56 protein-coding genes and 1 pseudogene (1 of these 57 only partly in view) are annotated in these 57,671 nt (G+C 36.6%); 22 read left to right on the top strand and 35 right to left on the bottom strand.

Annotated elements, in window-relative coordinates; genetic code table 11:
* The first annotated feature begins 101 nt into the window (after positions 1-101).
* The gene (locus AC3RVF_RS13205; RefSeq protein WP_489693544.1) at positions 102-1,493 is read left to right on the top strand and encodes a sugar transferase; all 1,392 of its coding nucleotides are present in this window, start codon (positions 102-104) and stop codon (positions 1,491-1,493) included.
* Positions 1,494-2,560: 1,067 nt separating this feature from the next.
* Here the strand turns inward: AC3RVF_RS13205 and AC3RVF_RS13200 are convergent.
* Positions 2,561-3,775, bottom strand: coding sequence for a lipoprotein N-acyltransferase Lnb domain-containing protein (locus tag AC3RVF_RS13200; RefSeq protein WP_489693543.1), 1,215 nt, complete (start codon positions 3,773-3,775; stop codon positions 2,561-2,563).
* A 52-nt stretch (positions 3,776-3,827) separates the two neighbouring features.
* Entirely contained in the window at positions 3,828-4,895 is a 1,068-nt protein-coding gene (locus tag AC3RVF_RS13195; RefSeq protein ID WP_489691703.1) for a putative type IX sorting system protein PorV2, read from the bottom strand.
* A gap of 265 nt (positions 4,896-5,160) precedes the next feature.
* On the opposite strand from AC3RVF_RS13195, the gene AC3RVF_RS13190 reads away from it, so the two are divergent.
* Entirely contained in the window at positions 5,161-5,910 is a 750-nt protein-coding gene (locus tag AC3RVF_RS13190; protein ID WP_489691702.1) for a CDP-alcohol phosphatidyltransferase family protein, read from the top strand.
* A 144-nt stretch (positions 5,911-6,054) separates the two neighbouring features.
* Positions 6,055-6,435 carry a GxxExxY protein gene (locus AC3RVF_RS13185; protein WP_489691701.1) on the top strand — a complete coding sequence of 127 codons (381 nt, stop codon included), beginning with the start codon at positions 6,055-6,057 and terminating at the stop codon, positions 6,433-6,435.
* Between the two features lie 149 nt (positions 6,436-6,584).
* Here AC3RVF_RS13185 and lptB read toward each other — a convergent pair whose 3' ends face one another.
* The 4 genes from lptB to AC3RVF_RS13165 all read right to left on the bottom strand — a co-directional run bounded on the left by lptB (position 6,585) and on the right by AC3RVF_RS13165 (position 9,610).
* Entirely contained in the window at positions 6,585-7,325 is a 741-nt protein-coding gene (lptB, locus tag AC3RVF_RS13180; RefSeq protein WP_489691700.1) for an LPS export ABC transporter ATP-binding protein, read from the bottom strand.
* Between the two features lie 60 nt (positions 7,326-7,385).
* A complete protein-coding gene (locus AC3RVF_RS13175) occupies positions 7,386-7,739 on the bottom strand; it encodes a carboxymuconolactone decarboxylase family protein (protein ID WP_489691699.1) in 354 nt (117 codons plus the stop codon).
* Between the two features lie 72 nt (positions 7,740-7,811).
* A complete protein-coding gene (gene tatC / locus AC3RVF_RS13170) occupies positions 7,812-8,645 on the bottom strand; it encodes a twin-arginine translocase subunit TatC (RefSeq protein WP_489693542.1) in 834 nt (277 codons plus the stop codon).
* Positions 8,645-9,610, bottom strand: a complete 966-nt coding sequence (locus AC3RVF_RS13165; protein ID WP_489691697.1) for a KpsF/GutQ family sugar-phosphate isomerase — start codon at positions 9,608-9,610, stop codon at positions 8,645-8,647. Before AC3RVF_RS13165 ends, tatC begins: the two co-directional genes overlap by 1 nt.
* 195 nt (positions 9,611-9,805) lie before the next feature.
* Here AC3RVF_RS13165 and AC3RVF_RS13160 point away from each other — a divergent pair, with 195 nt between their 5' ends.
* A complete protein-coding gene (locus AC3RVF_RS13160) occupies positions 9,806-12,004 on the top strand; it encodes a RecQ family ATP-dependent DNA helicase (protein ID WP_489691949.1) in 2,199 nt (732 codons plus the stop codon).
* Positions 12,005-12,064: 60 nt separating this feature from the next.
* Here AC3RVF_RS13160 and AC3RVF_RS13155 read toward each other — a convergent pair whose 3' ends face one another.
* The 8 genes from AC3RVF_RS13155 to AC3RVF_RS13120 all read right to left on the bottom strand — a co-directional run bounded on the left by AC3RVF_RS13155 (position 12,065) and on the right by AC3RVF_RS13120 (position 19,830).
* Positions 12,065-13,123: a nucleoid-associated protein gene (locus AC3RVF_RS13155; protein WP_489691696.1), complete on the bottom strand. Its 1,059-nt coding sequence runs from the start codon at positions 13,121-13,123 to the stop codon at positions 12,065-12,067.
* Positions 13,124-13,206: 83 nt separating this feature from the next.
* Positions 13,207-13,719, bottom strand: a complete 513-nt coding sequence (locus AC3RVF_RS13150) for an IS1096 element passenger TnpR family protein (RefSeq protein WP_489691695.1) — start codon at positions 13,717-13,719, stop codon at positions 13,207-13,209.
* A 79-nt stretch (positions 13,720-13,798) separates the two neighbouring features.
* Complete coding sequence (locus AC3RVF_RS13145) at positions 13,799-14,818, bottom strand: COX15/CtaA family protein (RefSeq protein ID WP_489691694.1); 1,020 nt, start codon at positions 14,816-14,818, stop codon at positions 13,799-13,801.
* 109 nt (positions 14,819-14,927) lie between these two features.
* On the bottom strand, positions 14,928-16,352 hold the full coding sequence (locus AC3RVF_RS13140; protein ID WP_489693541.1) for a CCA tRNA nucleotidyltransferase: 1,425 nt from the start codon (positions 16,350-16,352) through the stop codon (positions 14,928-14,930).
* Between the two features lie 75 nt (positions 16,353-16,427).
* Positions 16,428-16,988, bottom strand: a complete 561-nt coding sequence (locus AC3RVF_RS13135) for an L-threonylcarbamoyladenylate synthase (protein ID WP_489693540.1) — start codon at positions 16,986-16,988, stop codon at positions 16,428-16,430.
* Positions 16,978-17,889, bottom strand: a complete 912-nt coding sequence (locus AC3RVF_RS13130) for a glycosyltransferase family 2 protein (protein WP_489693539.1) — start codon at positions 17,887-17,889, stop codon at positions 16,978-16,980. The genes AC3RVF_RS13135 and AC3RVF_RS13130 overlap by 11 nt, the downstream gene beginning before the upstream one ends.
* Positions 17,890-17,988: 99 nt before the next feature.
* On the bottom strand, positions 17,989-19,053 hold the full coding sequence (locus AC3RVF_RS13125) for a glycosyltransferase family 4 protein (protein ID WP_489693538.1): 1,065 nt from the start codon (positions 19,051-19,053) through the stop codon (positions 17,989-17,991).
* Positions 19,054-19,068: 15 nt separating this feature from the next.
* Positions 19,069-19,830: a glycosyltransferase family 2 protein gene (locus AC3RVF_RS13120; protein ID WP_489691689.1), complete on the bottom strand. Its 762-nt coding sequence runs from the start codon at positions 19,828-19,830 to the stop codon at positions 19,069-19,071.
* 59 nt (positions 19,831-19,889) lie between these two features.
* On the opposite strand from AC3RVF_RS13120, the gene AC3RVF_RS13115 reads away from it, so the two are divergent.
* Positions 19,890-20,594: a polysaccharide deacetylase family protein gene (locus AC3RVF_RS13115; protein WP_489693537.1), complete on the top strand. Its 705-nt coding sequence runs from the start codon at positions 19,890-19,892 to the stop codon at positions 20,592-20,594.
* Positions 20,595-20,619: 25 nt separating this feature from the next.
* Here the strand turns inward: AC3RVF_RS13115 and AC3RVF_RS13110 are convergent, their stop codons facing one another.
* The 3 genes from AC3RVF_RS13110 to AC3RVF_RS13100 are packed head-to-tail and all read right to left on the bottom strand — an operon-like array spanning position 20,620 to position 21,829.
* Positions 20,620-21,351, bottom strand: a complete 732-nt coding sequence (locus AC3RVF_RS13110) for a glycosyltransferase family 2 protein (protein WP_489693536.1) — start codon at positions 21,349-21,351, stop codon at positions 20,620-20,622.
* Between the two features lie 8 nt (positions 21,352-21,359).
* Complete coding sequence (locus tag AC3RVF_RS13105; protein WP_489691686.1) at positions 21,360-21,659, bottom strand: type II toxin-antitoxin system RelE/ParE family toxin; 300 nt, start codon at positions 21,657-21,659, stop codon at positions 21,360-21,362.
* Positions 21,647-21,829, bottom strand: coding sequence for a hypothetical protein (locus AC3RVF_RS13100; RefSeq protein WP_489691685.1), 183 nt, complete (start codon positions 21,827-21,829; stop codon positions 21,647-21,649). Before AC3RVF_RS13100 ends, AC3RVF_RS13105 begins: the two co-directional genes overlap by 13 nt.
* A gap of 93 nt (positions 21,830-21,922) precedes the next feature.
* On the opposite strand from AC3RVF_RS13100, the gene AC3RVF_RS13095 reads away from it, so the two are divergent.
* The 3 genes and pseudogenes from AC3RVF_RS13095 to AC3RVF_RS13085 all read left to right on the top strand — a co-directional run bounded on the left by AC3RVF_RS13095 (position 21,923) and on the right by AC3RVF_RS13085 (position 24,562).
* Complete coding sequence (locus AC3RVF_RS13095; protein ID WP_489691684.1) at positions 21,923-22,882, top strand: class I SAM-dependent methyltransferase; 960 nt, start codon at positions 21,923-21,925, stop codon at positions 22,880-22,882.
* An 18-nt stretch (positions 22,883-22,900) separates the two neighbouring features.
* Positions 22,901-23,716, top strand: a pseudogene (locus tag AC3RVF_RS13090) (glycosyltransferase family 2 protein); the annotation flags it as partial.
* A 33-nt stretch (positions 23,717-23,749) separates the two neighbouring features.
* Entirely contained in the window at positions 23,750-24,562 is an 813-nt protein-coding gene (locus AC3RVF_RS13085) for a glycosyltransferase family 2 protein (RefSeq protein ID WP_489691948.1), read from the top strand.
* A gap of 6 nt (positions 24,563-24,568) precedes the next feature.
* Here AC3RVF_RS13085 and AC3RVF_RS13080 read toward each other — a convergent pair whose 3' ends face one another.
* On the bottom strand, positions 24,569-25,150 hold the full coding sequence (locus AC3RVF_RS13080) for a class I SAM-dependent methyltransferase (RefSeq protein WP_489691683.1): 582 nt from the start codon (positions 25,148-25,150) through the stop codon (positions 24,569-24,571).
* Entirely contained in the window at positions 25,147-26,220 is a 1,074-nt protein-coding gene (locus AC3RVF_RS13075; protein ID WP_489693535.1) for a glycosyltransferase family 9 protein, read from the bottom strand. The genes AC3RVF_RS13080 and AC3RVF_RS13075 overlap by 4 nt, the downstream gene beginning before the upstream one ends.
* A 48-nt stretch (positions 26,221-26,268) precedes the next feature.
* On the opposite strand from AC3RVF_RS13075, the gene AC3RVF_RS13070 reads away from it, so the two are divergent.
* Positions 26,269-27,018, top strand: a complete 750-nt coding sequence (locus AC3RVF_RS13070; RefSeq protein ID WP_489691681.1) for a lipopolysaccharide kinase InaA family protein — start codon at positions 26,269-26,271, stop codon at positions 27,016-27,018.
* Positions 27,019-27,118: 100 nt separating this feature from the next.
* Positions 27,119-28,999, top strand: a complete 1,881-nt coding sequence (locus tag AC3RVF_RS13065) for a vWA domain-containing protein (protein WP_489693534.1) — start codon at positions 27,119-27,121, stop codon at positions 28,997-28,999.
* 96 nt (positions 29,000-29,095) lie between these two features.
* Here AC3RVF_RS13065 and AC3RVF_RS13060 read toward each other — a convergent pair whose 3' ends face one another.
* The 6 genes from AC3RVF_RS13060 to AC3RVF_RS13035 all read right to left on the bottom strand — a co-directional run bounded on the left by AC3RVF_RS13060 (position 29,096) and on the right by AC3RVF_RS13035 (position 35,639).
* Complete coding sequence (locus tag AC3RVF_RS13060; protein ID WP_489691679.1) at positions 29,096-29,650, bottom strand: hypothetical protein; 555 nt, start codon at positions 29,648-29,650, stop codon at positions 29,096-29,098.
* Positions 29,651-29,668: 18 nt separating this feature from the next.
* On the bottom strand, positions 29,669-32,095 hold the full coding sequence (locus AC3RVF_RS13055) for a T9SS type B sorting domain-containing protein (protein WP_489691678.1): 2,427 nt from the start codon (positions 32,093-32,095) through the stop codon (positions 29,669-29,671).
* A 222-nt stretch (positions 32,096-32,317) separates the two neighbouring features.
* Entirely contained in the window at positions 32,318-33,154 is an 837-nt protein-coding gene (locus AC3RVF_RS13050; RefSeq protein WP_489693533.1) for an ABC transporter permease, read from the bottom strand.
* 5 nt (positions 33,155-33,159) lie between these two features.
* Positions 33,160-34,056 carry an ABC transporter ATP-binding protein gene (locus AC3RVF_RS13045; RefSeq protein WP_489693532.1) on the bottom strand — a complete coding sequence of 299 codons (897 nt, stop codon included), beginning with the start codon at positions 34,054-34,056 and terminating at the stop codon, positions 33,160-33,162.
* 136 nt (positions 34,057-34,192) lie between these two features.
* Complete coding sequence (locus AC3RVF_RS13040; protein ID WP_489693531.1) at positions 34,193-35,047, bottom strand: DUF4238 domain-containing protein; 855 nt, start codon at positions 35,045-35,047, stop codon at positions 34,193-34,195.
* Positions 35,048-35,369: 322 nt separating this feature from the next.
* Entirely contained in the window at positions 35,370-35,639 is a 270-nt protein-coding gene (locus tag AC3RVF_RS13035; protein ID WP_489691674.1) for a hypothetical protein, read from the bottom strand.
* 258 nt (positions 35,640-35,897) lie between these two features.
* Here AC3RVF_RS13035 and AC3RVF_RS13030 point away from each other — a divergent pair, with 258 nt between their 5' ends.
* Together AC3RVF_RS13030 and AC3RVF_RS13025 are read left to right on the top strand one after the other, a co-directional pair.
* Positions 35,898-36,830: a peptidylprolyl isomerase gene (locus AC3RVF_RS13030; RefSeq protein ID WP_489691673.1), complete on the top strand. Its 933-nt coding sequence runs from the start codon at positions 35,898-35,900 to the stop codon at positions 36,828-36,830.
* A 68-nt stretch (positions 36,831-36,898) separates the two neighbouring features.
* Positions 36,899-37,432 (top strand): YfiT family bacillithiol transferase, encoded by a 534-nt coding sequence (locus tag AC3RVF_RS13025; RefSeq protein ID WP_489691672.1) that lies wholly within the window; start codon positions 36,899-36,901, stop codon positions 37,430-37,432.
* A 73-nt stretch (positions 37,433-37,505) separates the two neighbouring features.
* Here AC3RVF_RS13025 and AC3RVF_RS13020 read toward each other — a convergent pair whose 3' ends face one another.
* Entirely contained in the window at positions 37,506-38,060 is a 555-nt protein-coding gene (locus tag AC3RVF_RS13020; protein WP_489691671.1) for a thioredoxin family protein, read from the bottom strand.
* Positions 38,061-38,250: 190 nt separating this feature from the next.
* On the opposite strand from AC3RVF_RS13020, the gene AC3RVF_RS13015 reads away from it, so the two are divergent.
* On the top strand, positions 38,251-38,562 hold the full coding sequence (locus tag AC3RVF_RS13015; RefSeq protein ID WP_489691670.1) for a phosphoribosylpyrophosphate synthetase: 312 nt from the start codon (positions 38,251-38,253) through the stop codon (positions 38,560-38,562).
* A complete protein-coding gene (locus tag AC3RVF_RS13010) occupies positions 38,552-38,890 on the top strand; it encodes a tRNA-binding protein (RefSeq protein ID WP_489691669.1) in 339 nt (112 codons plus the stop codon). Before AC3RVF_RS13015 ends, AC3RVF_RS13010 begins: the two co-directional genes overlap by 11 nt.
* Positions 38,891-38,900: 10 nt before the next feature.
* On the opposite strand, the gene AC3RVF_RS13005 is transcribed toward AC3RVF_RS13010, so the two are convergent.
* Together AC3RVF_RS13005 and AC3RVF_RS13000 are read right to left on the bottom strand one after the other, a co-directional pair.
* Entirely contained in the window at positions 38,901-39,710 is an 810-nt protein-coding gene (locus tag AC3RVF_RS13005; RefSeq protein ID WP_489691668.1) for a hypothetical protein, read from the bottom strand.
* 2 nt (positions 39,711-39,712) lie between these two features.
* Positions 39,713-40,666 (bottom strand): hypothetical protein, encoded by a 954-nt coding sequence (locus tag AC3RVF_RS13000; protein WP_489691667.1) that lies wholly within the window; start codon positions 40,664-40,666, stop codon positions 39,713-39,715.
* 222 nt (positions 40,667-40,888) lie between these two features.
* Here AC3RVF_RS13000 and AC3RVF_RS12995 point away from each other — a divergent pair, with 222 nt between their 5' ends.
* A complete protein-coding gene (locus AC3RVF_RS12995; protein WP_489691666.1) occupies positions 40,889-41,395 on the top strand; it encodes a DUF6265 family protein in 507 nt (168 codons plus the stop codon).
* 14 nt (positions 41,396-41,409) lie between these two features.
* On the opposite strand, the gene AC3RVF_RS12990 is transcribed toward AC3RVF_RS12995, so the two are convergent.
* From AC3RVF_RS12990 to AC3RVF_RS12965, 6 genes are all read right to left on the bottom strand, one after another.
* Positions 41,410-43,029 carry a SulP family inorganic anion transporter gene (locus AC3RVF_RS12990; RefSeq protein ID WP_489691665.1) on the bottom strand — a complete coding sequence of 540 codons (1,620 nt, stop codon included), beginning with the start codon at positions 43,027-43,029 and terminating at the stop codon, positions 41,410-41,412.
* A gap of 54 nt (positions 43,030-43,083) precedes the next feature.
* A complete protein-coding gene (locus AC3RVF_RS12985) occupies positions 43,084-44,313 on the bottom strand; it encodes a DUF3999 family protein (RefSeq protein ID WP_489693530.1) in 1,230 nt (409 codons plus the stop codon).
* On the bottom strand, positions 44,297-46,657 hold the full coding sequence (locus AC3RVF_RS12980; protein WP_489693529.1) for a DUF2339 domain-containing protein: 2,361 nt from the start codon (positions 46,655-46,657) through the stop codon (positions 44,297-44,299). Before AC3RVF_RS12980 ends, AC3RVF_RS12985 begins: the two co-directional genes overlap by 17 nt.
* 59 nt (positions 46,658-46,716) lie before the next feature.
* On the bottom strand, positions 46,717-48,594 hold the full coding sequence (locus tag AC3RVF_RS12975; RefSeq protein ID WP_489691662.1) for a mechanosensitive ion channel family protein: 1,878 nt from the start codon (positions 48,592-48,594) through the stop codon (positions 46,717-46,719).
* A gap of 210 nt (positions 48,595-48,804) precedes the next feature.
* A complete protein-coding gene (locus AC3RVF_RS12970; RefSeq protein ID WP_489691661.1) occupies positions 48,805-49,200 on the bottom strand; it encodes a PUR family DNA/RNA-binding protein in 396 nt (131 codons plus the stop codon).
* 65 nt (positions 49,201-49,265) lie between these two features.
* Positions 49,266-51,020, bottom strand: a complete 1,755-nt coding sequence (locus tag AC3RVF_RS12965) for an ABC transporter ATP-binding protein (protein WP_489693528.1) — start codon at positions 51,018-51,020, stop codon at positions 49,266-49,268.
* Positions 51,021-51,212: 192 nt separating this feature from the next.
* Here AC3RVF_RS12965 and AC3RVF_RS12960 point away from each other — a divergent pair, with 192 nt between their 5' ends.
* From AC3RVF_RS12960 to yajC, 4 genes are all read left to right on the top strand, one after another.
* Positions 51,213-52,310, top strand: a complete 1,098-nt coding sequence (locus AC3RVF_RS12960) for a Leu/Phe/Val dehydrogenase (RefSeq protein ID WP_489691659.1) — start codon at positions 51,213-51,215, stop codon at positions 52,308-52,310.
* Between the two features lie 87 nt (positions 52,311-52,397).
* The gene (gene nusB / locus AC3RVF_RS12955; RefSeq protein ID WP_489691658.1) at positions 52,398-53,342 is read left to right on the top strand and encodes a transcription antitermination factor NusB; all 945 of its coding nucleotides are present in this window, start codon (positions 52,398-52,400) and stop codon (positions 53,340-53,342) included.
* 54 nt (positions 53,343-53,396) lie between these two features.
* A complete protein-coding gene (locus tag AC3RVF_RS12950; protein ID WP_489691657.1) occupies positions 53,397-53,873 on the top strand; it encodes a DUF1573 domain-containing protein in 477 nt (158 codons plus the stop codon).
* 29 nt (positions 53,874-53,902) lie between these two features.
* Positions 53,903-54,202: a preprotein translocase subunit YajC gene (gene yajC / locus AC3RVF_RS12945; protein ID WP_489691656.1), complete on the top strand. Its 300-nt coding sequence runs from the start codon at positions 53,903-53,905 to the stop codon at positions 54,200-54,202.
* Positions 54,203-54,297: 95 nt separating this feature from the next.
* Here yajC and pepT read toward each other — a convergent pair whose 3' ends face one another.
* Positions 54,298-55,560: a peptidase T gene (gene pepT, locus AC3RVF_RS12940; RefSeq protein ID WP_489693527.1), complete on the bottom strand. Its 1,263-nt coding sequence runs from the start codon at positions 55,558-55,560 to the stop codon at positions 54,298-54,300.
* Positions 55,561-55,645: 85 nt separating this feature from the next.
* Between pepT and AC3RVF_RS12935 the strand changes: the two genes are divergently transcribed.
* The 3 genes from AC3RVF_RS12935 to AC3RVF_RS12925 all read left to right on the top strand — a co-directional run.
* Entirely contained in the window at positions 55,646-56,707 is a 1,062-nt protein-coding gene (locus AC3RVF_RS12935) for a quinone-dependent dihydroorotate dehydrogenase (RefSeq protein ID WP_489693526.1), read from the top strand.
* 123 nt (positions 56,708-56,830) lie between these two features.
* Positions 56,831-57,445, top strand: a complete 615-nt coding sequence (locus tag AC3RVF_RS12930) for a LysE family translocator (protein WP_489691653.1) — start codon at positions 56,831-56,833, stop codon at positions 57,443-57,445.
* Positions 57,446-57,508: 63 nt separating this feature from the next.
* Positions 57,509-57,671 carry the 5' portion of a hydroxymethylglutaryl-CoA lyase gene (locus tag AC3RVF_RS12925; RefSeq protein WP_489691652.1) on the top strand. It continues 701 nt past the right edge of the window, so the window shows 163 of its 864 coding nt (coding positions 1-163); it begins with the start codon at positions 57,509-57,511; its stop codon lies beyond the right edge, outside the window.

The raw sequence follows: 57,671 nt of genomic DNA, 5'->3' as shown, positions 1-57,671 counted from the left end.
AAAGCTTTGAAAAATTGATAGTTAAAATCGTAATTTCGAACTTTTAACCGTTTTGAGTTGTCGACAACCTACAACAGACAACCAACATCCCACAACTGATAATGGCCAAAAGCAATATCCATTTTGATATTTCCGAAAGAAAAGTACTGCTTCGTATCTTGGATATTGTCCATGTATTGGCATTGCTTTATTTGATGGGTATCGTTTTTGATTTTGATTATTTCAAAATTAATGCAGAACACTGGATGTGGTCCATAGTTTTGTCTGCGTACCTTACAGTGTTTGCGACAATTTTTGAACTCTATAATCTTCAAAAAGCAAGTAAGTTTAACGTGGTTGTAAAAAACGTAATTATCACTTCTTCGGTAACCGTACTTTTTTATTTACTTACTCCATTTTATACTCCTGAACTGCCTTCAAATCGGTTGCAGATAGTTTATTTCTTTATTGCTATAAACATGGCGATGTTGACTTGGCGGTATGCATATATCATTCTTATTTCGGCACCTCGTTTTTATAAAAGAGTGGTGCTAATTGCCCATGCTCAAGATGTGGATGAAATAGTCGCTTCTCTTCAAAAGTCTGATCCCAATTATCGGGTTATCGGATTTTTTAATACGGGCCCAAGTGATTCTACGATTATTAATAACCTAGAAATAGACGCAATATCCATCACTGATATCTGTATGCTGGCAGAAGATACAAATGTTTCTGAAGTAGTAGTTGGCACACCACTTTCGGAGGGTATGACGGTTGAACTTAACAAACAGTTGATAAAACTACTTGAAAGCGGAATTCCAATCCGTGAATATACTCAAGTATACGAGGAATTGACTCACAGAATACCCGTGCAGCACGTAGAAAAGGATTTTTATCGATACTTCCCGTTCAGCAGAAGCAACCAAAACAAGCTTTATTTATTTTTTAGTAGAATTACCGACTTGCTATTTTCAGTAGTTGGACTTGCTTTCGGAATACTATTGCTGCCAATTTTATTAATAGGAAATTTATTTGGAAATCGAGGGCCATTATTTTACACTCAAAAGCGAGTTGGTAAAAACGGTAAACGTTTCAGAATATATAAACTGCGAAGCATGATAAAAAATGCAGAAAAGCACGGCGCCCAGTTTGCGAAAGTAAAGGATAAGCGTATTACGAAATTCGGTCTATTTTTAAGAAGATCTCGGATAGATGAAATTCCACAATTTATAAATGTTTTAAAAGGCGAAATGAGCGTAATAGGTCCGCGTCCTGAACGTCCCGAATTTGTAAAAGGTCTTATAAAGGAAATACCTTTTTATGAAGTGCGCCACCTCATAAAACCCGGTCTAACAGGTTGGGCACAGGTAAATGCCAAATATGGTTCTAGCAATGAGGATTCTCTTGAAAAACTACAGTATGATTTATATTATATGAAGCATCGAGGCCTTTTTCTAGATATTACAATTATGATTAAAACGCTTAGTACCATATTGTTTTTCAGGGGACAGTGATTTGATGGTTATCTAAAATTGACTAATTGGGAGCAGGAGAATTGGAAACTGGAAGCAGGACGTTTGGACTCGATACGAGATTGGATTGGTGAGCAAAACGGATAGTTTATACCAAAGCCAAGGCAAAGCCATAGCAAAGCCATAGTAAAGCCATTAAAATGTAAGAAAACAACTATTTTTTCCTACAAATTTTAAATTAATAAAATCTCCAGTAAATCCACTCTTCGAAGTGTGGACTTGTTTTTATTTCTAAATTGAAAATTTGGATATTTTCGTTTTACTTCCCACATCGAATGAGAGATTTTTAATCAGACTAAATATCATAAATCAATTCCGAATCTACCCCTCCCTTTGAAGGGAGGCTGGGAGGGATGTTTTTCCAATTTCAAAGAGAGAATTTTTTTAATCCTGCTAACATATCATTAATCAATTCCGAATCTACTCCTCCCTTTGAAGGGAGGCTGGGAGGGATGTATTTCCTACTTCAAAGAAATAAATTTTTAAATCTTGCTCACATATCATAAATCAATTCCGAATCTACCCCTCCCTTTGAAGGGAGGCTGGGAGGGATGTTTTTCCAGGTTCAAAGAAAGATTTTTTTAATCCTGCTAACATATCATAAATCAATTCCGAATCTACCCCTCCCTTTGAAGGGAGGCTGGGAGGGATGTTTTTCCCACTTCAAAGAAATAAATTTTTAAATCTTGCTCACATATCATAAATTAATTCCGAATCTACCCCTCCCTTTGAAGGGAGGCTGGGGGATGTTTTTCCCACTTCAAAGAAAGAATTTTTTTAATCTTGCTAACATATCATAAATCAATTCCGAATCTACCCCTCCCTTTGAAGGGAGGTTGGGAGGGATGTTTTTCCAGGTTCAAAGAAAGAATTTTTTTAATCTTGCTAACATATCATAAATCAATTCCGAATCTACCCCTCCCTTTGAAGGGAGGTTGGGAGGGATGTTTTTCCCACTTCGAAGAAATAAATTTTTAAATCTTGCTCACATATCATAAATCAATTCCGAATCTACCCCTCCCTTTGAAGGGAGGCTGGGAGGGATGTTATTAAACCTGTCCCACACTCGTTGCTTCAGCAGCTTGAGAAGGCAGGGATGAAATAAAATACATCAAATAAACATAGCGAACAGCCAGCGCAATTAATAGCGGTAACAAAGCAATCGCAAATTCCTGTACGCCCGTTATCCAATGAATAGTTAATAGTGCTAAAAACAGTATCAGCATTACCGTATACCTTTTTAATTTTGGAGAAACTTGACTTTTCGAAATTGCGAAAAATAACACGACCGAAATAGGAAAGGCCCACAACAAATTGTAATTGTTGGCAGTAGCAGTATGATCTGTAGCGAACCAAAGAAATAAAAGTAATATACCTACAAGACCGGTAAAAGTAAATATAGCAGCGTCCAGATAACGGCTTCGGGTCGCTCTTTTGTAGTCGCGGTAGGTTATAAAAATAATCAACAATCCCAGTATGCCCAAAATAAACAACGGACTTAAAAGAAAATTGGATCCATCTGTTTTAGGCGTGTTTTCAAAAAGAACAGTAGTTTTTTTAACCAAATTATCTTCTGCACCAGCTCTGTAAATCACAGCATTAGCGGCTCCCTCATACACGTAATCAGGTAGAAATTGGTATTCTATAGGTTTTGCTGTTCTATCTATAACAGCGCCTAAAGCAATGTCTATACCCATACTTCCCCAACTGTTGGCAACGAGATTCTGCTGTATAAGCTCTCGGAAAGTAAATACTTCGGTTATGTGATCTTCTTTATATTCCAGCTTATCGCCAAGAACTATCTGTACAACATCGCGAATTTTAGTAGCGCAATTGTCGTAAAAGAAATCGTATTTATATTTTTTGTTTTCGGGTCTGGCATTGTTCCACAGAAAGTCTGAAACAGCCTGCTTTTCAGCATAGCTGAGGTTTAGGATCTGCTCTTTAACCCAACGATTTTGGGTTACATAACTTTCAAAAAACGGCTGATAATAACTTACACCTAGTTCATAAAGCAGTTTTCCCTGTGCGAATTTTGTGTAGAAATTTGGTGTGTCGAAATCGAACTTTCCGTAATTAAAAACTACATCAACCCCATTTAAAGTATCTTGGATCCTGAATGCGCTGTGCCCAAACTTATCGTAAAGCTCTGGTCCCGGACCAATTGTAATAATGCTAACTTCGGAAGTTTCAGATAGTGGAACAAACTGTGCTTTTGCTGAAACACTTAAAAGAATAATAAAAAAAAGTATGCAATTTTTCACCACGAAGACACGAATATTATTGTTAGCTGTTTATTTTTTGGAATATAAAATTTCATCGAAAAACATCCCAGTCCAATTTCAATGAAAACACATTGGAGTATAAGGCTGCGCTTTGATCGCCAATGTCTGTTAGTGCATAATCCACTTGAATACCTTTATAACGGAAACCAACGCCTATATTAGGTTGAAAACCTACAGAATCACTACCATCCAGTTGTTGAATATTCTGAAAATTACCAACGCCGCCACGCACATAAACCATATCTATATAAGCAAATTCAAGTCCCATAGAAGGAGTAATACTTGCGAGGGAAGTAGAGATAACATCGTTGGTTTCAGCAAATCTGAAATTGAGATCCACTTCTGCCAAAAACGAAAAATCGTAGTGATAAATAAACTTTCGAGCCATTCCCAACTGTAGTTTTGGAATCGTTATTTCGGTAGTTTCTGGCAGCTCTTGATTTTGGCCTTCCACTGCACCTTGAATTTCAGCAAATTTTTCTTCATCAATACTCCACGCGTTAAAAGTAGTGGTAATGTCGCGCGCCATAATTCCGAACATCCATTTATCGTTTCTAAATTGAATTCCGGCATCAAGTCCGAAACCCCAAGATGAGGCAAATTCACCAATAATTCGTCTAATAACTTTGGCATTTACACCAAAATTCAATCCATCAAGTGGCAACTTGCGAGCGTATGAAAACGTAACTCCATAATCTGCAGTTGAAAAAAGACTAATACGGTTATAATCAATGTTTCCTTCACTATCAATTAGCTGGGTAGTATTCAAAATATCATCAACGCCAAAACGAATTATCGAAAGCCCAACGGCGCTTCTATCGTCGAGTGGCATTGCAAAAGCAGCGTAGTCATAACTCGCAATATTTGCGAAATAGGAAGCGTGCATCAATGAAATTTGTTTGTCTTCCAGATTTACCAAACCCGCTGGATTCCAGTAACCAGAGTTAACATCGCCAGACGATGCCACTACGGCATTGCTCATTCCAAAAGCGGCTGCATCAACACCAATGTTCATAAATTCGTTGGAATACTTACGCACGGTTTGTGCGCTCAGTGTAACTGAAGTAAGTATTAGAAGAAGTAAAATTTTCTTTTTCAATCTCAAAAATTTGGACAAATATGGCACTATTTTACAGAATACTAAACTATAAATTTCTGCACATATTGTGTTTTAGTAGCATTGGACGAAAATACTTTGTTATTTTTACATTGAATTTAAAGAATTCGTAGAAAACGCTCCTTAATTAAACTTCTTTCCTTTGAAATGCATCCGATGAAAGACACGCGAACGTGAGGAAAGTAGACTTGTTTGCGGAATTGTTTTTAAAGAATAAAACATCAAATTCAAATTGATAACTAACATTATGAATATTATAAAACAAGTACCCAATATAATCACTTCACTAAACATTCTTTGTGGATGCGTTGCTATACTTTTTGCAACTTCGGGCGATTTGATTACTGCTTCCTTTTTTGTTTTCCTCGGAATTTTCTTCGACTTTTTTGATGGGCTAGCAGCACGTTTGCTGAATGCGCAAAGCGAAGTTGGGCTTCAATTAGATTCGCTTGCAGATGTTATTACTAGTGGAGTTGCACCAGGAATTATAATGTACCAACTATTGAACCTATCTTATTTCGGGCATATGCAAACACTTACCGAAACATTTTCTATGGATGGGTGGAACGTTGGATTTAAAAATTATCTGCCGTTAATTGGATTGATGATAGTAATTGCCTCTGCATATCGTTTGGCGAAATTCAATGTAGATACCCGGCAAACTTCGGGTTTTATTGGCTTGCCAACTCCAGCAAACACACTACTTATTTTAAGTTTACCGTTAATTTTACAGTACCAATATTCTCATTTTGCGGAAAGCATCATCCTCAACAAATGGTTTTTAATAGGAATGACGCTACTTAGCAGTATATTACTCAATGCAGAAATACCTCTTTTTGCATTAAAATTTAAAACTTGGGATTTTAAAAGCAACGCCGTTCGCTATATCTTTTTAATACTTTGTGTGGTGCTTTTAGTACTGCTGAAGTTTTTGGCGATACCTTTTATAATCCTGCTTTATATATTGCTTTCGTTGTTTAACCACAAAGAGCACTAAGAAGGCACAAAGAGCACAAAGAAATCTCTGTGAACTTAGTGTAAACATTGTGTTCTTTGAGGTTAAAAAGGGGAATCACAAAGAGCACTAAGAAAATTTACGAACATAGATTATTAGTGGATTATCCCTGTTAAATTTAGTAGAATGACAGAAAACCAAATTGCCAATAAGATTATAGGTTGTGCTTTGGAAGTTCATAAAGCGCTTGGTCCAGGGTTGTTGGAATCTGCATATGAAGAATGTCTTTTTTATAAATTATCAAAGGAAGGGCTGGTTGTTGAGAAGCAAAAACCAATGCCACTCATATTTGAAGAGGTGAAACTGAAAGTTGGCTATCGCATTGATATTTTGGTTGAAAATAAGGTCGTAATCGAAATAAAAAGTGTGGAAGAATTGAACGATGTTCATTTAGTACAAACACTTACTTATATGAGGCTCGGTGGTTTTAAATTGGGACTTCTTATCAATTTTAATGTTAGTTTATTAAAGCTTGGTATCAGAAGGGTTATAAACGGAGAATTGTAGATATAAAACATAGTGTAAGCATTGTGTGCTTTGTGGTTAAAAAGGGGGAACCACGAAGGGCACTAAGAAGGCACCAAGTGCACAGAGATTTCTTTGTGAACTCAGTGTAAACATTGTGTCCTTTGTGGTTAAAAATTCTGTGGTTGCTTCTAAAACTCCAACTTCTTCTTCCGAAGTTCAAAATTTTGTCCTAGATATACTTTTCGAACCATTTCATCTGCAGCCAATTCTTCAGGCATACCGTGTTTTAGGATGCTTCCTTCAAACATTAAATAGGTTCTGTCAGTTATGGCAAGCGTTTCCTGCACGTTGTGATCGGTTATAAGTATACCGATGTTTTTATTTTTAAGTTGCGCCACAATACGCTGAATGTCTTCCACCGCCACAGGATCTACCCCAGCAAATGGTTCATCCAAAAGAATAAAATGTGGATCCGTTGCCAAGGCGCGTGCAATTTCAGTTCTTCGTCTTTCACCACCGCTTAAAAGATCGCCACGGTTTTTACGAATGTGGCCTAAACCAAACTCTTCAATTAACGATTCCATCTTTGCTCGTTGCTCTTTTTTAGAGAGTTTCGTAAGTTGTAAAACGCTTAAAATATTGTCTTCAACACTTAATTTTCTGAAAACAGAAGCTTCCTGCGCCAAATAACCAATCCCGTTCTGTGCACGTTTGTACATAGGGTATTTGGTGATATCTGTGCCTTCTAAAAAAATCTGACCGCCGTTTGGCTTTATCAACCCAACTATCATATAAAAAGAAGTTGTTTTTCCTGCGCCGTTTGGACCGAGCAGACCAACAATTTCTCCTTGATTTACTTCAACAGAGATTCCCTTTACAACCTTTCGGCCTTTATAGGATTTCATTAAATTTTCGGCTTTTAGCTTCATTCAGTAAGTGTTTCCGTTGATAGAACGTTAAATGTACTATATAATTTTCCGAAGAAAAAATTAAGATTGTTGTGCATCAAGCGCTTCCCAATATTCAAAAGCTCTGCGCAGATGCGGAATAACTATAGTTCCACCAATAAGTAATGAAATACTCATGCCTTCAACTACTTCTTCTTTGGTAAGTCCTAATTTGTGGCATTCTTCTAAATGGTAACGTACGCAATCGTCGCAACGCAATACCAATGAATTTCCCAAACCTAAAAGCTCCTTTGTTTTCTTCGGAAGAACGCCTTCCATATATGCGTTGGTGTCTAAATTGAAAATACGCTTGATAATTTTGTTATTATCTGAAAGCATCTTTTCATTCATCTTTTCGCGGTAGGCGTTAAATTCTTCAACTTGATTGTTTTTCATCTGTCGTATATAATATGAAGTTCTTCGTTTTAAATGCTAATGCGGGCGATAAATTGCGAGCCTACAGTGTGTTTATGCTTTTTTCCTTTTTCGTTCTTCTTTCAACTGATTTCTTATAACCACTTTTGAAATATAGATACTCACTTCGTATAAAACAACGATTGGGATAGCCACAATTATCTGGCTCACAATATCTGGGGGAGTAATTACCGCTGAAAGAACTAGCACGATTATTAAGGCAAATTTGCGGTTCTTCCGAAGAATTTCGGGGGTAACCAGTCCTATTTTTGTGAGTATGTACATAAGGATTGGCAATTCAAAAACAATGCCGCAGGCCAATACCGAAGTACGTACTAAGGAAATATAACTATCTAAATCAAAATCATTAAAGACCTCTTTACTTACTTGATAATTTCCTAAAAAGTTGATGGAAAGTGGAGTAATAAGGTAATACCCAAAAAGCACTCCTAAAAAGAAAAGAAAGGAGGCTACGAAAATAAAACCACGACTAGATTTGCGTTCCTTTTCTTTTAAACCTGGTCGAATAAACTTCCAAAATTCATAAAGTATATATGGAAAAGCTATAATAATACCCGCATAGATAGAGGTCCACATATGCGCAGAAAACTGCCCAGCCATCGTTCTACTTTGAATTCGGAAAGGCATTTCTTTAAAACAGAAAGTGTCCATCCCCAAGGAGCGCGAAATATTGCAAAACATTCTATAGGTTGGAAAATCTGGATGCTTAGGGCCGAAAATTAGCGTGTCGAAAATAAAATCCTTAAAAGCAAATGCGATTAACGCCAATACTACTACGGCAAGTGTAGAGCGAATTAAGTGCCAACGCAGTTCTTCCAAGTGATCCAAGAAGGACATTTCTTTTTCTGGGGAACCAAGTTTCTTCATTATATAATGCCCTCCTTAGTAAGATTATGAATGTGTACAACACCACTATATTTGCCTTTTTCTTCAGCAAGAATTTGAGTTATACCATATTTGTCCATCATTTCCATTGCTTCAACAGCCATAGCGTTGTTGGCGATTCTTTTAGGATTATGGGTCATAATATCTTTTGCGGTTAAGCCAGCAAAGTTATCTGTTTTCGTCAACATACGTCGTAAATCGCCATCAGTAATAATACCTACAATTAAATCATTTTCAACCACTGCAGTTACGCCCAGCATTTTTTCTGAAATTTCAACAATTACTTTTTTAACATCAGTATCTGGTGAAACTTGAGGCTTTTCGTTTAAAGAGGTAAGATTGCTTACTCGAAGGTATAATTTTTTTCCCAAGGAACCACCCGGATGAAATTTCGCAAAGTCTTTACTCGAAAATCCGCGAAGGTCTAAAAGGCACATTGCTAAGGCATCGCCAATTACCAATTGTGCGGTGGTACTTGTTGTGGGCGCTAAATTATTTGGGCAAGCTTCTTTTTCTACATAAGCATTCAGCACAAAATCTGCTTGTTGGCCTAAAAAGGATTCCCTATTACCAGTTATGGCTATTAATTTATTGCCAATAGCTTTTATTAATGGGACCAAAACTTTTATTTCTGGGGTATTTCCGCTTTTTGAGATACAGATAACGGTATCGTTTTCTTGTACCGTTCCTAAATCTCCATGGATAGCATCTGCTGCATGCATAAAGATTGAAGGCGTGCCCGTAGAATTTAAAGTTGCCACTATTTTAGTGGCAATGTTGGCGCTTTTGCCGATTCCGGTAACAATTACGCGACCTTTTGAGTTATAAATGTAATTAACTGCACCTGCGAACTCTTCATTTACTAAATGTGCCAAATTCGCAATGGCTTTACTCTCAGTTTCTATGGTGTTTTTGGCTACGGAAATAATTCTCTCTTGCTTGTTCAAAATTTTAATGCTTTTGAATGTTTGTAACTGTATCAGAAATTAGTATATTTAGAATAGAATTATATCAATTCGTTAATCTTAATATAGATACTTTCGTTTAAGATGCAGTCAACGTAATACGGTTGCAAAATTACAATTGTTAATCAGTAAAACAATGTATTGTTGACTAAAACTGAATTGTCTTTTAAAAACTCAATCAGCGTGGCAGAAACTGACATTTACGCAGCCCTGAAAAAATATTTTGGATTTACCCGCTTCAAAGGTTTACAGGAAGAAGTGGTAAAAAGTATCCTCGATGGTAAAAATACATTTGTGGTTATGCCTACGGGCGGTGGAAAATCACTTTGTTATCAACTTCCAGCACTTATGCAAGAAGGAACGGCCATAATCGTTTCTCCTCTTATTGCATTAATGAAAAATCAGGTAGATGTATTACGTTCTCTCTCTTCGGAAGACGGCATCGCTCATGTTTTAAATTCATCGCTCAATAAAACCGAAGTGAAAACGGTAAAAAGCGATATTGCAAGCGGAATAACAAAACTATTGTACGTTGCTCCCGAATCGCTTACAAAAGAAGAATATGTATCTTTTCTGCAAACTCAGAAAATCTCCTTTATGGCGATAGATGAGGCGCACTGCATTAGCGAGTGGGGCCATGACTTTAGACCTGAGTACAGAAACCTAAAAAGCATTATTCAAAGAATTGGCGATAACATACCTATAATTGGGCTTACCGCCACTGCAACTCCAAAAGTACAGGAAGATATTCTGAAAAACTTGGGAATGCCAGATGCCAACACTTTCAAGGCATCTTTTAATCGTCCAAACCTTTATTATGAAATACGTCCGAAAACAAAAAATGTTGATGCAGACGTTATTCGCTTTGTAAAACAGAACGAAGGAAAAACAGGAATTATCTACTGTTTAAGCCGAAAAAGGGTAGAACAACTTGCGCAAGCTTTACAGGTAAACGGTATTAAAGCTGTTCCCTATCATGCAGGCCTTGACGGAAAAACGCGTGTAAAACATCAAGACATGTTTTTAATGGAAGATGTAGACGTCGTGGTTGCAACCATTGCCTTTGGAATGGGAATAGACAAGCCAGATGTACGCTTTGTTATTCATAATGATATTCCAAAAAGTATTGAAAGCTATTACCAAGAAACCGGACGCGCAGGTCGTGACGGCGGCGAGGGGCATTGTTTAGCTTTTTATAGCTATAAAGACATAGAGAAACTAGAAAAATTCATGAGTGGCAAACCCGTGGCCGAACAAGAAATTGGTCATGCGCTTTTACAGGAAGTAGTTGGTTTTGCTGAAACTTCTATGTCGCGTAGAAAGTTTATTCTTCATTATTTCGGGGAAGAATTTGACAATGAAACCGGTGATGGCGGCATGATGGACGACAATATGCGTTATCCCAAAAAGAAACACGAAGCAAAAGACGATGCGGCCCTGCTTTTAGATGTAGTTTCAAAATCTAACCAACAATACAAAAGTAAAGAGGTTGTAAATGTATTAATAGGGAAGGTAAATGCCCTAATAAAATCGCACCGCACCGATGCTCAAGAATATTTTGGCTCGGGTGCAGACCATGATTCTGCATATTGGATGGCGCTACTTCGCCAGCTTTTGGTAGCTGGATTTTTGAAAAAAGATATTGAAACCTATGGCGTTATTCATTTAACAGATTCCGGGAAAGAATTTATAAAATCGCCTTCGTCTTTCATGATGACTGAAGATCATTCCTTTAAAGATGCCAATGACGATATAATTGTAGGTGTTCAAAAAGGAGGAGATATAGTAGACGAAAATCTTTTCAAACTCTTAAAATCGGAACTTAAAAAAGTAGCACACGATTTAGACTTGCCGCCATTTGTAATTTTTCAAGAACCTTCGTTGGAAGACATGGCTCTTAAATACCCAATAACTCTCGAAGAGCTTTCAAATGTTCACGGGGTAGGCGAAGGAAAAGCTAAGAAATACGGAAAACCTTTTCTGAAAATAATTCAAAATTACGTTGAAGATAACGATATAATCAGGCCAGAAGATTTCGTAGTAAAATCTACAGGAAGCAATAGTTCGCTTAAATTGTACATCATCCAAAACGTAGATCGCAAACTCGCTTTACCAGACATTGCAAGTGCCAAGGGCATTGAAATGAAAGAATTTATAAAAGAAATGGAAGCGATTGTTTACAGCGGAACTAAGCTAAATATAAACTATTGGATTGATGAGGTGTTGGACGAAGACCAACAGGAAGAAATTCACGATTATTTTTTAGAGACCAATACAGACAGTATTGAAAAAGCGCTCGATGAATTTGACGGCGATTATGATGAAGAGGAACTGCGCTTATACCGTATTAAATTTATTAGCGAGGTTGGTAATTAACCCCGCGAATTATACATTGTTGTAGAGACGCATAGCGATGCGTCTCTACAAGAATTTTTTTTATGATTTTTCTTCTTTGTTGAAATACACTAAGTAATAATACATCTGCTTTTCTTCATCCCAACCCTTTTCAATAAATTTTTCGGCACTATCTGGATTGATAAAGTCTAGCTTAATCTGAATATTAGTATCCAAATTTATAACGTTCTTTATTTTCTTTCTAGCAGCTGTAACAGCAGTATTTGCAATGGGGAAAGTGGTTAAATCTTCAATGCTGTATTTAGGTGCTTTTTCGCTTTTATAATGACGGAATTCCGGCAATAAATCTGGATTATCTATTACCTCGTTCATAAACGCAGTTTCTTCAAATTGATCATTTTTCGCAAAATGATTCACTGCTCTGTTCATAAACATTACTTCCTGTTTTTTATCTTCTGCGGGTAGCACCACGTCTTTCGCAAAATCTTGACAGAATTTCAAATACTTTTTTGTGTAGAAATTATCATCCGCAAATGCTTCTACTCCTAAAAAACTTTCCAGCCAATAACGTGCATCGTAGCGGTTGCTGTCTACAGAAAGTATTTTGTATCCTTCTTCTTTTTTCGAATTGAAAATGATACAACCTTTGTCTAATTTATTCAAATTTACACCGTGCTGCAGCATAGCTTCCAACTGATTGCCATCTTCTGCAAACTGAAGGAAATCCTGCTTTAATTCACTTTTAAAAATACCGATGGCGTCCATTTTCACATTGTCGAGCTGCACGCCTTCAAGGTAAGCTATATAGACTTCGCCACTTTTTATATGCGGATGTTCCGATTGGTTATAAAGGTAGGTTGCCATTTTGCGACTTTCTTCGTGAATATTTTCAGGATTGTCGAAAATCTTTGTAGTGCTATTAAAAAGTTCGTGAAATTCTAAATCGGCTTCGTGTGTAAACTGAAAATAGTTTTCCTCCTTTTCGCGGAATGGTTTTAAGAAGAATTCTTTTAGCAATGGCGTGATTTCATCGTCCATTTTATAAGGATTTGCTGAAAGAAAAATTGCTTCGTTCCTACTTTTATTACCCACCCTATGAATGGAAAGCGATGCAATGTGGGTACTGAAAAGGTTGATCATATTTATTATAGGTAATTAAAAAGGTGAAAATGTAAAAGTGAAATATTAAATGATAATTAAGATTTTATGTACCGTCAACCGTTTTAATTCCAGTTTTCGTCAAAATCGAGATTGTCATAATCCTCTGGATCCAAATCGAAATCTTCATCTAAATCATCCTCTTCGATGTCCTCGGCAATGAATTCTTTTTCTGGAGCTTCTTCCGGTATTTGACCGTGAGCAAACATAAGGTTTGGATAAAGCACACCTTCTTCGGCCTCGGCAATATCGGCAAGTTCTGCCATAAACGTCCACATATTTAGAAAATCGTAAACGTACAATAATCGGGTTTTATTTTCATCAACCACATCTTCTAAAAAAGTTTCGTTCATAACCCGAATTCCTCCCGGCTCGTCGCTTACGTCAAAAAGAGAAATCTCTTCGCCCTCTTCCCATAAATCATTGCTGATGTAAAAGGAAGCCATTTCTAACCCATCAAACCCAAAAGATTGGGTAATGGCGTTGTGAAGATCTTCTAATGTAGCAGAAGCTTTTATTTCAATATCGCGGAAAACATCTTCGTGTGTGTCGAGAATAACCCTGAAGCGGTAAATCATTTTTTTAATTTTTTTTGGGATGCAAAGTTATTAAAAAGTAAGCAGTATTCGGTTGAAGTTTGCCTTTTAGGTTTTCTTTTTATTTTGAAAATCTATGCAGCGCATAGGTCATGGAAGCTAATAGGAAAAAGGCAGTTACTTGGTGTAAAACGCCTAAAACCACAGGTACCTGCAATATTAGCGTAAAAACACCTAAAATGAATTGTACAAAAACCAGAATCAATAAAATATTAATTCCCTTTTTCTGGAGAATCGTTAACGGCAATTTTTTCGTTTTGTACCAAATAAAAAGAATTGTAGCAACAACTACATACGCCATATAGCGGTGAACAAACTGAACCCCACTTTTACCTTCAACAAAATTTTTCCAAAGTGGAACCTGTTCTGTATAGACCGTTTCGTGGATTAATTTGCCCTCGTTCATTAAAGGCCAATGGTTGTGAATCCAGCCAGCATCGAGACCTGCAACAAAAGCGCCCCAAATAATTTGGATTAACAATACAGCCAATCCAAAACGGATTATATTTCGAATGTGTGTATTGATTTCTTTTTTAGCAGGATAAATTAAATCTAGTGCTACCCAAAAAGTGTAAGCAAAAGTTATAAAAGCAGTAGTTAAGTGCATTGCAAGCCGATAATGGCTCACACTCGGCCTGTCAATCAGCCCACTTTTTACCATATACCAGCCCAAAAACCCTTGAAATCCCCCAAGAAATAGGAGAATTACAGCCTTTTTAATCGTGGGTTTGGTGAGTTGTTTTTTTAGAAGAAAATAAAGGAAGGGTACAAGGAACACAATGCCAAGTAGTCTGCCCAAAACTCTGTGAATGTATTCCCAGAAATAAATATCCTTAAAGTCTTCGAGATCAAAATGGGTGTGCAGCTTTTGATATTCTGGAAATTGCTGATAATGTTGAAACTCGGCAATCCATTCGGCTTCATTTAGCGGTGGAATTGAACCCGAAATTAATTTATAACTAGAAATTGAAAGTCCGGAATGGGTTAGGCGAGTAATGCCGCCAATCACCACCATAATAAAAATAAGGAAACAGCCCGTTAAGAGCCAGTAAATTACCTTTTTGTTGTCTTTATTTGCCACTGAATTATTGTTTTAATTGTGCAGTCTCTGAAAAAAACCACCACGAATGCACGAATTATTTTTTATTTTCTGAACACTGAACACTGAACACTACCATTCCCACTTGTCCTTAATCAACTGCTTTGAGCCCAATAGCCACTCCTTTTTTCAACATAAAATCGTGGGCAGCTTCATATTCATTTGGAATTTCACCTTCCAGAATTGCTTCTTTTATGGCGTCTTTTATAATTCCAATCTCGCGCGAAGGCTTGAGATTAAAAGTTTTCATAATTTCTTCACCACTAACGGGCGGCTGAAAATTACGAACTTGATCGCGTTCTTCAACTTCCACAATTTTTTCGCGCACCGTTTGAAAATTGGCGTGGTATTTTTTAAACTTCTTCGGATTTTTGGTAGTTATATCTGCTTCACAAAGCGTCATTAAATCCTCTACATATTCACCTGCATCAAAAATCAAACGCCTCACAGCGCTATCGGTTACTTCGCTCGCCAAAACAATTGGGCGAGAGCTCATCAACACCATTTTTTGAACGAATTTCATTTTATCGTTCAGTGGCATTTTTAACCTTTTGAAAAGTTTGTAAACCATTTTAGCACCCACAAATTCGTGTGTGTGAAAGGTCCAACCCAGTTTTTTATCGAATTTTTTTGTTGGCGCTTTTCCTATATCATGAAGCAACGCCGCCCATCGTAACCAAAGATCGTCTGTGGCTTTTGAAATATTATCGACCACTTCCAAGGTGTGCCAAAAATTGTCTTTGTGGGTTTGTCCTTCTTTTTCGTCTATTCCTTGTAGTGCAACCAATTCTGGCAAAATAAAGGGGAGTAACCCTGTTTTATGCAAAAGTGCAAATCCTTTTGAAGGCACTTCGGCAAGTAATATTTTGTTGAGCTCGTCCACAATTCGCTCTTTCGTAATAATTTTTATCCGTTCGGCATTTCGTGTGATTGCTTCCAGCGAATCCTTTTCAATAATAAAGTTCAATTGGGTTGCAAAACGAATAGCGCGGAGCATTCGCAGTGGGTCATCGCTATACGTAATGTCTGGATCGAGCGGCGTGCGGATTATTTTTTTCTGAAGATCGTCAGTACCGTTGAACGGGTCGAGCAATTCACCAAAATTTTCTTCACCTAAACTTAGGGCTAAAGCATTTATGGTAAAATCTCTTCGGTTTTGGTCGTCTGCTAAAGTGCCGTTTTCCACAGCAGGATTGCGGCTTTCTTCGGAATAGGATTCCTTTCGGGCACCTACAAATTCAAGCTCTATGCCGCCACTTTTTAGCATGGCTGTTCCGTAAGTTTTAAAAATAGAAACTTTTGGTTTTCCAGGAAGTAATTTTGAAACCTCTTGAGCGAGTTCAATTCCGTTCCCAACAGCAACAATATCAATGTCTTTCGCATCGCCGCGATCTAAAAGAAAATCGCGCACATAGCCGCCAATAACATAGCTTTCTAAATTTAGGTTTTCGGAAGCTTTTGAAATAGTTCTAAAGATTGGGTTTTTTAAAGCGGATATGTAGGATGGTTTGATCATTTTTTTCTCTCGCAAAGTCGCAAAGGCGCAAAATAATTAGTCTTGCGTCTTATGTCCCCTTGTCTTATGTCAATTTTATTGCCTTACAACCTTCACCGATCCATCATTTTTCAACTTAATAATCGCCGAAGGTTTTCCAGATTTTCTTTCGCGGTGCAAATTTACAACATAGTCTACGCCTTCCAAAATTACGGGGTCTATTTCACTAAAAATTTGTGGAGTTTTTGCGTCCGATACATTGGCCGAAGTTGAGACAAGTGGTCGGCGCATTTTCTTTATTAATGTTTTGCAAAAATCATCCTTCGGAACGCGAATAGCAAGCGAATTATCTTCCGCAATTAGATTTTCAGCCACACGAATTGGGTCGTCGTAAATGATGGTTGTTGGCTTTTTTGCATATTTCAAAATATCGTAAGCCACTTCGGGTACGTTTTCAATGTATTCGTTCAGCATTTTGAAATCGCTCACCAAACAGATTAACGATTTTTTATCGCTCCTTTTTTTAAGTTGGAACACTTTTTCCACGGCTTCAGAATTGGTGGCATCGCAGCCTATTCCCCAAATGGTGTCAGAGGGATAAAGAATTAATCCTCCTTTTTTTAAAATAGTCAGGCAATTTTCGATTTCAGTTTTCATCTAAAAAGGTGATTTTTTGTTTTTGTTTTAACGATTGTGATTGGTTGTTGCTCTTCAAAATAATAGGAAGCAAATACCATTTTTTGGGCTTCAATAAAAGCGCGATTGTTAGATATATTCTAATCAATAAATATTTTCCATATCCGTAATTTTTCCGAAGCACATATAAATATGAAATATAACTCTCTTTATTTATCGCTTTCGAAACACCCGTACTTACACCTTGATGATGCAGAATTTGGGCTTCGGGAACCAGCCAACTTTCATAACCCAGTTTTTCAAGGCGATGACAAATATCCATTTCTTCCCAATACAGGAAAATATTAGTGTCGAAACCACCACTTTCCGAAAATGCTTTGCTGTCGAAAAACAGAAAAGCACCATTAACCCAGTTTACTTGCAGTGGCTCTGCGTATTGTTTTTTGCGATTGGGATATAATTTTGAATCGTTTTTCTCAAGAAATCCGCGTCCAAAAAGTAATCTTCGCAAGCCTTTGTTATGATCAAAAGAAGGAACAAAATTATTGTCTTCATCAAAATTTTGAGCGGTACAAACGCCTGCTTTTGACTGACTATTCATAAAACGCAACAAAATGCTTAGACAGTCATTTAGCAGCATTGCATCGTTATTCAGAAAAAGCAAATAATCTGCTTTCGCGAATTGTGCTCCGAACATATTTCCGCCGCCAAAGCCTGTGTTTATATTACTTCTGTGAAGCGAAACATTCTGCTGCTGTGGAAAATTATCCTTTAAAATTTTATATTCCGAAGGCGTTGAATTATTATCTACTACTATAATTTGGTAGTTTATTTTTTCCGAAGTCTTTTCAATCACAGTGTTTATGCACTCCAAAGTATATTTTGAAGAGTTGTAATTGATAATGATTACGGCAATATCCATCAAATAATTTTTAGTGGTGGAATTTTTCCAACTGATTTTTGGCAAAGATACAATTACTCTCTGTGGCAGTTAGCCGAAAGATTTAAATATTTAAGCGAGTTATATCAAGCTTTTATAAACTTCGAGATATTTTTCGGCGGTGGTTTTCCAACTAAAACTTTTGGCGCGTTCTACGTACCATTTTTCATAAAACGGCTTGTTGTTTTTATATTTCTCCATTCCGTTTTTCAATACGTTCGCCATATATTCGGAGTCGTAATGATCCCAAAAAAAGCTATGTTCACCACCAATTTCAGGGAGGGAAGTGTTATTTGAAAGAAATACCGGTTTGCCAAAACGCATCGCTTCAATTGGAGGAATTCCGAAACCTTCACGCTGCGATGGAAAAACAAAGGCCTCACAATTTTGAAGATAATATTGTTTGTCTAAATCGGCTATTTTCCCAGTTTGAAACACTCTGTTTTCAAAACCGTACTGCTGTACCATTTCAGTAAGTTTTTCAGCATAATTTGAACTATTGCTACCCGCGAGCACCAAATTATAATCGGGCAGAAAGCGCAACATTTCCACGAGACTCATAAAATTTTTGCGTTCGCTGAAATCGCCTATGGAAAAAAGATAGGGTTTTTGTGGTAAAATTGAAGGTTTATAATCCTTCGGAAGTGTGATGTCGGTAATCGTATTTCCGTTGTAAATTACATATTCCGGAATGTTGGGAACACTAAAATGTGCGTGGGTATCTTGCTTTGCAAATTCCGAAATATATGCAATTGCACTGCTGCGTTTCAGTTTTTCGTTGAATTGCTTTTTCAGCTTTTCTTGCAATTCCACAGTGCCTTCGGTTACAAAATGTACGTCGTGAACCGTTAATAAATAAGGAATGTTGAAGAAAGGTTCAATCTTTATATTTTGATTTAGGCAGTGCCAAAGATTGTATTTTTTCTTTATTCGGAAAGGTTTATGGCGAGTAAGCGAACTGTATTTTCGGTATTTGAAAGTTGCGCCAAATTCTTCTTTTAGTTCTGCGATATTCTTCGCATTCAAAACTATTTCAAAATCGTCCTGAGGAAATTCAGCCAACGCTTTTATGAGGTGGTAATTAAACTGCCCAAAGCCCGAATAACGGTTTTTTAAATTATGCGATTCTAAAAAAACTTGTTTCAAATTAGCCATTTAAGTTTAATCTATATTTCTGTACAACAACCAAAGATTCACATATCGTTTAAACACCGAAAAGGCGCTTACATAGGCCAAAATAAAGCCTTCTTTCCCGTCCAAAATACCCAACCTGAAAATGAATTGGTTCCAAAATCTATAAAAAGGGCGGAATAGAAAATGATAGTAGTTTGGTTTCTTTCCTTTTTTATAAAGCATTTGCGCTTGCAGCGTACTGTATTGATGCATTTTGGCGGTATAATCGTCAAAAGATTTATAGGTGTGATGCGGGAGACTGTTTTTTAAATATTCAGTTTTGCCATCTGCCTCTAGCGTTTCGTGAACAAGTTTTGCGTTGTATTGACAATGATTTTTATTGAAAAACCTAATTATAAAATCATTCTGCAAGCCACTGTATTTAATGCGTTTCCCCATAAAATAGAAATCGCGTTTCACAAAATATGCAATGGCTGAAGGGTTTTTGAAATTTTCAACAATTTCATCGGCGAGTGCTGGCGTTATTTCTTCATCCAAATCGAAAAAAGTAACCCAATCGTTATTTGCTTTTGAAATAGCGAAATTTTTCTGTGCAGAAAAGTTGTCGAAAGCCCGCTGATAGACTGTAACTTTTTCGTGTTTGGACGCCAAAGCTACCGTTTCATCACTGCTATAAGAATCCACAATCACAATTTCGTCCGCAAACCAAAGGCTTTTTATATAGCCTTCAATATTGTGAGCCTCGTTGAGAGTGATTGCGATTGCGGTGATTTTTGCAGTGTTTTCCAAAAACGGATTGTAGTTTGCGTAAAAGTAATAATTTTACAACTATAAATCTGAAAACTGTTATGGCGAAGCTTCCCATTTTAATGTACCACCACATTACCGCAGAGGCGGGAAAAGGTTTGACGATTTCTGCCGAAAATCTTGAAAAACAATTTAAGCATTTGGCTGAAAATGGTTATAAAACCTACCATTTTAGGGAATTGACAAAACTGAAGTCGTTGCCAAAAAACAAAAACATCGTCATTACTTTTGATGACGGCTATGTGAGTCAAATGGAATTGGCGCTGCCATTGCTGAAAAAGTATAAATTGAAAGCTACATTTTTTGTGCCTTTGAATTTTTTGGGGAAAACTGACAGTTGGAATACTTCTTCTTTGGAAATTATGACTTCGGAACAGTTGAAAAATCTGGACCCAAAAATTATTGAACTCGGGTTTCATTCTTTTAAACACAAAAAGTACACTGCACTTTCCAATGAGGAAATTGAAGCAGACACCCGTCGTTGTGAAGAGTTTGTTTTAGAAAATGAATTGAATTTTTCAGCAGTACTAGCGTATCCATACGGCAAATTTCCGAAGGAAAAGAAGACAAATGAAATTTTCAAAAAAACACTTTTAGATAACGGAATCACTTACGGGCTGCGCATTGGAAATAGAATAAATTCATTTCCGTTTAAAAAACCTTTTGAAATTCAGCGTATCGATGTAAAAGGAGAATTTTCGTTGTTGAAGTTTCGGCAGAAAATTCGGTTTGGGAAGTGGTTTTAGTCCCCCTTCGGGGGCTAGGGGGCTGCTAACGCATTCCCCTTTGCAATAACATTAATTTCACATACCTTTCAAAAACACCATACGCATTTACCGCGGCAACGGTCATTCCTGGTACGCCATCGCGAAATCCACCTTTTAAAATGAACGAACGAAAAAAGCGATAGCTAGGTTTAAAAAAGAGGTGAAACCAAGTAACTTTTTTTCCTTTATCAAACAGTTGCTGCGCTTGAAACCACGCGTACGACTCTTTTTTAGAAATATAATTATCTAAACCTTTGTAAGTAAAATGGAGCATTTTGCTTTTCAGTTTTCCGATACTGCCTATACAAGTAAGCTTTTCGTGTACCGAACCAGCATATAGCGCGCCATCTCGTTTTACGAGTCGAAGCACATCATCGCTATGATGATATAAAAAACGGTTCATATAAAAATGTGGGAAATTGATTTTGTAGCCGCCGTGTTTGGGGTTTTGGAGCGTTGCATTAATTTCTGCTTCCAAAGAATGAGTTACGCGTTCATCGGCATCTACAAATAATACCCAGTCGCCAGTTGCTTCTTTTAACGCGAAATTTTTTTGGTTTGAAAAGTTATCGAATTTTCGCTGAAGAAATTTTGTTGCGTATTTCTTGGCTATTTCGGGGGTAGTATCCGTGCTGAAAGAATCGATCACGATTATTTCATCGGCAAATGCAACCGAAAAGAGCGCATCTTCTAAATATGCTTCTTCGTTAAAAGTGGGTATGATAACAGTAAGCATTGGCATAGCTATTTTTTTATTCTTCTAAAAAGGTCTCTCGCTCCGTGATGGATCATCAAAATATCAATCCTTTTTATATCTACAATTCTATAAATAATTCTGTAATTTCCTACCACTAATTCACGAATATTAGGGTCTTCCATTTCCTCCACAATTTTACCAATGTTTGGATAGGTTTTAATTATTTCTGTGGATTGTTTTATTTTTTCAACTTGGCGCCGAGCGTAGATTTTTGAATCAAGTGAAATATAATAGTAGATTTCTTTTAAATCTATTTTTGCATCAGAAAGCCATTTTATTTGAACCATTCCTGCATTTCGTTTTCTAAAGTTTCTTCGCTTATTGTATCATTCTGCTTAGACTTTTCAATGCGATTCTCAAGCTTATCTATGAAAATAAACCGCTCGATGAGTTCTTCAATAGTGAATTCTTCAGGAAATTTTTCAATATGTTTTTTAAGAAAAGTCTTCGTAATCATCTTTCTATATTTTGTTCTAAATTACAACTTTTCGATTTCTGAGCCAACTTCATAAATAACTTTATCTTTGGAGCTTAAAGCAATTTTCAATTTATGACAAATACTTGCAGAATTTGTGGCAATAACGAAGCAAATCAAAGCTTTACAGCAAAAGAGATGATGTACGGCTTACGCGAAAATTTTGAATATTTTCAATGTTCTAATTGCGGGTGTCTTCAGATTGCTGAATTTCCTGCGGATATGGGCAAATATTATCCGGGAGATTATTACAGTTTTGACACTTACGATGGGAAGAAATTTAAAGGAACAAAAGGCGCCATTAAAAAGAAGCAATACGAAGCTGCGGTGCTTGGTGGGCCAGTTTACCAAAATACCTTGGGTAAAATTTTAGGAAAAAAGGAATACGCCATTTTTAAAGGTTTACATGTAAATAAGGAAACCCGAATTCTGGATGTTGGCTGTGGCAATGGTAGAAATTTTTTATATCCGCTGGCGGAAGTAGGTTTTAAAAACGTAACGGGTTGCGATCCTTTTTTGAATGATACCATTAAATATGAAAATGGATTAACCATTAAAAAAAGCAGTATTTATGATATGGAAGGCAGTTATGATATTATAACCTATCACCACGCCTTTGAACATCTGCCAGATCCTTTGGAGAATTTAGAAAAAGTGTATAAGCTTTTAGCTCCGGGCGGAGTTTGCATAATTCGTATTCCGACGGTTTCTTCTTTTGCTTGGGCACATTATGGTGTTAAATGGGTACAATTGGATGCGCCGCGACATTTTTTCCTTCATTCGCAAAAAAGTATGCAGCTACTTGCAGGCAAAACTAATTTTGAAATGTATAAAGTTGCTTATGATTCTACACATTTTCAATTTACGGGAAGCGAAAAGTACTTGAAAGACATCCCCCTTTCTGCGCCGAAAGAAAAAGGTTTTTCAAGTTCACTTAACAGAAAAGTTCAAAATTTTAAATACGAACAAAAGGCCACTACCCTCAATAAAGAGGAGCGGGGTGATCAAGCTGCTTTTTATTTACGCAAGAAATAGTTTTACCTTTGCCAATCTATGACTGCAATTGATACTTCCATTATTATTAGTACCTACAATTCTTGCGAATGGCTTGAAAAAGTGCTGTATGGTTATAACAATCAGACATACAGGCAATTTGAAGTTGTAATTGCCGATGATGGCTCTAATGAAGAGACAGAACAGCTCTTAAAACGGATGGAAACTGAGGTTTTTTACTCCATTGTTCACGTTTGGCATGAAGACAAAGGCTTTCAAAAATCGCAGATTCTTAATAAAGCTATCCTTCAATGTAGTGCTGAATATATAATTATGAGCGATGGTGACTGCATTCCACGAAAAGATTTTGTGGAGCAGCATGTTAAATTTAGAGAAGAAGGTTATTTCCTTTCAGGGGGTTACTTTATGCTTCCTTTAGATATTTCAAAAGACATTTCAAAAGAAGATATTTATACTGAAAAATGTTTCGATGTTTCGTGGTTAAAACAACACGGACTGCAATCTTCTTTTAAAAATAACAAGCTCTATTCGGGACCGTTTAAAGCATTTCTTCTTAATCGGTTTACACCTACAAACGCTAGTTGGAATGGTCACAATGCTTCTGGTTGGAAAAAAGATATAATCGCTGTAAACGGTTTGGATGAACGCATGCAGTATGGCGGACAAGACCGTGAATTGGGCGAACGTTTAATTAATCTTGGGCTTAAAAGTAAACAGATACGCTACAATGCAGTTGTATTACACTTGGACCATCCGCGCGGTTACAAAAATGAAGATTCAATAAATAAAAACTTGGCCATCCGTCAACAAACACGTGGGCAACATAAAAAGTGGACGGCGTTCGGGATTGTTAAAGATGATAATGAAGCTCCGTTTGTTTCGGTAATTGTGAGCACATACAACCAACCCGAATGGCTTAAAAAAGCACTTTGGGGTTTTGAGCAACAATTAGAAAAGAATTTTGAAATTATAATAGCCGACGATGGTTCTTCGGAAGAAACGAAAAATCTAATTGAATCTTTTAAGACAAATTCGGCATTAAGTATTAAACACGTATGGCAGGAAGATCACGGTTTTCAGAAAACGAAAATTCTAAATAAAGCCATAAAAGTAGCAAAAGGCGAATATCTAATTTTTACCGATGGCGATTGTATTCCGAGGAATGATTTAGTTGCAACCCATCTTGGATTGAGCCGACCGAGTTGTTTTCTTTCTGCGGGATATTTTAAATTGTCGATGAATATTTCGAAACAAATTACCAAAGATGATATTGAAACTCAGCGTTGTTTTAATGCGAAATGGCTTTTAAAACACGGCCTAAAAAAGACCTTTAAAATTAATAAGCTAACTTCCTACGGACTGAAGGAAGATATTTTAAACACATTCACTCCCACCAGCGCCACTTGGGACGGCAACAATGCTTCTGGTTGGAAGAAAGATGTACTTGCCGTAAATGGCTTTGATGAACGTATGCAATATGGTGGCGAGGACCGCGAAATGGGCGAGCGCTTGATGAACTATGGTATAAAACCATTGCAAATTCGTTACAGCACAGTTACACTGCATTTAGACCACGAGCGCGGTTATGTTCGGAAAGAAATGTTTATAAAAAATAAGGCTATTCGAAGAATAACGAAAAAGGAAAAGCGTGTTTGGACAGATTACGGCATTGTTTCGAAAGAGACTGAAGTAACTAATTAAGGCAGTTTAATTCTTTTTATAAACCCCAATTTTCCAATAACGAAGTTCTTCATCTGTAGTTACGGTTGTGAAATCTAACTCTTTTAATCTTTCGTCTTCCTTAAAATATTCCCAGCAACCGTGGCCTTCGCGATAAATTGAAGTTATTATAATTCCGCCATCGGTGAGTTTTGACAACATACGGTCAAGTACATTTTGCTTTTCGGTTTCGTGAATATAGTAGAATGCTTCGTTGAAAACGATTACATCAAAATCTTGTTTTGGAATGAATTTCACGGCATCGGCAGCAAGAAATTCGGCTTTTGGTAATTTCTTTTCGCTTGCAATTTTTATGGATTCTTTTGAAAAATCTAAACCTAAGAAGTAAGAGTAGTCATCGGGGTTTATTCGTTCCGTAAGCAATCCATCGCCGCAGCCAATATCTAAAATACTTGGATTTTTAGGTGAAAAACGGTTTATATATTCAATGATTTTTTGATAACGACTTGCTTCCTTTTCGCTACGCAGACTTTGCCACCGCCCTTTTTTATATTGGCGATTCCAGCGTTGTTTTCTTCTCCAATTATGAAATTTGTCTAGTAGATTCAAGTGCCGCTGTTGTTAAGATGATGCGCCAAAAACGGCTTTAATTTTTCGAAAATCATTTCGGGGGTTAATTGCTTGTAAAGAGAATGTGGGTCTTGCTCAATTCGCCTTCTTTCTTCTAAAGTAAAACTACTAAAGAGATCTGGTTTTTCTTCCAATAAATGAATGGAATCGTGATGGTCGCCATCTTCAAAACTGCACCAATGTTCTTTATTTACGTAAGGTGAATAGATGGTAAGCGTAGGTCTTTCGAGCGCTTTCGTAATATGTACACTTCCGCCTTCGTTGGAAACTAAAAGGTCGCATTTATTCATCAGTTTTATAAATCCGCGGATGGAGTCTTCGTAAATATCGAGATTTATTTGGTCTTTATTCTGGCACATTTCATACACTTTAATCGCTTCTTCTTTTTGGTGCGGGGCGTAATTGAAGAGAATAGTGCCTTTGTAATTGGCAGTAATAAAGTCAATTATTTCCACCATATATTCATAAGGCATCGATTTTTGAGGTGTGCTGCCCAAAATGCCCAACATAATTACTGGTCGCTGAAGTGAATTAATCCGACTGTAATTTTTTTCGTCATCGGTCAAGAAAATTTTAGGAGCGTACTCGGGAGCTTCTAATTTAAAAACAGAAGCAATCATATTTATTCTATCTTCAATCGCTTTACCGCAGTTTTTGGAGCGATGTTCCAAAAAACTAATTGGGTGGGTGTAAAAAGGAAACTTTAATTCTTTGTGTGCGCGTTTAAGTCCAATTCTGTATTCGGCACCCGAAAACAGACAAATCATTCTACTTTGAAATTTGGAATACGGATCGAAAATAATATCGTATTTCTCCTTTTTTATCTTCGCGATAGTTTGTAAAAGCTTCGGGAGTCTTTTAAGTTCCTTTTCTTTTACTGAAATAATTCTATCGATATTTGGGTTATTTTCTAAAACACCAGTTGTGTAATCATACACAAAATAGGTTACTTCACTTTGCGGAAATACCTTTTTGATATTATTGGCAATGACGGAGCTAATTAGTACATCGCCAATTCTTTTGTTCTGTATAACGAGAATTTTCTTCATATAGATTACCTTCGCAAAATACCTTTTTTGGTTTTATCTTCTTTCATAATGCAAGAGAATTTTGTTATTCATCCAGATTATTCGCAAATGGCTGTAAAGCTAAGCGATGTGCTACACAATTTTTCTAAAAATGGTGAATACGTAACCAAAGGCGAGCGCAATGTTATAAAAATGGTGAAAATTGATGGTTATTCTTTAAACATCAAAAAATTTAAAACACCCAACGCTTTTCAATCTCTGGTATATCAATACGTACGCAAAAGTAAGGCAAAACGTTCTTATGAATACGCTAAAAAATTAATTGGTCTGAATATAAAAACCCCTTTTCCAGTGGCATATTTGGAAACTTTTTCGGGTGGGTTAAAAGAAAGTTATTACGTAAGTGAGCAGATAAATTACGATTTCGATTTTCGTGAACTTATTCATAATCCAAAGTTTATAAAGAGGGAAGAAGTTTTAAAACAGTTTACGCAATTCACTTTCAAGCTTCACGAAAATGGTGTAAACTTTTTAGACCATTCTCCGGGAAATACGCTGATAATGGATAACGGCAACGACAATTACGATTTTTATCTAATTGATTTAAACCGAATGCTTTTTGAAAATATGACTTTTGAAAAACGCATGCATAACCTCCGAAGGTTGTGGCTTTCAAAAACAATGGTGAAAGTGATGGCGGCAGAATATGCCAAACTTTACGGCAAAAGTTATAATGAAACGCACGCTTTAATGTTGAAACATAGCAGAGCCTTTCAGAAAAAAATAGACAGCAAGAAATTACGTAGACGAAAGCGATAACCGTTTAACTCATACAAACCCTTCGTTCCCTCATTCCTTATTTTACACCCCGTATCTGTGTGGTAGTTTTACTTCAAGTTTAACACAAAAACCACACATTATGAAAACACTTTTCACATTTTTAGTAATTGCGTTGCTGAGTTTTCAGCTTGGCGCACAAACCGTTTCCATCAGCGGAACGGTAACTGATGACAGCGCACTTCCGTTACCTGGAGTAAACGTTGTTATTAAAGGAACAAGCAACGGAACCCAAACCGATTTTAATGGTAATTATATTATTGTAGCGAATATAGGACAGACCCTGACCTATTCGTATGTAGGATTTGCTACTGAAGAAATAAAAGTTAAAAAAGCAGGGATAATTAACGTGAGCCTAAAGCCAGGTGCTTCTTTAGATGAGGTAGTCGTTACGGCTTATTCTGTTAATAATGATGCTATAAGAAATGCGATGGGTTATGGGGTTAGAAGAAATAATTCATCATACACCTCTTCAAAAAAGCAAAAGGCAGAGCAGAAAGTGATTATTCGAGGGACATCTTCTTTATACGGTTCAAGAGCTATCGTTAATAATAACAACGTTTCCGAAAACGAATCTTACGGTCGTATTGAAGAAAACATTTTTAAAAGTGTGGGTACAGCACCGCTTTCAACTTTTTCCATAGACGTTGATAAAGCAGGCTATAGCAACATTCGCCGAATGCTGAACAATGGGCAGAAAGTGCCGGAAGACGCAGTTAAGATTGAAGAAATGGTAAATTATTTTGCCTACAACTATCCAGAGCCAGTTGGTAAAGATCCTTTCTCAATTACTGCAGATCTTGTAAACTCTCCGTGGAATGCCGATGCTAAATTGGTTAGAATTGGTTTAAAGGGAAAAGATATTTCGTTAGAGAATGTGCCAGCTTCAAATTTAGTGTTTCTATTAGATGTTTCGGGTTCTATGAATGAACCCAACAAATTGCCTTTGCTGAAAGCTGCACTAAATGTTTTGGTAGACAGATTGCGCGAAAAAGATAAAGTAGCCATTGTTGTTTATGCAGGGGCGGCTGGATTAGTGCTGCCACCAACTTCGGGAGCAGAGAAGTTTATAATTCGTCAAGCTATTGATAATTTAAGCGCAGGCGGTTCAACAGCAGGGGGCGCTGGGATTGAGTTGGCTTATAAAATTGCTGAAGAAAATTTCAGCAAAGGAGGAAATAATCGAGTAATACTTGCTACCGATGGCGACTTTAATGTTGGCAATTCCAGCGACCGTTCCATGGAAAGTTTAATAGAAGATAAACGCAAAAGTGGCGTGTTTCTAACTTGCTTAGGTTTTGGAATGGGTAATTATAAAGACAGCAAACTTGAAACGCTAGCCGATAAAGGCAACGGAAATCACGCATATATAGATACGATGCAAGAAGCGCAAAAAGTGTTGGGTGCAGAATTTTTTGGAACGCTTTACACAATCGCAAAAGATGTGAAAATTCAAGTAGAATTTAATCCTGCAAAAGTTCAAGCTTACCGTTTAATTGGTTACGAAAACCGTTTGCTGAACGATGAAGATTTTAAAGACGATACAAAAGATGCAGGCGAATTGGGCAGCGGGCATACCGTTACTGCTTTATATGAAATAATCCCAGTAGGAGTAAAGAGCAAGTATTTGAAGGATATCGATAATTTGAAATACACCAAACAAACCAATGTGAATTATACCGATGAAATGCTAACGGTAAAATTCCGCTACAAAGAACCCGATGGCGATGTAAGCAAACTGATTGTAAAAACGGTAAAAGATGAAAACAGTACTATGGAAAGTGCTTCGGAAGACTTAAAGTTTTCGGCTGCTGTGGCGCTTTTCGGAATGCAGCTTCGCAAATCTGAGTTTATAAATACCAAAAAGAAAGAAGACGTAATTGCCTTAGCCGAAGCAGGCAAAGGACAAGATAAAGACGGTTACCGAGCCGAGTTTATTCGCTTGGTAAAAAGCAGCAAATAATTCTAAACTATAAAATATTGTGAGGTGGTTTGGTTTTTTTGAAGAAGGGCGCGAAAGCGCTCTTCTTTTTTTATAGTTCATTCGACTACCAATTATTTACCACGGCGGTCCCGGATTGCCTACTTCCTTCGTTAAATCAAATTGCACTGTAAACAAACGGTCACTACCAATTCTTCGGAGGTTATATGTTATTGAAGTTTCATCAATAGTAAACCACCAAACATTGGTGGACGCCAAAGGTATTAAATTACTTGTATGCTGATCTGCAGGAAAAAATTGAATGTTTGCCAAACCTGTATTAGGGCTGAGCCCGCCGTATTGTGTAACTTCTTCCTCGGAACCATCTTTGTGGCGATGATCGTGTTTTAAGAGAATACGATTGTCATCTTGCATTGAAAGCACCCAGGTTCTGGATTTATTTTCCCCAACAAAAAATGGAATGCGGATTGTTTTTTCTTCGCAACTTCGCACGTGCATCACGAGCTTTTCGCCCACAAAGCCATCGCCTTCTTTTCCGCCAGCAGTAATCGTACCTTCATAGGTTTTACCACAGTGTTGCTTTAAAGAGTTCCAAAATTGAACGGATGCAGGTGAATCTTGCGCAAATAAATGCAACGGAAATAGAAGAATTAAAAAGAATATTTGTTTCATTTTAATTAATTTAAATGTTTAATAATTCACATAAATCCATCCAATAAAGGCCTTTGGATATTTGGGGTCATTCAAAACCAACACGTAATAATAGGTGCCCACCGGAACAATGTTTCCAGTAAATAATAGTCCTTCTGTAGCCACACCTTCCCAAAAGCCATCAGCGTTTCGACCAGTGTGAATTAGGTTGCCATCGCGAGTATAGATATTCAATTCAAAGTTTTCGTAAATGTTTAGGAGGTTGCTTATTTCAAAAGTATCGTTTATCCCGTCGCCGTTTGGTGAAAAACCTTGTGGAATAAAAGGCGCACAGTTTTCCGTGGTTAATAAAAATGAAGTTGTAGCAAAGCAGATTTCGTTTTCCAAACGCACATAAATAGTCTGAGGATCCGTGCCGTTTTGGTATTCAGTTGGATTACTGATTGGATTGGTATTTTCCGAAGCATTATCCATAGTTGTGAAATACTGAACCACATCTTCCGGGGCCAAACTAATTAAATGGTCTTGAACAGTTAAGTCGAAAATGGCCGTGTCAAAACCTATATCGCACTTCAATAAATCTGGCAAATTGGGAATAGGAGGGATGATTTCAAATGATATGATTTGCGTAAATGTATTGTTGTCTTCGCGCAATTCTTCAACTGCACCGTTGCCATTTCCATCGTCGTCCACTACGGCAGTGATAGAAAACGTATTCGGCAAAATGTCGGGAAGTATCAATTCTACTTCACCATTTTCACTGCCGCCAATAGGTATATTTTGCTGGGTTTGTGAAATCCCAAGCAAAATACCTTCAGCATAAAACGCCACCGACGTATTGGCTGGCAAAGGACCAGTAGCTTCCAAATTATAAACCGTAAACGGAAGCCAGAGCGCTCTCTCGCGACAAGCGGAAATCTCAAAAAGTTCTATTGTTGCATCAGGCAAAGGGCAGGGTAAAACTTCCACCGTAAAACTGTCTATAAGAAAACAGTCGGGGTTTGAAACACGAATGTAAATAGTCTGTGGGTTTTCAGTATTTTGAAAATTTTCAGGGTTGGCGATTGGGTTGTTATTGTTTTCGGCATCCGTTTCCGAAAGGTGAAAACTTAGGTCGTAAAGTGGTTCTATTTCTGATGTAACTTCCGTTAAATCGAAATATTCTTCCCCAATGACATCGCAAGTCTCCAGATTGTACAGCCCCGTTATTATGGGGTTTATAAGTAAATGAATTGGGCTTTCGTCTTCGTTATTTTCTTCGTTTATTTCATTAATTATTCCAGTTCCGTTGCCGGTATCATCCACGATGGCTTTCAAAATAAAATCTGCTTCAATATTGTTGGGTACGTTAAAAGTGATGCTTCCACTTTCCTGTCCGTTAATGGGGATAACTGCTAATGTAGCACTTTGTGCAATTAATATTTCATCTGCATAAAAAGCAATAGGCGTTCCTGCCGGAAGCACATCGGTACTATTGAGGTTGTAAACTGTATAATCTAAAGTGACTTCTCGATTACCACATTCCGTACCGCCAATTATATTGTCTATTGAAATGGTTGCATCGGGCAGTTCTGTATTTAAAACGGTGATAATATTATTCACCATTACAAAATCTTGCCCGCTGGTAAGTTGAATAGTCGCCGAAGTATCGCCCGGATTTATAAAGTTCGAAATAGGGTAAACATCGATATCCATATTATAAAGCACATCGCTTCCCGTAAAACTATTTGTGCCATTAAAAGCATTATCCGCCGGATTTAGCGGCGGATTGCTGAGAATATTTCCGTTTATTCGAAGGGTTTCATTTACGGCTAAGCCGCGATCGCCCTCCCAAGCCAGGAAACCGATTTTGGCACCTTGATTATCCAGTACCATTAGATTGTCCAATGTTATTTCTAAGGTTTGGTTGGTGCGCGAAACACTCTCCAAACCGTCAAAAACGTTTACCTGATTGTTGGGAAGCGTAGCATCTTCATAAACCACCGTTACCGCCCAACCGCCAAAGTTGGTACCGGAGCCTGGAGGACTACAATATGAAGGGATTACGAGGGTAAGATCTAAATCAGACAGTGTATAATTACCGTTGCCTGTAGTTCTAATTTGCTCTGTAACATCGGCAAATGCTGAAAAATAGACGTAATCATTACCACCACTATTGTAAGTAACATTAAATGTTCTTTCAGCGGTTATGGGAATTTGGTTAAAAGTAACATTGAAATCACCCGGACCCGAGCCTGCCCAATAAAGATAGGCAGCGGTTACTTCTTGATTTGGTTGCAGTTGAAAATCGGCACTGCTACTGGTAAGAATAAAGCATGTTCCGCCTTGGCCGTTTTCTTCAACATTTAGCGTGTTACCAAAAGCGGTATAGTCAAAATGCCCGTTAAACTGTTGGTATAGCGAAATATCTTGAGCAGATACAAGGGTAGAAAAAAGTAAAGAAAGTATGAAAAGGTAAGGCTTCAAAGAAAACTAAGAGTTGATTGACTGCTAAATATAGACAAAAAAAGACGCTCTTGTTTTTTGAAGCTAAGAATTTATTATTCTAAACTTTGTGAATCTCTGTGTTTTCTTTGCGAAACTCTGTGTTATGGCTATTACACAGAGAGACACAGAGGTTCACAGAGTGCCGAAGAGAAAAATTAATAAAATACTATTAATCCAAACTATTCAAGGAGATGATCTGCTTTATAGGTCTCTTTTCTTCAGTATGGCATAGGACCAATAGATGAAAAGTGCAGTCCAAACCAATACAATGAGAACATTCAACCAGCTTACACCATAATCTTTACTGAAATCTTCACCCAATTGATTGGCGGCAGATTGTACAGCTCCCAAACGACTCAACGGTTCTTTGATGAGGTTTGCCATTGCATTTAGCGGAAAGAATTGTGCAATATTGTCTGCAATATTCGTATCCTTAAAAAATTGCCATTTCATCAAACCATAGAATAACCACTCTACAACCTGCCAAACTATTAAAAACCCAAGGGCAAAAGCAGAGCGTTTCACCAAAATTCCGAGAAAAAGACAGAAAGAAAAGAAGGCCACGAGTTTTATGAAATAGGCTGCAATGTATTCCAAATCACTAAAAATGATGCCTATTTCGTTATAGTCAGAGAAACTTAAACCTAGGATTAGCGATACCAAAAAAATGAATATCGTAGAAATACCTGCAAAAAGTAACACGGTTAAAAATTTTGAAAGCACAAATTCTTTCTTACTTAAACCGTCAATTAAATTTTGTTTTAACGTTCTGTAACTGTATTCGTTACTCATCATTGAAACAATTACGATGGCGAGAAACAACTTCAAAATAGCCGCCATATAGGTGTTGAAATGCCAGATATACGGGAAGTTAAAAATTCCTTGATCTGCCACACGAAAGTGAAAATCGCCAAAATTGAATTCTATGGAAGAAATGAGTGCGATAAAAGTGATAAGTATAAAATATATGATGGAAATAACTTTGGCCGCGCGGTTATAACGCAGTTTTTGTAATTCTATATTTAGCAATCGTAGCATGCTGCTTAGTTTTGTTTGGTTAATTCAAGAAATTGTTCTTCGAGGCTTTCTTTGCGTTTTACAAGGTGTGAAAGCGTGATGCCTTTTTCAAATAGAAGCTTGTTTACATCTGAAGCATCCATCGGTTGGTTGAGGTAAACGATTAAATATTCCCCGTCGCGTTTTATGGTGCCAAAGGCAGAATTTCCTTCCAAAGCAGTTTGAAGCAATTCCATATCATTACTCTGCATCGTTAAAAAACCGTGGCTGGCAATCATTCCATCCACGCTGCCAGAATACAGACTAACGCCTTTCCGAAGAATTACCACGTGGGTACATACTTTTTCTACTTCATCGAGCAAATGCGAAGCGAGTAAAATTGTAGTTCCCTGCGAAGCAATAGTTTTAATAATTTCTCGAATTTGATGTATTCCCTGCGGATCGAGTCCGTTGGTGGGTTCGTCAAGTATCAATATTTCTGGGTCGTTCAGCAATGCCGAAGCGATTGCCAAGCGTTGTTTCATTCCCAAAGAGAAGGTGCTGAATTTGCTGTCTTTTCTGTCAATTAATCCTACCAATTGTAATTTCTCGGTAATCTTTTCTTCAGAAACCTCTTTTATTTTACACACCAGTTGCAGGTTTTGCACCGCCGTCATGTATGGGTAAAAGTTGGGATGTTCAATAATGGCGCCTACTTTCTTTAAAGCGTTGTGGGTATCAATGTTGCCATCAAACCATTTAAAATCGCCAGAAGTTTTGTTAACTACGTTTAGTACAATTCCTAAAGTTGTGCTTTTTCCGCTGCCGTTTGGGCCGAGGATGCCGTAAACATTTCCCTTTTCAATAGAAAAAGATAGATTGTTTACAGCGGTGAGTGAGCCAAATTTTTTGGTGAGATTGTTTATTGTAAGAATGTTTTCCACGGAGTATTTTTTGGTCCCGATAGTATAGAACAGTTGTTAGTATGACGAGCGGGAATGGGTTTTGTTACAAATTTAAGTGAGAAGTGAAAAGTGAAAGGTGATGTGGTTTTTTAAATCTATTCTTTGTCGGATGCCGTTATTTTTCTTTAAATAGTTGTTTTTTAATAAAATAAATCAAATGTTCTTTTTTTAGTTTTCTATAATATTCCACTGAACCTTCCATAACTTTTAAATTGTTAGATACTACATAGTTTAGAGATTCATCAATGATTGCTGCGTTATAAGGAAGAAACATCTGCATATCGAATGATTGTAATTCTTTTTTTGTTGATGATAGAATTCTTTTTGAAGTTAAAGCAATAAAATAATCATCTTCCACTAAATCAGTAAATTTTCCTAATCGATTTCTGAAAATAAATGGATAATCACCTAAAACAAATAAGTCTTTTTCAAATTCAGTAATTTTAGGATAAATCACATCTGGTTTGGTTGGACTACCTTTCATTTGGTCAATAGTTTCTTTATATAATTTAGACCTTAATATTTTATTCCATCCCTCATCATTTCTAATAGTATCTAAATCTATCCCTTCTGTTATAATTACAGCCCGTTGGATTAAATCTTTAGCAGTAAAATCTGTTTTTGGAATTCTCCAAAAAAGGTTAATAACAAAGAATTGCAAATGTGCAAGATTGATGTCAGAAAATAGTTCGAAATTTAGTTCTGCTGTTTGTAGTTCCTGGATGAAATTAGAAGATTCATCATCTAATTTTTGAAACCAAAAATCTTCAATTATTGATGAATGATTTTTCTCATCAACCTTTATTGTATTCCTAAAATCTTCAAAAAAAATACTTTTTGAACTTCTTTGCTTTCTTAAAATTTCGTCCCTTTTTTCATCATAGATATAAAGCAAATTATTTTCATCAATAAACCCTTTTATTAAAAATTTAGGAATGTAATGATGTCTTATGGAATCTTTGTTTTTCAATTTTCTCTAATTACACGCATCGGTCCGGCTATGACCTTGGACGGTTTTACTTTCACTAATTTTTCGGCCAAAACCAAAGATAGCCGAAAAATTTAAACTAAGTGGAAGGCACAAAATTCGCCTGACGCTCAGGTAGTGTTGGCGTTCGTTTTTATTCACTTTAAAATTTAGTAGTATTAAGTCAAAATTTAACTATTTTATTCACCTACACGAAATCAATTCTGGTATGGTCTAATTCGTAAGAGAAGGGATAATAGCCTTTTGGGAGAATAAATTATACACAATTTTCTCCTGTAAACATTTTTACAACACTTGAAAAGGTTTATTTGGAAAATTTATCTAAACAAGACTTAAAAGCGGAATCAAAATCTTCTTTAACCTGATTTTGAGTATTTAAGTCAAGCTCAATTAGCAAATCTTGGAATACGTAAGCAATTCTGTTTTTGTCAACACTAATAATGTATATACCGTCAAAATTTACATTAGATTGAATAAATTCTTTAGAATGTTTTTTTTTGATTTTTTCAATTTCGGAATTAAAGCATTTTGCAGTTTCGTCGGCTTGTTTACTTACAAAGTATGGTTTTTTCATATTATGGTTTGTTAAATGTGTCACCTACTAATTTATACCCCCAACTTTATTACGTTCATACCGTTAATATAGATGGACACACTCAAGTTTTGTTTTTTAACTTGGCGTAATTCCAAATATACAAATTAACCCCATCCAAACCCCTAATCCCCAATTGCCAATCACTCTTTCTTCTTTAAAACATTTTTTCAATTCTTAATTCTGAATTCTAAATTCAGAATTAAGTACCTTTGCATTTCAATTTTAAAAAAGAACACGATGCAAGACGGAATCTATGCAAAATTCACTACCGAAAAGGGAGAAATTCTTATAAAACTTACACACGACAAAACTCCGGGAACGGTTGGAAATTTTGTTGCATTAGCTGAAGGAAATTTGGAAAATGCTGCAAAACCTCAAGGTACACCGTACTATGATGGCTTAAAATTTCACCGAGTACTTCCAGATTTTATGATTCAAGGTGGCGATCCTAAAGGAACAGGCTCCGGCGGACCGGGTTACGATTTTGAAGATGAATTTCATCAAGACCTTCGTCACGACACTCCAGGCGTGCTTTCTATGGCCAATTCTGGTCCTGCGAGTAATGGTAGCCAATTTTTTATAACGCATGTTGCTACTCCTTGGTTGGATAATAAACACACGATTTTTGGAAATGTGGTTGAAGGACAGGATGTGGTAGATAGTGTTGCCCAAGGCGATACTATGAAAAAAGTTGAAATCTTGCGTGTAGGTGAAGAAGCTGAAAAGTGGAATGCTGTAGAAGCTTTTAGAAGTTTTACAGGCGAAAGAGAAAACAGAATTGCAAATATTAAAGCAAAAGAAGAAGCAGAGCTAAAGAAAGTTTCGGAAGGTTTTGATAAAACTGATAGCGGACTTCTTTACAAGATAATTCAAAAAGGAAATGGCGAAAAGGCCTCAAAAGGCAAAACTGTTTCTGTACATTACAAAGGCGCGCTTATTGATGGAACTGAATTTGATTCATCTTACAAAAGAAAAGAACCAATCGATTTTCAGTTGGGCGTAGGGCAGGTAATCTCAGGTTGGGATGAAGGCATACAATTATTGCATGTGGGCGATAAAGCTCGTTTTGTAATTCCTTCGCATCTTGGTTATGGCGAGCGCGGTGCTGGTGGGGTAATTCCTCCAAGTGCGACCTTGATTTTTGATGTGGAATTAATGGGTTTAAAATAATTTGAAAATAATATTTATTATAAAATCAAAACGTCTCGAGCTATCGGGGCGTTTTGTATTTTTAAGCCATGGAAATAGAGAAACTTAAATACCCAATCGGCAAGTTTGATTGCCCTTCAAATATCACTGCCGAAATACAGCAAGCTTGGATTTCCATTTTGGAACATTTTCCAAATCGTTTAGAAAACTTAGTAGCAAATCTTTCTGCTAAACAATTGAACACCCCTTATAGAGAAGAAGGTTGGACGGTGCGGCAAACAATCCATCATTTTTATGACAGCCACCACAACGCTTACAATCGCTTTAAGTGGACACTAACGGAAGAAACTCCAACTATAAAAGTGTACGATGAAAAAGCTTGGGCAGAAACGGCCGATGCCAAGGATGCACCAATTGAATTATCTTTGGCTGCAATAAGTTCGCTGCACGCAAAATGGGTTTACTTAATAAAAGGGCTATCGCAGGAGCAATTGCTGAAAGAGTTTCATCATCCAGCTCGTGACCGTAATTATTCGCTTGCAGAAACTGTGGGCAGTTATGCTTGGCACAGCAACCACCATTATACGCACATTCAAAATTTGATGAAAAGAGAAGGATGGTAAGCCCTTCCATTCTCCGCAAAGGGGAGTACCTTATTTACGAAGCTTTAGAAATTCCCTCTTCGGGGCATAGGAGTTATTTCCACTTAATATTGCAACCCATGCTTGGTTTTTGATCTTTTCGCTGTGGGTTGTTATTAAGTATATTATCTATTGCTTCACGAAGATCGCGACCATTTACGGGTATTCGGTTTCCGGGTCTGCTGTCGTCTAATTGGCCACGATAAACTAGTTGTAATTCATCATCAAAAAGGTAGAGGTCGGGCGTGCAAGCAGCGTCGTAAGCTTTTGCTACTTCTTGGGTTTCGTCGTATAAATACGGGAAAGGAAAACTTAGGCTTTGCGCCGTGCGCCACATTTCGGCGGGAGAATCTTTAGGGTACTTAATAATGTCGTTACTGCTAATCGCAACAAACCCAAAACCCGTTACGCGATAATCATTGCAAACGCGAATAATTTCATCTATAACATGCTTCACGTACGGACAATGATTACAAATAAACATAACTACGGTGCCTTTTTCACCACGAACATCTTTTAACGACACAGGTTTATTACTCACTGCATTTATAAGTGTAAAATCGGGTGCTTCGGTTCCCAATGGAAGCATTGTAGATTCTGTTCTAGCCATTTCTTTGTTTTATATATTAGTTGCAAAGTTGGTTTAAAGTTACAATTTTTCAGTGGTTAAATGGGGTATTGAAAAGGCGGCATCTAAACTTTTAAACCACTTCACGTTCAAACTTTTTTCTATTAAAGAATTTATAAAACTTTGTTGTTGCAAAATATCTCCATTAACTTTAAAATCTAAACTAACAATTATGAAAAACTCATATTCATCACTTTCAGTTGCTATTGGAGATTTACAAAAACATGGCTTTACAGAAGATTTTAATCTTATTGGCGAAGGCATAGAATCTAAATCGCTTAAAATGGAGTGGAATGCTGGCCAACTCGAGGTTATAAAATTTTACCGTTTTGAAGGAATGACAGACCCTGGCGATAATACCATTCTTTTTTTAATAGAAACCCACGATGGTAGAAAGGGCTTACTCGTTGATGCATATGGTGCAGATCAAGGTGAGATTTCTCCTGAAATGATAAAAAAACTGAACATTCACCATGACGAATAATCTTTCGTGGTCAGACTTTGAAAAAGTCGAAATGCGCGTGGGCACTATTCTTGAAGCCAACGATTTTCCTGAAGCTCGTAATCCTTCCTATCAACTTTTGGTAGATTTTGGAAGTGAATTGGGAGAGCGAAAAACTTCAGCGCAGATTACTTCACTTTACACAAAAGAAGAATTGATCGGGAAACAAGTGGTTGCTGTAGTCAATTTTCCAAAGAAACAAATCGCCAATTTTATGAGCGAATGTCTTGTACTTGGCGCGGTGGAAGGGAAAGATGTTACTTTACTTCAGTTGGAAAAACAGGTGAAAAACGGTTTGCGAATTTTGTAATTCTTCAATTTTAAATAGCTTTTCCTCTTAAAATAACTTGCTTTTGTATGCTGTCGCTAATGATTCTTCTTACAATAGAATCGTGTGTTGGCCCATAAATAGGGTGATACTTTAAACGATTGCGCTGCGATAAATTTATACTTTTGTTTTCACCGTTAAAAAACATTCGGTTGTCTTTTAACACGAGTGTTTTAATTGGGTCTAAATCTTTTTTGCTCACCACCAACTTTCTATCGGTTTCAAGAAATTGTATGCCTACATTAAATAGATCGGCCATTTTTAAATGCTGGTTGCTAATGGTGTTTTTAACCGCGGTTTCACTGTAAATACTATCTAAAATAAATCTGCAATTTTCGGAATCATCTTTAAATGTGAACGAAAGATTTTCAGTGGGATTGACAAAATCTATTTTATCAGAATTAATAATTTTTCCAAAATACACATATTCTAAATCTGAAGCCATGATATACTTTTTGTAAAGCGTATCGTTAAAAATACCGCGATTTCTTTGAATGTATTTGTCAGATCGGGAAGTAATGTAGATTATATCTTTCGGATCGGCAAGAGACCGTAAAATATATAATTCTTCAATTATCTGAATCGAGTCATCAGCTTGTACATCTGTTTCTACACAAGGTTCATCGCAGAGGAAAAAGCGTTTATTTCCATAAGAATTTCTGTATTCGCACAACCTAAAAACATAGACTTGATATTCTGAAATAGCAATAGTTTCAGTCACTGGAATAAATTTCAAACTCTGGCAGGAATACGAAAAGGAAACCAAAAGAACAGCTAAAATAATGTATTGAAGTAGCTTCATAATTAGTCGGTTTTAAATTGTGAAGAAACTCCGCCGGCAATTCTCCAACCCCAATAATAATCGGGGTGATACGGAAAATCTGAGGTAAAGTGTAAAAAATCCTGAAGGTCTAATGCGTTAAAATCATAAAGGGTAACATAAGCGCCGTAGCCTTGGCGGAAACTGGTAAAGTTAAGTTTCCATTGCTGTTGGTTAAAACCAAAAGCATCGCCGTTTTCATAAGGAATATGGTCCAATTGCAACTTGTCTGCGGTATCTACAGCGTATTCCTGCCAGCCGGTAAACTTATGAAAACTGAGTTCAACCAAACCTATATATGCAGTTTCATCAAAATGCGCCGAGAGCACAATTCCGCCAGTATAAAAGCGATCTTCTCGATCGCCAAAATAATCGAGAACGGGTCCGCCATCGTTATAATATGAAATTTGCACGCGTCTCGCAATGTTGAGGTTAAAGAAACCAATTGTCTGCGAAGCCCTGTTTTTATCGGGATTCATTAACCAATTGGAGCCAATTGATACGGAATAATCAAAAGTGTTTTGCAGCGGGTTGGCGACAAAGTCGGAAAAATGATATAAAGGCACAAAACGGAAATCGAGTTCGCGCGGAGTTATGTTATTATTAAACCCGGGCGTTACCGTAGCATTGGCGAAAAAGTCGAAAAATGTGGTTCGATAATAGTCTTTGTTTAAATTGCTGCCCAAAATACCTTTGTTGTAAAATAAAACCCCAATATGCACGGAGGGCAAAATTCCAAAATCATTTTTTGCTAATGGCACGTAATTGGCCACGCCACCAGTGGCTGCAACTCTAAATTTTAAGCCGTGTTTTACTTGGTATTCTGCTGTAATATTTATGCCAAAGGCCAAGCGCAAGTCGTCTATCGGCTCCGTAACTTGAGCGATTGCGCTTGCACAGCTAACCATTAATACAAGTATTGCTATACTTTTTATCATGGATTAATATTTTTAAAAACACGGGGAGGAGGTTGGTAATCGATTAATACTTAGTTAAATATATAAAAATATGTTTTAAATGAATAGTGATACGGATATAATCATGGGCAGATTGACTTGTTTTGCAACACATAACATTTTTTAAAGTATTTTCGCAGTGCCAAGTGATTCCCTAATTTAGGGTGAAATGAGCCTTAAATAAAAAAAGATAAAATATTAAATATGAAAAAAGCTATAACTCTATTAACCCTTATACTTATTGGATTTGTTTCGTGTAAAAACAATGAAAAGGAAATAACTTCCGATAAAAATGCTTTGGAAAATCGTTACGAAAAACTGAAAGAATTACAGTGGATGCTGGGCACTTGGACGAATAAAACTGAGACAGAGTTTTCGCAAGAAACTTGGTCACGAGAAAATGATAGTACTTTTACAGGCTATAGTTTTGTGGAAGTGGAAGGAGAGGTTGTTTTTGCTGAAACCATGGCACTAGAGTTAAAGTCTGAAAAGTTACTATTAACGGTTGCTTCAGTTAAAGCTAAAGATAAAAAGCCTGTTACTTTTAAAATGATATCTTCGGAAAACGGGCAGTTTACTTTTGAAAATAAAAAGCACGATTTCCCCCAAAAAATAGTTTATACACATCCTGCAAAAGATTCACTTCATGCTTGGATTGAAGGTACTGCAAATGGGGAAACCAAAAAAGTTGATTTCTATTTTTCGAAATAGTGATCGAGAATTAATTAAACTTCTGCGTCTAAAGTGTCTGTAACCACATGGTATCGTGGGTCTTCAATAGAATTTTCGATAATGGTTTCAAACTCTGGGTTCCAGTTTAAAAGTAGTGCTTTACAGTCTGGGCTAAGGTGTGTTAATTTAATTTGCTTGCCGCTATCTATATATTTATTCGCGATATTCCGAACGGCTTCAACGCCAGAATGATCGGAAATTTTGGATTCTATAAAGTCTATTTCAATTGTGTTTGGATCTGTAGAAATATCAAACTTACTGTTGAAAGCGGTAGTTGAACCAAAAAATAATGGCCCCCAAATTTCATACACTTTAGTACCATCTTCTTTAATTCGTTTACGTGCGCGAATTCGTGTGGCGCTTTTCCAAGCAAAAACAAGAGCACTCATAATTACACCCACAAATACTGCTATTGCAAGATCTTGCCAAACGGTAATCGCCGAAACAGCAATTAAAACAATTGCGTCTGAAAGTGGAATTTTATTTATAATTCTGAAACTACTCCACGCAAATGTGCCGATAACCACCATAAACATCACACCCACCAAAGCTGCAATAGGTATTTGTTCAATTAAAGGTGCTCCAAAAAGCACAAAACATAACAGTGCAATGGCTGCCGTAGCTCCTGAAAGTCTACCGCGACCACCAGAACTCACGTTAATAATAGATTGCCCAATCATTGCACAACCGCCCATTCCACCAAAAAGTCCGCTTAACATATTTGCACCACCTTGCGCCATGCATTCACGGTTTCCACTTCCGCGTGTTTCGGTCATTTCATCTACTAAGTTTAAAGTCATCAAAGATTCAATTAAACCAACGGCCGCTAGTAGAAATGCTGTTGAAATTATTAAATCCCAATGGCCTGTAAGGGTATCGATAAAACCAAAAATCTGTGTTTGAAAAACGGGAAGCGAACCTTTTAGACCACTTCCACCACCATCACGAATAAAGGATCCTACAGTACTCACGTCAAGACCTCCAAAGATTGTAATACACGCCACAACAATAATGGCTATTAAAGCTGCTGGTAGTTTTTTAGTTAGTTTAGGTAAGCCAAACATAATTGCCATAGTTAAACCAACCAATGCGAGCATTACCCAAAGATCCATTCCCGTAAGCCATTGAGGCACCGTTCCGCGGCTTTCTTTAAACAGCCCCATTTGTGAAAGGAAAATCACGATTGCCAAACCATTTACAAACCCCATCATTACTGGATGCGGAATAAGACGAACAAATTTCCCTAATTTAAAAACACCTGCCATTATTTGGATAGCGCCCACAAAAAGAAGAGTTATAAAAAGCCATTGCAGCCCAAGATATTCTACAGGATCTGCCAATGAAAGCCCTACTTCATTTCCCTTTTGAATTAAATGAACCATTACAACAGCCATTGCACCTGTAGCACCCGAAATCATTCCTGGACGGCCACCAAAAAGTGCAGTGATTAATCCCATAATAAATGCGCCGTAAAGTCCCACTAATGGGTCAATACCAGCAACAAACGAAAAAGCAACTGCCTCAGGTATTAAGGCTAATGCTACCGTTAATCCTGAAAGGACATCGTTTTTTGGGTTCTGTGTGAAATTTTTGAAGGTCTGCTGTAAAATCATCGGCGTTTTAAAAAAGTGGCAAAGATAGGTTTTTCTTATTGAATGGACTCGAACCTATTTTTTGCGTATCATATTTATAGTAAACCATCCCAATAGACCAATTATTGCAGCCATAATAACCCACAACCACAGCTTATTTTCGAAAAGCGGGGCACGCTTGGAAACTTCTTCTTTTATAATTTCCCTTTCTTCGGAAAGCTTTACGGACGTACTGTTTGACGGAATACTTTCAGTAAATTTTGAAATGTCATAATTAGGATTTGTAGCTTTAGGATTTCCGTAAACTAAATAATATGTTGCTGGTTCTGCGAAACGAGCGAGCAACGTATGCGTATATCCTTTTACAATTACATCGTCAATTTTTAAAGGACGATTGTCGTGATTTTCAATTTCAATCCTTAATCTTTTGGTTATTGTACTGCGAAAATGTAGATCATTATTTTCTAAAGAACTTAGAATATTTGAGCTAAGCGTATTAAAATTATACTTCCATCCTTTTTCGGTTTTGATACTATCCGTAAGATATTTTATAGTTACCGGACGATAATAATCAATAGAATCTTTAATTTTTAAAGAAACCAAACTTATGGGTATAGATTGCGAAAAGTCAATATCGACAATGGTTCTTTTTAAATCATTGTTTTCTGTGGATGAAAAGTTTTTAATCGCGTATGTGTTGAAAACAGCAGTTTCAATGCTGCTTAATTGTGTTTCCGCAGCGAGCAATTCAGGTTTTTCATTGGATGTAATTTGAAGTCGCAAATAGCGATATTTTGACTTTGGAAACCTAACATTTGTAAATTGATAGTCCGTTAGTTCATTTTTTATTGAAAGAACACGATAATCTGAAACAATAGAAAACCATTCGCTGTTGTCTTGACTTCCTTCCAAATTAACCAGCCAATTGAAGTTTTGCTGTTTGAACTTTAAATGAATCTCATTAAGGGTTTTTTCTGAAGGAATTTCAAAAGTGAAGAAATAAGCGCTCCCTTTTTTTGAAGTATTTAGCAATTTGAAATCGATGTTCTTTTCGGTTTGCTTTTCCGAAGTAATTTTCAATAAATAAGGGACTTCAATGGTGTCGGATTTAGTTATTCCGTAGATTCTGAAATTATTTAAATTGTTGTCTATTTTCCCAAAAACGGCATCGGGCAATTCTACGGCATGCCAAGTTTCTGAAACACCTTTTATTTCTCTCGAATAATCATAGGTATTTAACTGTGCGAAAGCAACTTTCGTAAGTAAAAGGAATAAAACTAGCAGTAATTTATTCTTCCAAATCATTGGTTATTTTTGCTTTAAACTTGTTGTATAAAAATGAAATTATCAGTAATAACACGCCTAAAATTACAAAAACAATGGTTTTAGAAATGGTGTTCATATCTGATATATCGTAAAGAAAAAGTTTTATAAGTGTAAACCCAAAAAGTACAATGGCCACAATTCGAAGGAATGGTTTGCTTTTCCAAATGCCTATAACAATCAATAAAAGTGCATATAAACCCCAAAGTATACTCAAGCCTAATTTATAAGATTGAGTGGAGCCAGCAATATCCAACCAAGCAATAAGCTCGCTACTTAAAATTGCAAGAATAATTATGTGCAGAAAAATAGTGAAAGGCGTTTGAAGTCCTTTCTGCAGCACACCTTTTTTCACCGAAAGCAAGCCTGCATAAACCAAAGCTAACACACTGATGATGGCAATATAGCGTATTAATAAATTGAAAATACTTCGGTTGTAATATTCGGTCAAGGTGTTGTCAATATACGATCCTCTTAAATCCGTCAACGCAAATAACCCTTCAGTGAAAAAAAGTAAAAAGGATAATGCACTTGCCACAATTAGCACATATGCTAATAGATTGTTTTTAAGTTTTTTTATGTTGAAAATGGATAGCGCTGCAAGAAAAAGCAGCGTATAAATATAGGTCCATACAATTCTAAAGTTAAGATAATCTTCATTTTGATGATAATTGGTATAGGAACCGCCCGTTTCATTTAGTTCCAAATATGATGCGGTGTATTGTGCATTCCAATAGTCTGCAATTTCAAGTCGGAAGCAATTGTAAAGTACAAAAATAAATATGCCAGGAATTACAATTGAAGTTAGTTTCTGAAGAAAATCACCTTTGATTAATGGAGATTCAAATTTTTCATTTTTGAATAAATAATTAATAAAGCCAAATGCCGCGAGAAACAAGATGCCCGTCAAAAACCGAAGATTGAAAATTGGGGTGAACGTACTTTCTTCACCTAAAGTAGTATAAGTTGAGAAAGACATCCAGTCTTGAGCCAAGCTAATAAAGGCGAGAGCCATTAAAACGTATGAAAGTTTTTCGTAAACAGAAACGCTTTTAGTCCTGCCAATCCAAAATAGCAGCGCTGCACCTCCCGCCCAAATTATTGTTACCCAATTGCCGTCTAATTGTACAGGAACGGCAACAGTAAGAAATACTAACACCAAGCCGGCAATAAAATAAAACAGGTTTTTATCTGCCAGTTTTTGTTTATAGATAAGTGTGCTTACACTAAAATGAACTATTGCGTTAGCCAATGTGAACAGCCCTAGTAATTCTTTACCTGTTTCATGATTTGAAAGCAGGGAATAGCCGGCGCCAAAAAAGATAAAGGAATTTGCAAAAAGCAATACAATATCGCCAATATCGAATTTTTCTTTTTTAATTAGTTTGTAAGCTAGTAATGCGCAATAGAAAATCGCGAAGAAAACCAACAGAAATATTAATGCAATCGAAAAGTGCTCGGCAGCATACGAATAAAAGTACCAAGATAAATAGATTAGCCAAGTGAAAGCGAATGATGAGTAATAGATTGATTTCCAATATTTTTTAAAGGAAATAAAAAGTATTCCAATATTTATAATGGCCACATAACTAAAGAGTATTTCGACCCTGCCAGAGTCGTTGCTCAGCAAAAACGGCACTGCATAGGCGCCCACCAATCCCAAATGAGCAATAATGGGAAGATTGTAATTTAACGCCGCAACCACTGTAAAAGCGGTGAAAACTACCATTAATAAAAAGGCAATTGTTTGAGGAATTAATTCATAAAAAGAATATGCCGAAAATGTAATGAAATACATAATTACCATTGCACCGCTTACTAAAACAGCGCTGAAGTTTTTGTAATTCTCTTTAAGCTTTATTCCAAAACCAAGTAATCCCAATCCCAAAATATAACCAAGTATTATTCTAGTTAACGGGCTAATAAGATCATTTTCTATAGAGTATTTTGCTCCAATGGCAACGCCAATAATTGTAATAAGAATTCCAATTTTATTGATAAGGTTTTCACCAATAAATTTTTCGAGATCAGATTTTTGCTTTGCAGTATATCTAGGTTTTGTAGTGGGAGGGATGGTTTGCCTTATTACTCGAGGTAAAGCATCTTCGGTCTTTTCACTTTTTAAAGCAGGTTCGGAAGGAATAGACCGAGTTTCAGGTTCTATTTTAGGCTGTATTTCTTCAGGAACATTATAATTAGCCTCAGCATTCAATGTCTGAATCTGGCCTTTAATTTCCCAAATTTCCTTTGAAAAATGTTCCTGTCTTCTTAGCAGCAGTTCCAACTTTTCATTAAGCGCTTTTAAATAGTTTGAGTTGTTTTGCATGAAAATTTAAGAGGTTTAAAAGCCGCGAACAGCAATTGAGAATTTAAAGACTGAATATTTTACTTATTATCTTTATTCTGGGTTTTCACATTAAAACTAGGCGCTTCATAATCTTTCGGCAAATAATCTGAAGGAATAGTTGAGGCATTCCCATCACGACCCGCTCGATAATGTGGCGATAGTATTTCAATACCGTTCTCATTACACACATCTTGAATATTTTGGTGCAAATCTGAATAAATTTTAGCCTGCTTATTTGCTTCGCGAACGTAGGCATTAATTTGGTAAGCCACATAAAAGTCTTCCAAACTAGTTTGTAAAACGAAGGGTTTTGGTTCTTTCAAAATCAACTCTGTTCGCAGTGCAGCTTCAATTAATATTTGGTACATATCTTTCCAAGGCACGTCATAACCAATAGTAACCGTTGTGTGAATTATCAGTCCATTTGCTGGTGCATCAATACTATAATTAATAGTATGACTATTCATTACAGTAGAGTTGGGAATGGATATAATTTCGTTTTTAATCGTGCGAACGCGGGTAACCAATGAAGATTTTTCAATTACATCTCCAGTAACTTCACCAATTTTTACGCGATCGCCGATAGTAAACAATCGCATATAAGTAAGTACTAAACCTGCAATAATGTTTGAAAGCGACCCCGCAGAACCAAAAGTAAACAGAAACCCTAAAAACACCGAAACACCTTTGAAAATAGGGGATTCACTTCCGGGTAAATACGGGAAAATTACTACAAACATAAAGGCTATAACCAAAATGCGTATAATCTGATAAGTAGGTTCGGCCCAATCTGGATAAAAGCCCGTAAGCGTTAAATTTCCTTTCGCTATTTCATCTTTTAAAAATCGAATTCCTTTCAAAATATATCGAAATACGATTACAATTACAATGATGGTAATTAGGTTTGGAAGAAAGTTCCAAAAGGAAGACAGTATATTTTTAATAGGATTCAAAATATAACCAAACAGGGTGTCGGCAAATTGTTCTGTCCACGGAAAGAGCCCGAAAAGTATGGGTAATGCAATATATACAGCCAGAAGTATTACAAACCACTTCAATAATTTATTTACTAAAAGCAATACATTTACTTGCCGTTTTGCATCAAAAAGGGTGTAGTTTTTAATTTTGATGCCTTGTATTTTTTTGTTTTCTTGAAGTAGAATTTTTTGAGCACTCCATTTAAAAAATTTCGAAATGTAAAAAATCAATAATACAATAACCAAGAGCACCAATAGCGCTAAACCAATTTGTTTAGCGAGTGTTGCAAAACTGGTTTCGTCTTTATATTTTAGAACTGCTGCGGTTATTTTATTCTTGTAGGTTTCTGCTAACTCATTTTTGGAGGTATCGTTCCATAGCGCATCTGTTTCGGTAACGCTCATTATTATTTTCTCTCCTAAAACAATGTCTAAAGTGGTTTCCACTTCTTCAATTTTCAATGAATTTTCATCAAAATTAAAATTGGAGGAGAGATTGCTAATCCTGCTCGAAATTATATCGGCTCGCTCTTTTGGAGAAAAACTGCCCAGTTTGCTATAAAGCACAAAAAGGGTATCATTAAAAAACCCGAATACAGGAAAGCCTTTAGTTGTATTTTTTAGCGAATCTATTCGCGCCTTTTTTAGCGCAATTCTATTTATTTCCTTTTCGTTTAAAACCGTTAATTGCGCCTGTAGTTCTTCCTTTTTTAGATTGTCGGTAGTTTTTAGAGCGTCTATCTGAGCTTCTAAATCACCTTTTCTAATAGAATCAACAACACGTTGGCGTTCAGTTTCTGAAAGTCGTTTATTGTAGTTTTCAAGGAGTGCGATGTTAACCGAATCCACTTTAACAGAATTGGTATCCTCTTGGGCAAAACCAATGGAAACCGATAAAACGAATACTATGCGTATTAAACTCTCACAGAATTGATTCATAAGGCAAAGAATTTAGGCTAAAGTAATCAAAAACAAAATTATAATTATTGGCTTTTATGCTTCTTAAAACATTCTAAGATATGTATTTTATTAAGGCAGCGGGAATAATTTGAAATAAGAGAGGGTGCGATTAAGAAATTTCCATTTTAAAGCATAAAAAAACCGGCAGCGGTTTTACCCGTGCCGGTTTACTTTTAAGATTGCTACGATTTATATATCGTCAAATTCAATATCGGTGAAACTACTCGTGTCTGTTGGTACACTTTCTGAAGCTATTTCAGAAGTCTCAGACACTTCATCGGTTTCTTTTTTGTAATCTTTTTGGTGGCGTTCGCTAATAACTTCTTCACCTTTTTCGTCGATTACGTAGTTTATCATTTCTTCCAAAGTATCCTTAAACTCGCTGAAATCTTCTTTGTAAAGGTAGATTTTGTGCTTCTTATAATGGTAAGAACCATCATCGTTAGTGAACTTTTTGCTTTCGGTAATGGTAAGGTAAAAATCCCCTGCCTTTGTAGACCTTACATCAAAAAAGTAGGTGCGTCTTCCGGCGCGCATCACTTTTGAAAAAATTTCTTCTTGCTCCATCGTATAATGCTCACTCATAATTTCTGTTTTTTGATTACGTTGTGCCAAAAATCCAAAAAAAAACCAAATCAGCCAAAGTAAATTTACATTTCTTTTTCTAACAGCTGCTTTGCGTAAAGTTCTTTGTAATAGCCTTCAGAATTAACTAGTTCATTATGCGATCCATTCTGAATGATTTTACCATCTTCTAGTACAATTATTTTATTTGCATTTTTAGCCGAAGAGATTCTGTGGCTCACAATAATAGTGGTTTTATCTTTCGAAATTTTATGCAGGTTTTGAAGAATTTCTTCCTCCGTTTCTGTGTCTACGGCTGAAAGGCAATCGTCGAAAAGTAAAATCTTTGGGTCTTTAATTATTGCTCGCGCTATTGAAACTCGCTGTTTCTGCCCACCGCTTAATGTGATACCGCGTTCGCCTAGAATGGTATCGTATCCTTTTGTAAAACCGATAATATTTTGATGTACAGCAGCATTTTTCGCAGCTTCAATTACTTCTTCTTCAGAAGCATTTTCTTTCCCAAAACGGATGTTGTTGCGAAGCGTATCGCTAAATAGAAAAGCGTCTTGTGGAACATAACCTATGCTATCTCGTAAGTCTATTAGGTTTAGATCTCGAATGGACGTGGAGCTAATCTTCAGCATATTTTCATCTACATCGTAAAGTCTCCCAATCAATTCAAGAATTGTAGATTTTCCGGATCCGGTGTTTCCAACAATTGCAAGTGTTTCGCCTGGCTTAACAGTAAAAGAAACGTCTTTAAGAGCCGTAATTCCGGTATCGGGATATGTAAACGTTAAGTTTTTAAATTCAATATTTCCGTCAACAGGCGTATGTTCAGAAACTAAATTTTGGATGGAAGGTATTGTTTTTAGAAATTCATTAATACGTTTTTGCGAAGCTTCAGCTTGCTGTATCATTGAAGTTACCCAACCAACAACCGCAACAGGCCAGGTGAGCATATTTACATATATAAGGAATTCTACAATGGTTCCAAATTCAATCTGCCCATTGATGTATTGGTTTCCACCAATATAAATAACCAAAATGTTACTTACACCAATAAGCAGCATCATCAACGGAAAAAATAGGGCTTGCACCTTAGCTAAATCTATGTTTTTTACTTTGCTGCCTTCTGCTAATTCTTCAAAATTGGTATTGGTGCGAGGCTCTATTCCGTAGGCTTTAATAACCGCAATTCCGCTAAAACTTTCCTGCGTAAAAGTGGTAAGTTTTGAAAGATATTGTTGCACAATAGTAGTGCGCTGGTTTATTAATACACTAAGTCTATAAATGGCAATGGAAAGAATAGGTAATGGGGCAATGGCGTAAAAGGTTAAAGTGGGTGCTTGGTAAAACATATAGCTAATAACCACGACAAATAAAGTAACCGTAGTTATGCTGTACATAAGCGCTGGCCCAACATACATGCGTACTTTAGAAACGTCTTCGCTTATACGGTTCATTAAATCGCCCGTGCGGTTTTGTTTGTAGAAACCGAGAGACAATTTTTCGTAGTGTTGAAAAATTTCGTTCTTAAGATCGTATTCCACATATCTTGAAACTACTATAAACGTCTGCCGCATCATAAAAGTGAATAATGCAGAAAGTAATGCCGCGCCTAAAAGCAATAAAATATTTATAAGAAGTTCGTGCTGAACGATGCTAACATCGGTTATTTCGCCATTCAAATACTGTTTTACAGCGGTTACAGAATCGCCAACTTTCATTGGTACTACCAGCTTAAATACGGTAGCAATAATTGTAATAAAAACTCCCAGAAGTAGGCGCCCTTTATATTTTAGGAAATATTTATTGAGATACTTTAATTCTTTCATTTACTCTTTTTGGGTTATTGAGTTAGTTATTTATCCAATTGTAATAAGCAATTGCCTAATTAATGAATAAGTTGGTAGCTAAATAACATTTTTAAAATTCTTAAATTAACAACTGATATTTTGCGGAATTGACAACAAAGAGCTACTTTTGCACCGCCTTTTTAAAGGATGAATAAAAAAATTAAAAAAGCTATGATAACCGAAGTAATTAACACAAACGAACTTCACAAAATAGACCCGGTTTTCGGGCAAATGTCCTTTGACAATCACGAGCAAATCGTTTTTTGCAACGACAAAGATACTGGTTTAAAAGCAATAATTGGTATTCACAATACCGTTTTAGGACCTGCTCTTGGCGGTACTAGAATGTGGAATTATGCTAGCGAGTGGGAAGCTTTAAACGATGTACTTCGTCTTTCACGCGGTATGACGTATAAAAGCGCAATTACTGGTTTGAACCTTGGCGGTGGAAAAGCTGTTTTAATTGGTGACGCAAAAACGCAAAAAACTCCTGAATTAATGCTGAAGTTTGGCGAGTTTGTACACTCTTTGGGTGGAAAATATATTACTGCCGAAGATGTAGGAATGGCTACTTCAGATATGGATCTTGTGCGTACAGTTACGCCTTACGTTACTGGAATTTCAGAATCTAAAGGTGGCGCAGGAAATCCTTCTCCAATTACCGCTTATGGGGTTTTTATGGGAATGAAAGCTGCAGCAAAATATAAATTTGGAAGTGATGTACTTGAAGATAAAGTAATTTATGTTCAAGGAATCGGAAACGTTGGTGAAGCTTTAGTTGAAAACTTAAGCAATGAAGGCGCTAAAGTTTATATTTCAGATATAAATCAAGAGCGTTTGGAAGAGGTTCGCGATAAGTATAGTGTTGAAATATACGGCGGAAACAATATTTATGCAGAAAAAATGGATATTTATGCACCCTGTGCTTTGGGAGCAACCGTGAATGATATTACTATAAATCAGTTAAATGCTTCAATTATTGCCGGAGCGGCAAATAACCAATTGGCAGATGAGCAGAAACACGGAAAAATGCTTCGTGAAAGAGGCATCGTTTACGCTCCAGATTTCCTTATAAATGCAGGTGGAATTATTAATGTTTATGCGGAATTAGAGAATTATGACCGAAAGGAAATAATCCGTAAAACCGAAAACATTTACAATACTACTTTAGAAATTTTAAAGAAAGCTGATACAGAAAGCATTACTACCTATCAAGCTGCGTTTAACGTGGCTCAAGCTAGAATTGATGCAAGAAAAAACGAAAAGTAGGTTTCTTTTTTCTTAAAACACTATCTTTGCAACGCACAAGAAATATCTTGTGCGTTGTTTCTTTTAAACCGTTCTTTCAAAAAATATATGCTTACAAGAAGACATATCCGAGTAAAAGTTTTGCAGTCCGTTTACGCTTTTAACCAACGGCCAGATCCAAATATAGATATACAGGAAAAGTTTTTGCTACACAGTATAGACCAAATGCAGGATCTTTATTTACTGATGCTGCAATTGCTTTTGTCGCTACAACAACAGGCCGAGAGTATTCTTAGCCGTTCACAAAAAAAACACCTTGCCACGGCTTTAGAGAAAAATCCAAGTCGCATTTTTGTTGAGAATAAATTGCTTAAAATAATTGACGAAAATGTTACATTTTCAGACATAATGGAAAAGCGAGGTCTCAATTACTGGTTAATGGACAGCGAGTATGTAACCATTCTTTTTAATGAATTGCGCCAATTGGAATGGTACGAGACCCATCTTTCTAAAAAGGAAACCACCTTCAAAGAAGACCAAGAATTTATCAGTAAGATTTACAAAGAAGTTATTGCGCCGAATGATAAGATATATGAATATCTTGAAGACAAGCGCCTAACTTGGGTAGACGATTTTCCTATTGTGAATACAGCAATTGTAAAAATGCTTAGTAAGCTTTCAGAAAAAAACGCTTCTTCACTTTTAGTTCCAAATCTTTATAAAAATGATGAGGATCGTGAGTATGCTCTGCAACTTTTCCGAAAGGTAATTTTAAATGAAGACAAGCTAAACGCCCAAATAGAAGGCAAGACTCCAAACTGGGATCAAGAACGAATTGCAGATGTGGATCTTATTATTTTAAAGATGGGAATTGCAGAATTTTTATATTTCCCATCCATTCCTGTTAGGGCTACAATTAACGAATACTTAGAGGTTTCCAAAGAATATTCCACTCCAAAAAGCAGCATATTCGTCAATGGTATTCTAGACAAAATTGTTAAAGAATTTACAGAGGATGGTAAGTTGAATAAAATTGGGCGAGGGCTTCAATAGAAGTAAAAAATTACCTATTTTTGGCGTGCTAAAAACATAAAATACATATTTATCATGAAAAAATCAATTTTTATTGTAGCTGTACTATCTGTATTTGCTTTTTCTTCTTGTAAGGATAACGCCGCAGATAAAGTTAACGAAGAGAATGTTGCTGTTGCTGCTGATCGCGATGCTGAATCAGGCAAATTTCCAGTAATAGCTTTTGAAGAAAGTCAATTCGACTTTGGAACTATCGATCAAGGAACAAATGTGGAACACGTTTTTAAATTTAAAAACACAGGTGAAGCACCTTTAATGATCGTGAATGCTAAAAGTAGCTGTGGTTGTACTGTACCAGAATATACTAAAGAACCAGTTGCTCCAGGTGCAACAGGCGAAATGTTGGTAAAATTCAACGGTAGTGGTCAAAACCAAGTTAGCAAAACTGTTACTATTACTACTAACACGAAAGCTGGAACAGAAACTTTAACTATCAAAGCTTTTGTAAATCCTAAAGCAGGTGCTGTTAAAACAACCAACCCAACATCCTAAATTTTAAAACTTAGGACTAAATAATTGCTATGGAACAAATACAAAGTTTTTTACCTATTATCTTATTGTTTTTGGTAATGTATCTTTTTTTGATACGTCCACAAATGAAAAAGGCCAAACAAGAAAAGCAGTTTGCTGCCCAACTTAAAAAGGGTGACAAAGTGATAACAAGTGGAGGTTTACACGGTAAAATACTTGAACTTAATGACGACGGTACCTGCATTATTGAAAGTGGAGCCGGAAAAATGAAGTTTGAAAGAGCTGCAATTTCTATGGAGAAAACAGCAAAATTAAATGCACCAGAAAAACCAGTTAAGGAAAAGAAATAATATTTCAATCCTTTTCTAAATAAAAACTCCCTCACTATTTTTAAAATAGTAGAGGGAGTTTCTTTTTTTGGTCCCGATAGTTTTCGGAATTTGAATTACTCTTCTTCCTTTTTAAATTTTGAAAGATCCTGCGCAGTAATTTGTGCAATGTTTACTATTACTTCTACTGCCTTTTGCATACTCTCAACCGGCACATATTCATACCTTCCGTGAAAGTTGTGGCCTCCAGCAAAAATATTCGGACATGGTAACCCCATAAAACTTAACTGCGATCCATCTGTTCCGCCACGTATTGGCTTTATTAATGGTTCTAACCCTGATTGCTCCATGGCTTGCTTTGCAATTTTTACAATGTGCATTACTGGCTCAATCATTTCACGCATATTAAAATATTGATCCTTTATTTCAACAGTAACAATTTCCATTTCAAATTGTTCGTTTAAATCGTCCGCAAGTCTTTGAACCATCTCTTTTCGAGCTTCAAAATGCTTTTTATCGTGATCGCGAATAATGTATTGTATTTTAGTTTCATCCACACTTCCGTTTATATTGTGAAGATGAAAAAAGCCTTCGCGACCTTCAGTATGTTCAGGAGTTTCAAGCCTTGGTAGCGAGTTAATGTAGTCTGTAGCGATATACATACTGTTTACCATTTTTCCTTTTGCATACCCGGGATGTACAATCTTTCCTTTTACAGTAACCACAGCACCAGCAGCGTTGAAGTTTTCGTATTCAAGTTCGCCCACCTGGCTGCCGTCCATAGTGTAAGCCCACTCTGCACCAAATTTTTCCACATCAAATTTATGTGCTCCTCGTCCTATTTCTTCATCTGGAGTAAAACCTACGCGAATTTTTCCGTGCTTTAATTCTGGATGCTTTATTAGGTATTCCATAGCCGAAATTATTTCGGTAATTCCCGCTTTATCATCTGCACCCAAAAGTGTTGTACCATCAGTAGTGATTAGGGTTTGGCCTTTGTAAAGTAATAAATCTTCAAAATAATCTGGGGAAAGAATGATATCCATTTCTTTGTTGAGAACGATATCTTTTCCGTTGTATTCCTCAATAATCTGAGGTTTTACATTTGCTCCAGTAAAATCTGGCGAAGTATCAAAATGCGAAACAAAACCAATTACCGGAACGGCATGCGAAACATTGGAAGGCAAGGTGGCCATTATATAGGCGTTCTCGTCAATTGTAACGTCTTCCATTCCAATTTCTTTTAACTCTTCAACCAATTTATTGGCGAGGTCCCATTGTTTTTTAGTGCTAGGGGTAGTGTCACTGTTTGGATCGCTTTCGGTGTCTACAGTTACGTAGCTAATAAAGCGATTAATAATATGTTGTTTTTCAATCATAACTTTTCTTTTACGCTACAAAATAAAGCATATTCAAAATAACAAATACATAGTTTAGTGTATTTTTGCAATACATTTCTCAACTATGTACAAAACCATTATTCGCCCACTGTTTTTTAGCTTCGATCCTGAAAAAATTCATCATTTTACATTTTCATTAGTTCAATTTTTCCATAAAATTGGCTTTGGAGGGATTTTCCGAAGTATTTATAAAGTGGAAAACCCAAAGTTGGAACGAGAACTTTTAGGATTAAAATTCCCCAATCCCGTCGGACTCGCAGCAGGATTTGATAAAGATGCAAAGCTGTATAAAGAACTTTCAAACTTCGGGTTTGGATTTATTGAAATAGGAACGGTAACTCCAAAACCGCAGCCCGGAAATGATAAACCGCGTTTGTTTCGTTTAAAGGAAGATTCCGCTATTATAAACCGAATGGGTTTTAATAATGGCGGTGTTGAAGAAGCTGTTGAAAGGCTGAAAGCGAATGGAAAGGCCGTTTCGGCTCCGCTCAACGACCGAGTTTTAATCGGCGGAAACATTGGCAAAAACAAAGTCACTCCAAACGAAGATGCGGCTAACGATTATCTAATCTGCTTTGAAGCACTTTTTGATTATGTAGATTATTTTGTGGTGAATGTAAGTTCTCCCAATACTCCAAATCTTCGCGCATTGCAGGAAAAGAAGCCACTGACAGATTTGTTGCAAACACTTCAAGACAGGAATAAGGCTATGTCTGGTCGAGCGCAGTCGAGACCTCTAAAACCAATTCTGCTAAAAATCGCCCCAGACTTAACAAACGAGCAGCTATTAGATATAATTGAAATTGTTGCCGTAACCAAAATTGATGGAGTTATAGCAACCAACACAACTATTTCCCGCGACGGACTTTCTTCGGAAAACAAAAAGGAAATGGGCGGTTTAAGTGGAAAACCGTTAAATAAAAGAGCAACAGAAGTAATCCGTTTTCTTTCAGAAAAGAGTAATAAAGCGTTTCCTATTATTGGTGTTGGCGGAATTCATTCCGCCGAAGACGCATTAGAAAAACTGAATGCCGGAGCAAGCTTGGTGCAACTTTATACAGGCTTTATTTACGAAGGTCCAGGGTTGATAACAGCTATTAATAAGGCAATATTAAAGTTGTCTTAGGACGGAAGGACCTAAGACAACTTTTTATAATTATAAAATGGTAATAACTTTACATCTCAATTTTGAAAAATCGCAAGTCTTAAATCTTACGTCTTATAGCGCAGCGGTCTTACGTCTAATTTTATGATTGAAACCCTAATTTCCTTTTCTATCGCAACCCTCGCGCTCGCACTTTCTCCAGGGCCAGACAATATTTATGTGCTTACACAATCTTTGGCCAACGGAGCTAAAAGCGGCATTGCTACAACGGCTGGTTTAATTAGTGGTTGCATTGTTCACACAACTCTTTTGGCTTTCGGAGTATCTGCAATAATAACGGCTTCAGATGAAATTTTTTACGCTATAAAAGTAATGGGTGCGTGCTATCTGCTGTATTTGGCATACATAATTTATAAAAGTGATGAGCATATTGCACTTGCGGAAAATGCTCCCAAAAAATCATACTCCCAACTATTTAAAACGGGTGTGATTATGAATTTGTTAAACCCAAAAGTGATGATATTCTTTTTGGCGTTTTTCCCTGGCTTTCTTTGGGATAAAGAAGGAAATACGGTATTTCAATTTTACACTTTGGGAATCACTTTTATGATAGTTTCCTTCATCACTTTTAGTGTAATTGCTATCGGTGCAGGCAAAATTTCAGGCTTACTTTTAGAATGGAAGCAAATGGGGGCAGTTCTTAAATGGTTGCAAATACTCGTTTTTATAGGAATAGCTATTTTTATATTGATACCCTAAATCCACTATTTTTTTTGAAATTGAAAGATTCCTGCCTGCGCAGGAATTGCTATCTTTGAACCAATGCAGCAAGTAAAAATTATAGAATGTCCCCGAGATGCCATGCAAGGCATTAAAGATTGGATTCCCACCGATCAAAAAGTAAAATATATCCAGTCGCTTCTGCGATGTGGTTTTGATACTATTGATTTTGGAAGTTTTGTTTCGCCTAAAGCAATTCCTCAAA

The sequence above is a fragment of the Aequorivita sp. IT1183 genome, from assembly GCF_058068265.1.
The sequence above is the reverse complement of the archived record's forward strand: the minus strand, read 5'-3'. Positions and strand labels throughout refer to the sequence as shown.

Bases quoted from the DNA above. Each gene is read 5' to 3' on its own strand.
- AC3RVF_RS13205 (WP_489693544.1), top strand. From the start codon at position 102: ATGGCCAAAAGCAATATCCATTTTGATATTTCCGAAAGAAAAGTACTG.
- AC3RVF_RS13190 (WP_489691702.1), top strand. From the start codon at position 5,161: ATGAATATTATAAAACAAGTACCCAATATAATCACTTCACTAAACATT.
- AC3RVF_RS13185 (WP_489691701.1), top strand. From the start codon at position 6,055: ATGACAGAAAACCAAATTGCCAATAAGATTATAGGTTGTGCTTTGGAA.
- lptB (WP_489691700.1), bottom strand. From the start codon at position 7,325: ATGAAGCTAAAAGCCGAAAATTTAATGAAATCCTATAAAGGCCGAAAG.
- AC3RVF_RS13175 (WP_489691699.1), bottom strand. From the start codon at position 7,739: ATGAAAAACAATCAAGTTGAAGAATTTAACGCCTACCGCGAAAAGATG.
- tatC (WP_489693542.1), bottom strand. From the start codon at position 8,645: ATGAAGAAACTTGGTTCCCCAGAAAAAGAAATGTCCTTCTTGGATCAC.
- AC3RVF_RS13155 (WP_489691696.1), bottom strand. From the start codon at position 13,123: ATGATCAACCTTTTCAGTACCCACATTGCATCGCTTTCCATTCATAGG.
- AC3RVF_RS13150 (WP_489691695.1), bottom strand. From the start codon at position 13,719: ATGATTTACCGCTTCAGGGTTATTCTCGACACACACGAAGATGTTTTC.
- AC3RVF_RS13140 (WP_489693541.1), bottom strand. From the start codon at position 16,352: ATGATCAAACCATCCTACATATCCGCTTTAAAAAACCCAATCTTTAGA.
- AC3RVF_RS13135 (WP_489693540.1), bottom strand. From the start codon at position 16,988: ATGAAAACTGAAATCGAAAATTGCCTGACTATTTTAAAAAAAGGAGGA.
- AC3RVF_RS13130 (WP_489693539.1), bottom strand. From the start codon at position 17,889: ATGGATATTGCCGTAATCATTATCAATTACAACTCTTCAAAATATACT.
- AC3RVF_RS13115 (WP_489693537.1), top strand. From the start codon at position 19,890: ATGGCGAAGCTTCCCATTTTAATGTACCACCACATTACCGCAGAGGCG.
- AC3RVF_RS13110 (WP_489693536.1), bottom strand. From the start codon at position 21,351: ATGCTTACTGTTATCATACCCACTTTTAACGAAGAAGCATATTTAGAA.
- AC3RVF_RS13105 (WP_489691686.1), bottom strand. From the start codon at position 21,659: ATGGTTCAAATAAAATGGCTTTCTGATGCAAAAATAGATTTAAAAGAA.
- AC3RVF_RS13100 (WP_489691685.1), bottom strand. From the start codon at position 21,829: ATGATTACGAAGACTTTTCTTAAAAAACATATTGAAAAATTTCCTGAA.
- AC3RVF_RS13095 (WP_489691684.1), top strand. From the start codon at position 21,923: ATGACAAATACTTGCAGAATTTGTGGCAATAACGAAGCAAATCAAAGC.
- AC3RVF_RS13075 (WP_489693535.1), bottom strand. From the start codon at position 26,220: ATGAAGAAAATTCTCGTTATACAGAACAAAAGAATTGGCGATGTACTA.
- AC3RVF_RS13070 (WP_489691681.1), top strand. From the start codon at position 26,269: ATGCAAGAGAATTTTGTTATTCATCCAGATTATTCGCAAATGGCTGTA.
- AC3RVF_RS13065 (WP_489693534.1), top strand. From the start codon at position 27,119: ATGAAAACACTTTTCACATTTTTAGTAATTGCGTTGCTGAGTTTTCAG.
- AC3RVF_RS13060 (WP_489691679.1), bottom strand. From the start codon at position 29,650: ATGAAACAAATATTCTTTTTAATTCTTCTATTTCCGTTGCATTTATTT.
- AC3RVF_RS13050 (WP_489693533.1), bottom strand. From the start codon at position 33,154: ATGCTACGATTGCTAAATATAGAATTACAAAAACTGCGTTATAACCGC.
- AC3RVF_RS13035 (WP_489691674.1), bottom strand. From the start codon at position 35,639: ATGAAAAAACCATACTTTGTAAGTAAACAAGCCGACGAAACTGCAAAA.
- AC3RVF_RS13030 (WP_489691673.1), top strand. From the start codon at position 35,898: ATGCAAGACGGAATCTATGCAAAATTCACTACCGAAAAGGGAGAAATT.
- AC3RVF_RS13025 (WP_489691672.1), top strand. From the start codon at position 36,899: ATGGAAATAGAGAAACTTAAATACCCAATCGGCAAGTTTGATTGCCCT.
- AC3RVF_RS13020 (WP_489691671.1), bottom strand. From the start codon at position 38,060: ATGGCTAGAACAGAATCTACAATGCTTCCATTGGGAACCGAAGCACCC.
- AC3RVF_RS13015 (WP_489691670.1), top strand. From the start codon at position 38,251: ATGAAAAACTCATATTCATCACTTTCAGTTGCTATTGGAGATTTACAA.
- AC3RVF_RS13010 (WP_489691669.1), top strand. From the start codon at position 38,552: ATGACGAATAATCTTTCGTGGTCAGACTTTGAAAAAGTCGAAATGCGC.
- AC3RVF_RS13005 (WP_489691668.1), bottom strand. From the start codon at position 39,710: ATGAAGCTACTTCAATACATTATTTTAGCTGTTCTTTTGGTTTCCTTT.
- AC3RVF_RS13000 (WP_489691667.1), bottom strand. From the start codon at position 40,666: ATGATAAAAAGTATAGCAATACTTGTATTAATGGTTAGCTGTGCAAGC.
- AC3RVF_RS12995 (WP_489691666.1), top strand. From the start codon at position 40,889: ATGAAAAAAGCTATAACTCTATTAACCCTTATACTTATTGGATTTGTT.
- AC3RVF_RS12990 (WP_489691665.1), bottom strand. From the start codon at position 43,029: ATGATTTTACAGCAGACCTTCAAAAATTTCACACAGAACCCAAAAAAC.
- AC3RVF_RS12985 (WP_489693530.1), bottom strand. From the start codon at position 44,313: ATGATTTGGAAGAATAAATTACTGCTAGTTTTATTCCTTTTACTTACG.
- AC3RVF_RS12980 (WP_489693529.1), bottom strand. From the start codon at position 46,657: ATGCAAAACAACTCAAACTATTTAAAAGCGCTTAATGAAAAGTTGGAA.
- AC3RVF_RS12975 (WP_489691662.1), bottom strand. From the start codon at position 48,594: ATGAATCAATTCTGTGAGAGTTTAATACGCATAGTATTCGTTTTATCG.
- AC3RVF_RS12970 (WP_489691661.1), bottom strand. From the start codon at position 49,200: ATGAGTGAGCATTATACGATGGAGCAAGAAGAAATTTTTTCAAAAGTG.
- AC3RVF_RS12965 (WP_489693528.1), bottom strand. From the start codon at position 51,020: ATGAAAGAATTAAAGTATCTCAATAAATATTTCCTAAAATATAAAGGG.
- AC3RVF_RS12960 (WP_489691659.1), top strand. From the start codon at position 51,213: ATGATAACCGAAGTAATTAACACAAACGAACTTCACAAAATAGACCCG.
- nusB (WP_489691658.1), top strand. From the start codon at position 52,398: ATGCTTACAAGAAGACATATCCGAGTAAAAGTTTTGCAGTCCGTTTAC.
- AC3RVF_RS12950 (WP_489691657.1), top strand. From the start codon at position 53,397: ATGAAAAAATCAATTTTTATTGTAGCTGTACTATCTGTATTTGCTTTT.
- yajC (WP_489691656.1), top strand. From the start codon at position 53,903: ATGGAACAAATACAAAGTTTTTTACCTATTATCTTATTGTTTTTGGTA.
- pepT (WP_489693527.1), bottom strand. From the start codon at position 55,560: ATGATTGAAAAACAACATATTATTAATCGCTTTATTAGCTACGTAACT.
- AC3RVF_RS12935 (WP_489693526.1), top strand. From the start codon at position 55,646: ATGTACAAAACCATTATTCGCCCACTGTTTTTTAGCTTCGATCCTGAA.
- AC3RVF_RS12930 (WP_489691653.1), top strand. From the start codon at position 56,831: ATGATTGAAACCCTAATTTCCTTTTCTATCGCAACCCTCGCGCTCGCA.